This is a genomic window from Nonomuraea sp. NPDC001831 (assembly GCF_042892035.1).
Lineage (GTDB): Bacteria > Actinomycetota > Actinomycetes > Streptosporangiales > Streptosporangiaceae > Nonomuraea.
On the sequence record NZ_JBIATU010000003.1, the window covers coordinates 904,042 to 959,711 of the forward strand.

Annotated in this window: 55 protein-coding genes (2 of these 55 only partly in view); 32 read left to right on the forward strand and 23 right to left on the reverse strand. The window is 72.6% G+C overall.

Annotation, left to right across the window (positions count from 1 at the left end; all coding sequences use genetic code 11):
* Positions 1-76: the 5' end (the start) of a dimethylargininase gene (ddaH, locus tag ACFYYW_RS14900; RefSeq protein WP_352327989.1), read on the reverse strand. Its footprint begins 674 nt before the window's first position; the window shows 76 of its 750 coding nt (coding positions 1-76); it begins with the start codon at positions 74-76; the stop codon falls past the left edge of the window.
* 38 nt (positions 77-114) lie between these two features.
* Between ddaH and ACFYYW_RS14905 the strand changes: the two genes are divergently transcribed.
* The 6 genes from ACFYYW_RS14905 (at position 115) to ACFYYW_RS14930 (ending at position 6,921) form a co-directional block, all read left to right on the forward strand.
* Positions 115-360, forward strand: a complete 246-nt coding sequence (locus ACFYYW_RS14905; protein WP_352327988.1) for a DUF2630 family protein — start codon at positions 115-117, stop codon at positions 358-360.
* 58 nt (positions 361-418) lie between these two features.
* Positions 419-1,393, forward strand: a complete 975-nt coding sequence (locus ACFYYW_RS14910) for a GNAT family N-acetyltransferase (RefSeq protein ID WP_387648786.1) — start codon at positions 419-421, stop codon at positions 1,391-1,393.
* Between the two features lie 26 nt (positions 1,394-1,419).
* Entirely contained in the window at positions 1,420-3,483 is a 2,064-nt protein-coding gene (locus ACFYYW_RS14915) for a glycoside hydrolase family 6 protein (protein WP_387648789.1), read from the forward strand.
* A gap of 130 nt (positions 3,484-3,613) precedes the next feature.
* Positions 3,614-4,924, forward strand: coding sequence for an MFS transporter (locus ACFYYW_RS14920; protein ID WP_387648792.1), 1,311 nt, complete (start codon positions 3,614-3,616; stop codon positions 4,922-4,924).
* 9 nt (positions 4,925-4,933) lie between these two features.
* The gene (locus ACFYYW_RS14925; RefSeq protein WP_364391108.1) at positions 4,934-5,599 is read left to right on the forward strand and encodes a response regulator transcription factor; all 666 of its coding nucleotides are present in this window, start codon (positions 4,934-4,936) and stop codon (positions 5,597-5,599) included.
* Positions 5,596-6,921 (forward strand): HAMP domain-containing sensor histidine kinase, encoded by a 1,326-nt coding sequence (locus ACFYYW_RS14930; protein WP_352328743.1) that lies wholly within the window; start codon positions 5,596-5,598, stop codon positions 6,919-6,921. The genes ACFYYW_RS14925 and ACFYYW_RS14930 overlap by 4 nt, the downstream gene beginning before the upstream one ends.
* On the opposite strand, the gene ACFYYW_RS14935 is transcribed toward ACFYYW_RS14930, so the two are convergent.
* Positions 6,912-7,811, reverse strand: coding sequence for a TAXI family TRAP transporter solute-binding subunit (locus ACFYYW_RS14935; protein ID WP_387648796.1), 900 nt, complete (start codon positions 7,809-7,811; stop codon positions 6,912-6,914). The two genes, ACFYYW_RS14930 and ACFYYW_RS14935, sit on opposite strands and share 10 nt — an antisense overlap.
* A 26-nt stretch (positions 7,812-7,837) precedes the next feature.
* Here ACFYYW_RS14935 and ACFYYW_RS14940 point away from each other — a divergent pair, with 26 nt between their 5' ends.
* Both ACFYYW_RS14940 and ACFYYW_RS14945 read left to right on the forward strand, forming a co-directional pair.
* Positions 7,838-8,569, forward strand: a complete 732-nt coding sequence (locus tag ACFYYW_RS14940; protein WP_387648798.1) for a Mut7-C RNAse domain-containing protein — start codon at positions 7,838-7,840, stop codon at positions 8,567-8,569.
* A 325-nt stretch (positions 8,570-8,894) separates the two neighbouring features.
* A complete protein-coding gene (locus tag ACFYYW_RS14945) occupies positions 8,895-9,374 on the forward strand; it encodes a hypothetical protein (protein ID WP_352328739.1) in 480 nt (159 codons plus the stop codon).
* Between the two features lie 30 nt (positions 9,375-9,404).
* Here the strand turns inward: ACFYYW_RS14945 and ACFYYW_RS14950 are convergent, their stop codons facing one another.
* Positions 9,405-9,644, reverse strand: a complete 240-nt coding sequence (locus ACFYYW_RS14950) for a DUF397 domain-containing protein (protein WP_352328738.1) — start codon at positions 9,642-9,644, stop codon at positions 9,405-9,407.
* Positions 9,635-10,408: a helix-turn-helix transcriptional regulator gene (locus ACFYYW_RS14955; protein WP_364415656.1), complete on the reverse strand. Its 774-nt coding sequence runs from the start codon at positions 10,406-10,408 to the stop codon at positions 9,635-9,637. Before ACFYYW_RS14955 ends, ACFYYW_RS14950 begins: the two co-directional genes overlap by 10 nt.
* 107 nt (positions 10,409-10,515) lie before the next feature.
* On the opposite strand from ACFYYW_RS14955, the gene ACFYYW_RS14960 reads away from it, so the two are divergent.
* Positions 10,516-10,956 (forward strand): ATP-binding protein, encoded by a 441-nt coding sequence (locus tag ACFYYW_RS14960; RefSeq protein WP_387648802.1) that lies wholly within the window; start codon positions 10,516-10,518, stop codon positions 10,954-10,956.
* On the opposite strand, the gene ACFYYW_RS14965 is transcribed toward ACFYYW_RS14960, so the two are convergent.
* Positions 10,953-14,402 carry a WD40 repeat domain-containing serine/threonine protein kinase gene (locus ACFYYW_RS14965; protein WP_387648805.1) on the reverse strand — a complete coding sequence of 1,150 codons (3,450 nt, stop codon included), beginning with the start codon at positions 14,400-14,402 and terminating at the stop codon, positions 10,953-10,955. The genes ACFYYW_RS14960 and ACFYYW_RS14965 overlap by 4 nt on opposite strands.
* A gap of 46 nt (positions 14,403-14,448) precedes the next feature.
* On the opposite strand from ACFYYW_RS14965, the gene ACFYYW_RS14970 reads away from it, so the two are divergent.
* Positions 14,449-17,016, forward strand: coding sequence for a BTAD domain-containing putative transcriptional regulator (locus tag ACFYYW_RS14970; protein WP_387648808.1), 2,568 nt, complete (start codon positions 14,449-14,451; stop codon positions 17,014-17,016).
* 157 nt (positions 17,017-17,173) lie between these two features.
* Positions 17,174-17,647: a hypothetical protein gene (locus ACFYYW_RS14975; RefSeq protein WP_387648811.1), complete on the forward strand. Its 474-nt coding sequence runs from the start codon at positions 17,174-17,176 to the stop codon at positions 17,645-17,647.
* 54 nt (positions 17,648-17,701) lie between these two features.
* Here the strand turns inward: ACFYYW_RS14975 and era are convergent, their stop codons facing one another.
* The 8 genes from era to ACFYYW_RS15015 all read right to left on the reverse strand — a co-directional run bounded on the left by era (position 17,702) and on the right by ACFYYW_RS15015 (position 23,630).
* Positions 17,702-18,610: a GTPase Era gene (gene era, locus ACFYYW_RS14980; RefSeq protein WP_387648813.1), complete on the reverse strand. Its 909-nt coding sequence runs from the start codon at positions 18,608-18,610 to the stop codon at positions 17,702-17,704.
* 18 nt (positions 18,611-18,628) lie between these two features.
* Complete coding sequence (locus ACFYYW_RS14985; RefSeq protein ID WP_387648907.1) at positions 18,629-19,099, reverse strand: NUDIX domain-containing protein; 471 nt, start codon at positions 19,097-19,099, stop codon at positions 18,629-18,631.
* A gap of 7 nt (positions 19,100-19,106) precedes the next feature.
* Positions 19,107-19,424 carry a cytidine deaminase gene (locus ACFYYW_RS14990; protein WP_387648816.1) on the reverse strand — a complete coding sequence of 106 codons (318 nt, stop codon included), beginning with the start codon at positions 19,422-19,424 and terminating at the stop codon, positions 19,107-19,109.
* 10 nt (positions 19,425-19,434) lie between these two features.
* Positions 19,435-20,085, reverse strand: coding sequence for a hypothetical protein (locus ACFYYW_RS14995; RefSeq protein WP_387648819.1), 651 nt, complete (start codon positions 20,083-20,085; stop codon positions 19,435-19,437).
* Between the two features lie 307 nt (positions 20,086-20,392).
* Positions 20,393-21,688 carry a hemolysin family protein gene (locus tag ACFYYW_RS15000; protein ID WP_352329050.1) on the reverse strand — a complete coding sequence of 432 codons (1,296 nt, stop codon included), beginning with the start codon at positions 21,686-21,688 and terminating at the stop codon, positions 20,393-20,395.
* Positions 21,685-22,161: an rRNA maturation RNase YbeY gene (gene ybeY, locus ACFYYW_RS15005; RefSeq protein WP_352329052.1), complete on the reverse strand. Its 477-nt coding sequence runs from the start codon at positions 22,159-22,161 to the stop codon at positions 21,685-21,687. The genes ACFYYW_RS15000 and ybeY overlap by 4 nt, the downstream gene beginning before the upstream one ends.
* Positions 22,158-23,195, reverse strand: coding sequence for a PhoH family protein (locus tag ACFYYW_RS15010; RefSeq protein WP_352352470.1), 1,038 nt, complete (start codon positions 23,193-23,195; stop codon positions 22,158-22,160). The genes ybeY and ACFYYW_RS15010 overlap by 4 nt, the downstream gene beginning before the upstream one ends.
* Before the next feature lie 90 nt (positions 23,196-23,285).
* Positions 23,286-23,630 (reverse strand): histidine triad nucleotide-binding protein, encoded by a 345-nt coding sequence (locus ACFYYW_RS15015; protein WP_352324084.1) that lies wholly within the window; start codon positions 23,628-23,630, stop codon positions 23,286-23,288.
* Between the two features lie 279 nt (positions 23,631-23,909).
* On the opposite strand from ACFYYW_RS15015, the gene ACFYYW_RS15020 reads away from it, so the two are divergent.
* Both ACFYYW_RS15020 and ACFYYW_RS15025 read left to right on the forward strand, forming a co-directional pair.
* On the forward strand, positions 23,910-24,422 hold the full coding sequence (locus ACFYYW_RS15020; protein ID WP_049573205.1) for a SigE family RNA polymerase sigma factor: 513 nt from the start codon (positions 23,910-23,912) through the stop codon (positions 24,420-24,422).
* Entirely contained in the window at positions 24,419-25,045 is a 627-nt protein-coding gene (locus ACFYYW_RS15025; RefSeq protein ID WP_352324083.1) for a hypothetical protein, read from the forward strand. The genes ACFYYW_RS15020 and ACFYYW_RS15025 overlap by 4 nt, the downstream gene beginning before the upstream one ends.
* 7 nt (positions 25,046-25,052) lie before the next feature.
* On the opposite strand, the gene ACFYYW_RS15030 is transcribed toward ACFYYW_RS15025, so the two are convergent.
* From ACFYYW_RS15030 to hrcA, 3 genes are read right to left on the reverse strand one after another with little or no spacing between them, the layout of a single operon-like run.
* The gene (locus ACFYYW_RS15030; RefSeq protein ID WP_387648825.1) at positions 25,053-25,778 is read right to left on the reverse strand and encodes a 16S rRNA (uracil(1498)-N(3))-methyltransferase; all 726 of its coding nucleotides are present in this window, start codon (positions 25,776-25,778) and stop codon (positions 25,053-25,055) included.
* Between the two features lie 9 nt (positions 25,779-25,787).
* The gene (dnaJ, locus tag ACFYYW_RS15035) at positions 25,788-26,930 is read right to left on the reverse strand and encodes a molecular chaperone DnaJ (RefSeq protein ID WP_352324081.1); all 1,143 of its coding nucleotides are present in this window, start codon (positions 26,928-26,930) and stop codon (positions 25,788-25,790) included.
* A gap of 11 nt (positions 26,931-26,941) precedes the next feature.
* Positions 26,942-27,955, reverse strand: coding sequence for a heat-inducible transcriptional repressor HrcA (gene hrcA, locus ACFYYW_RS15040; protein ID WP_352324080.1), 1,014 nt, complete (start codon positions 27,953-27,955; stop codon positions 26,942-26,944).
* Positions 27,956-28,111: 156 nt separating this feature from the next.
* Between hrcA and ACFYYW_RS15045 the strand changes: the two genes are divergently transcribed.
* From ACFYYW_RS15045 to ACFYYW_RS15055, 3 genes are all read left to right on the forward strand, one after another.
* Positions 28,112-28,975, forward strand: a complete 864-nt coding sequence (locus ACFYYW_RS15045) for a DUF456 domain-containing protein (protein ID WP_387648828.1) — start codon at positions 28,112-28,114, stop codon at positions 28,973-28,975.
* Positions 28,976-28,992: 17 nt separating this feature from the next.
* Positions 28,993-29,817: a DUF3097 domain-containing protein gene (locus tag ACFYYW_RS15050; RefSeq protein WP_387648830.1), complete on the forward strand. Its 825-nt coding sequence runs from the start codon at positions 28,993-28,995 to the stop codon at positions 29,815-29,817.
* A gap of 113 nt (positions 29,818-29,930) precedes the next feature.
* Positions 29,931-30,515, forward strand: a complete 585-nt coding sequence (locus ACFYYW_RS15055; protein ID WP_387648833.1) for a DUF4870 domain-containing protein — start codon at positions 29,931-29,933, stop codon at positions 30,513-30,515.
* Here ACFYYW_RS15055 and hemW read toward each other — a convergent pair.
* On the reverse strand, positions 30,508-31,725 hold the full coding sequence (hemW, locus tag ACFYYW_RS15060) for a radical SAM family heme chaperone HemW (RefSeq protein WP_364419118.1): 1,218 nt from the start codon (positions 31,723-31,725) through the stop codon (positions 30,508-30,510). The genes ACFYYW_RS15055 and hemW overlap by 8 nt on opposite strands.
* Before the next feature lie 55 nt (positions 31,726-31,780).
* On the opposite strand from hemW, the gene ACFYYW_RS15065 reads away from it, so the two are divergent.
* The gene (locus ACFYYW_RS15065; protein ID WP_387648836.1) at positions 31,781-32,986 is read left to right on the forward strand and encodes a styrene monooxygenase/indole monooxygenase family protein; all 1,206 of its coding nucleotides are present in this window, start codon (positions 31,781-31,783) and stop codon (positions 32,984-32,986) included.
* A gap of 63 nt (positions 32,987-33,049) precedes the next feature.
* Entirely contained in the window at positions 33,050-34,294 is a 1,245-nt protein-coding gene (locus ACFYYW_RS15070; protein WP_387648839.1) for a glycoside hydrolase family 18 protein, read from the forward strand.
* Positions 34,295-34,409: 115 nt separating this feature from the next.
* On the opposite strand, the gene ACFYYW_RS15075 is transcribed toward ACFYYW_RS15070, so the two are convergent.
* Together ACFYYW_RS15075 and ACFYYW_RS15080 are read right to left on the reverse strand one after the other, a co-directional pair.
* Positions 34,410-35,042 (reverse strand): MOSC domain-containing protein, encoded by a 633-nt coding sequence (locus tag ACFYYW_RS15075; protein WP_387648842.1) that lies wholly within the window; start codon positions 35,040-35,042, stop codon positions 34,410-34,412.
* Positions 35,043-35,153: 111 nt separating this feature from the next.
* Positions 35,154-35,471, reverse strand: coding sequence for a hypothetical protein (locus ACFYYW_RS15080; RefSeq protein WP_387648844.1), 318 nt, complete (start codon positions 35,469-35,471; stop codon positions 35,154-35,156).
* A gap of 295 nt (positions 35,472-35,766) precedes the next feature.
* Between ACFYYW_RS15080 and ccmA the strand changes: the two genes are divergently transcribed.
* Together ccmA and ACFYYW_RS15090 are read left to right on the forward strand one after the other, a co-directional pair.
* Entirely contained in the window at positions 35,767-36,390 is a 624-nt protein-coding gene (ccmA, locus tag ACFYYW_RS15085) for a heme ABC exporter ATP-binding protein CcmA (protein WP_387648846.1), read from the forward strand.
* A 55-nt stretch (positions 36,391-36,445) separates the two neighbouring features.
* Positions 36,446-37,960, forward strand: coding sequence for a DUF6297 family protein (locus ACFYYW_RS15090; protein ID WP_387648849.1), 1,515 nt, complete (start codon positions 36,446-36,448; stop codon positions 37,958-37,960).
* 110 nt (positions 37,961-38,070) lie between these two features.
* Here the strand turns inward: ACFYYW_RS15090 and ACFYYW_RS15095 are convergent, their stop codons facing one another.
* Positions 38,071-38,553 (reverse strand): GNAT family N-acetyltransferase, encoded by a 483-nt coding sequence (locus tag ACFYYW_RS15095; protein ID WP_387648852.1) that lies wholly within the window; start codon positions 38,551-38,553, stop codon positions 38,071-38,073.
* 76 nt (positions 38,554-38,629) lie between these two features.
* Between ACFYYW_RS15095 and ACFYYW_RS15100 the strand changes: the two genes are divergently transcribed.
* A complete protein-coding gene (locus ACFYYW_RS15100; protein WP_387648855.1) occupies positions 38,630-38,923 on the forward strand; it encodes a hypothetical protein in 294 nt (97 codons plus the stop codon).
* Positions 38,920-39,336, forward strand: coding sequence for an acyl-CoA thioesterase (locus tag ACFYYW_RS15105; protein WP_364419105.1), 417 nt, complete (start codon positions 38,920-38,922; stop codon positions 39,334-39,336). The genes ACFYYW_RS15100 and ACFYYW_RS15105 overlap by 4 nt, the downstream gene beginning before the upstream one ends.
* Before the next feature lie 3 nt (positions 39,337-39,339).
* On the opposite strand, the gene lepA is transcribed toward ACFYYW_RS15105, so the two are convergent.
* Positions 39,340-41,175, reverse strand: a complete 1,836-nt coding sequence (lepA, locus tag ACFYYW_RS15110; protein ID WP_352324066.1) for a translation elongation factor 4 — start codon at positions 41,173-41,175, stop codon at positions 39,340-39,342.
* Between the two features lie 55 nt (positions 41,176-41,230).
* Between lepA and ACFYYW_RS15115 the strand changes: the two genes are divergently transcribed.
* The 6 genes from ACFYYW_RS15115 (at position 41,231) to ACFYYW_RS15140 (ending at position 50,082) form a co-directional block, all read left to right on the forward strand.
* Positions 41,231-42,220: a hypothetical protein gene (locus ACFYYW_RS15115; RefSeq protein ID WP_387648858.1), complete on the forward strand. Its 990-nt coding sequence runs from the start codon at positions 41,231-41,233 to the stop codon at positions 42,218-42,220.
* A 131-nt stretch (positions 42,221-42,351) separates the two neighbouring features.
* Complete coding sequence (rpsT, locus tag ACFYYW_RS15120) at positions 42,352-42,621, forward strand: 30S ribosomal protein S20 (protein ID WP_106235424.1); 270 nt, start codon at positions 42,352-42,354, stop codon at positions 42,619-42,621.
* 205 nt (positions 42,622-42,826) lie between these two features.
* Positions 42,827-45,886, forward strand: a complete 3,060-nt coding sequence (locus ACFYYW_RS15125) for an ABC transporter permease (protein WP_387648862.1) — start codon at positions 42,827-42,829, stop codon at positions 45,884-45,886.
* Positions 45,883-48,474 carry an FtsX-like permease family protein gene (locus tag ACFYYW_RS15130; RefSeq protein ID WP_387648865.1) on the forward strand — a complete coding sequence of 864 codons (2,592 nt, stop codon included), beginning with the start codon at positions 45,883-45,885 and terminating at the stop codon, positions 48,472-48,474. Before ACFYYW_RS15125 ends, ACFYYW_RS15130 begins: the two co-directional genes overlap by 4 nt.
* Complete coding sequence (locus tag ACFYYW_RS15135; protein ID WP_364391079.1) at positions 48,471-49,400, forward strand: ABC transporter ATP-binding protein; 930 nt, start codon at positions 48,471-48,473, stop codon at positions 49,398-49,400. The genes ACFYYW_RS15130 and ACFYYW_RS15135 overlap by 4 nt, the downstream gene beginning before the upstream one ends.
* Positions 49,390-50,082 (forward strand): ABC transporter ATP-binding protein, encoded by a 693-nt coding sequence (locus ACFYYW_RS15140; protein ID WP_352322788.1) that lies wholly within the window; start codon positions 49,390-49,392, stop codon positions 50,080-50,082. Before ACFYYW_RS15135 ends, ACFYYW_RS15140 begins: the two co-directional genes overlap by 11 nt.
* On the opposite strand, the gene ACFYYW_RS15145 is transcribed toward ACFYYW_RS15140, so the two are convergent.
* A complete protein-coding gene (locus tag ACFYYW_RS15145) occupies positions 50,075-51,379 on the reverse strand; it encodes an MFS transporter (RefSeq protein ID WP_387648869.1) in 1,305 nt (434 codons plus the stop codon). The two genes, ACFYYW_RS15140 and ACFYYW_RS15145, sit on opposite strands and share 8 nt — an antisense overlap.
* Positions 51,380-51,447: 68 nt before the next feature.
* On the opposite strand from ACFYYW_RS15145, the gene ACFYYW_RS15150 reads away from it, so the two are divergent.
* Positions 51,448-51,945 (forward strand): MarR family winged helix-turn-helix transcriptional regulator, encoded by a 498-nt coding sequence (locus ACFYYW_RS15150; protein WP_387648871.1) that lies wholly within the window; start codon positions 51,448-51,450, stop codon positions 51,943-51,945.
* 33 nt (positions 51,946-51,978) lie between these two features.
* Positions 51,979-53,145, forward strand: a complete 1,167-nt coding sequence (locus ACFYYW_RS15155; protein WP_387648874.1) for an epoxide hydrolase family protein — start codon at positions 51,979-51,981, stop codon at positions 53,143-53,145.
* A gap of 30 nt (positions 53,146-53,175) precedes the next feature.
* Here the strand turns inward: ACFYYW_RS15155 and holA are convergent, their stop codons facing one another.
* Positions 53,176-54,147 carry a DNA polymerase III subunit delta gene (gene holA, locus ACFYYW_RS15160; RefSeq protein ID WP_352322784.1) on the reverse strand — a complete coding sequence of 324 codons (972 nt, stop codon included), beginning with the start codon at positions 54,145-54,147 and terminating at the stop codon, positions 53,176-53,178.
* Positions 54,148-54,351: 204 nt separating this feature from the next.
* Between holA and ACFYYW_RS15165 the strand changes: the two genes are divergently transcribed.
* Both ACFYYW_RS15165 and ACFYYW_RS15170 read left to right on the forward strand, forming a co-directional pair.
* Positions 54,352-55,116, forward strand: coding sequence for an aldo/keto reductase (locus tag ACFYYW_RS15165; RefSeq protein WP_387648878.1), 765 nt, complete (start codon positions 54,352-54,354; stop codon positions 55,114-55,116).
* Between the two features lie 41 nt (positions 55,117-55,157).
* Positions 55,158-55,670 carry the 5' portion of an LLM class flavin-dependent oxidoreductase gene (locus ACFYYW_RS15170; protein ID WP_387648881.1) on the forward strand. Its footprint extends 393 nt past the window's final position, so 513 of the gene's 906 nt are visible here — the first part of the coding sequence; it begins with the start codon at positions 55,158-55,160; its stop codon lies beyond the right edge, outside the window.

Consider the following 55,670-nt stretch of genomic DNA (forward strand, 5'->3'; position numbering starts at 1 on the left):
GTTCGCGCTCGATGTGCGTGACGATGCCCTCGGCGATCCGGGGTCCGGGCTTCCTTACCAGCGCGATACCAGACATAGGGCGTGTTCTATCACGCAGTCGTTAGAGTCTTGGGCATGCGGGACGACGAGATTCTCACCAGGATCAGCGCTCTGGTCGCCGAGGAGCACGAGCTGCGCGGCAGGCTGTCGGCGGGCGAGGTCACCTCCGACGAGGAGCACGCGCGGGTCAAGCAACTGGAGGTGGCCCTCGACCAGTGCTGGGACCTGCTCCGGCAGCGCCGGGCCCGGCGCGGCGCGGGCGAGGACCCCGACGGCGCGGCCGTCCGCCCGGCCGGCGAGGTGGAGAACTACCGGCAGTAGCACCGGCCGGCGGTAAAACGGCTGGCAGGAGGCGGCGCCGATGCGATTGGCTGGAGGGATGCACATCCAGCCAATCGACCTCGACCGGCCGGGCGAGCTGATGACGGGCCTGCACGACGCCTACCTGGCCGCCCACGCGCACGAGCCCGGCCCCAAGTTGTCACTCGCCCGTCTGTCCGTCATCGCCCTCCTGGGCCCTCCCGGTGACCGGGTCGAGTCCTGGGTCCTGAGCGACGGCGGCAAGGTCGCCGGCGGCTACAGCCTGGCGCTGCCCCAGTCCGACAACCGGCACATGGGCTGGCTGTTCCCGCTCGTGGTCCGGCCCGAGCTGCGCGGCCGTGGCCTCGGCAGCGAGCTGTTCGAGCACGCCCTCGGCCGGATGCGCGCCCACGGCCGCACCCTGCTGCTCACCGAGACGCCCACCACCGGCGTCGGCGCCCGCTTCGCCCGCGCCCACGGGATGACAGTCGCGCTGCAGGAGGCCCGCCGCACGCTCGACCTGCGCACGGCCGACTGGTCCGCGCTGCGCGGCATGCTGCCCGAGGTGCCGGGCTACCGCGTCGAGCGGTTCGTCGGCCCGGCCGGTCCGGAGCTGCTGGCCGACCTGGCCACCCTCATGAGCGGCATGAACGACGCCCCGCGCGACGCCGACGTCGAGGACATGACCTTCGACCTCGACCGCCTGCGCCTGCGCGAGGAGCGCGTCACGCTCGGCGGCGAGACCTGTTACACGATGATCGCCAGGCGCGAGTCCGACGGCGCGCCCGCCGGCTACACCCGGATCTACCTCACGGCCGACCGCTCCGACGGCTGGGGCCACCAGGCCGACACCACCGTCCTGCGCGAGCACCGCGGCCATCGGCTGGGCCTGCTGCTCAAGCTGTCCAACCTGCTGTGGCTGCGCGAGCGCGAGCCCCACCTGGAGCGGATCATCACCTGGAACGCCACGTCCAACGCCCACATGCTGGCCATCAACGAGGCCATGGGGTTCGAGCTGCTCGACGAGTGGGACGAGTGGCGGCTGACGGTCTGACCTTTCCCCGGCTAACCTGACACGTCATGACGTTGGAGGCGTTGCGGGACGCGGATCCGCGGCAGGTGGGGCGCTACGCCCTCGTGGGCCGGCTGGGCGAGGGCGGCATGGGCGTCGTCTACCTGGGCGAGGACCCCGGCGGCGCCCGGGTGGCCGTCAAGCTCATCCACGCCAGGATGGACGCCGACCCCGACTTCCGGCGCAGGTTCGCCCGCGAGGTGGCCGCGGCCCGGCGGGTCGCCCGCTTCTGCACCGCCCCGGTGCTCGACGCCGACGTGCACGCGGACGTGGCGTACCTGGTCACCGAGTACGTCGAGGGGCCCAGCCTGGACGACGCGGTGCGCGACTCCGGGCCGCTCAAGGGCTCCGCGCTCGACGGGCTGGCCGCGGCCATGGCGATGGCGTTGCGGGCCATCCACGGGGCCGGGGTCGTGCACCGTGACCTCAAGCCGTCGAACGTGCTGCTGTCCCAGGTGGGGCCCAAGGTCATCGACTTCGGCATCGCGCGGCTGGCGGAGTCGGAGATGAGCAGCGCGATCGTGGGGACGCCGTCGTACATGTCGCCCGAGCAGGTGGCGGGGTCGCGGGTCGGGCCGGCCTCGGACATCTTCTCGTGGGGCTGCACGGTCGCCTTCGCCGCCGGGGGGCGGCCGCCGTTCGGGTCGGGTTCGGTGCCGACGGTCCTGTTACGCATCGTCAACGAGGCTCCCGAGCTACGCGGGTTGTCGGGGCCGCTGCTCGACCTGGTGACCGCGTCGCTGTCCAAGAACCCGGCCGCCCGTCCCACGGCCCAGGACCTGATGGACGCCCTCAGCACCGCCACCCCCTCAGCCGCCCTCCCCACCCCACCCCCCTCCCCCGCCGCCGGGACGCCCGCCACCCTCCCCCCTTCTCCCTCCGAAGGGACCGGTGCGACGACGGCGGGGAAGCGGCGCATGAAGCTGCTGGCCACGGGCGCGGCGGTCGTGGTGGCGGCCGCCGGCGTCACCACCACGGCCCTGCTGTGGCCCCACGGCGACACCCCCGCGAGCACCCACACGGCCACCGGCACAAAACCGGCCTCCACCGCGACCCCCCGCAACCCGCTGCGCGAGAACGGCGTCACCTTCTGGTCCGAGAAGGAGAAGGCCGCCGCCCGCCAGGCCGCCGTGTGGCGCAAGGACCGCCCGGCCGACGCCGCGCTCATGGACCGGCTGGCCGCCGTCCCTCATGCCATCCGCCTGAACCAGCCCGAGGTCAGGGCCACGGTCGAGACGGCCGTGGCCGCCGCGCAGGAGGCGGGCGGCGTGCCCGTCTTCCTGATCAACTACATGCCGGGCGGCGGCGACTGCGCCGCCGTCGGGGCGGGCGAGATGCCGGTCTACCAGCAGTGGGTCAAGGGCGTCGCCCGCCAGATCGGGGCCCGCAAGGCCGTGATCATCCTGGAGCCGTCCAGCCTGGTCAACCTCCCCGGCACCAAGGACTGCACGCTGGCCGGCACGGCCGAGCAGCGCTTCCGCGACCTGCGCGAGGCCGTGCACTCGCTCAAGACCGGGCACCCCGGCACGGCCGTCTACCTCGACGGCAGCCAGGACCTCTACCCCGGCACCGAGATCATGGCCCAGCGCCTGATCGGCGCGGGCATCGACCAGGCCGACGGGTTCTTCGTCAACACCGCCTCCTTCCAGCGCACCCCCAAGGCCGTCGAGTACGGCAAGTCGCTGTCGGCCTGCATCGCCGTCATGCGCAGGACGGGCGGCGCCACCTGCCCGAAGGACGCCGACCCCGGCGGCGACCTGCCGCACTTCGTGGTGGACACGGCCAGGAACGGCCAGGGCTCGTGGTCGCCGACGAGGAAGTACAAAGACCCGCAGACGTGGTGCAACCCGCCGGGCCGGGGCGTCGGCGAGCGGCCCACGACCGACACCGGCGAGGAGCTGGCGGACGCCTACCTGTGGATCACGCGGGCCGGCAGCTCCGGCGGACGGTGCCGGCGCGGCACGAACGGCGACAAGGACCCCGAACGCGGCGTGGTGGCGCCGGAGAGCGGCGAGTGGTGGGCGGAGCTGGCGCTCGAACGCGCGAAGAACGCCCGCCCCCCGTTGCGCTGACGCCCGGCCCCCGTTGCGCTGAGGAGAACCCGATGTTAAGCGCACGTTAGATCTGAGCCGCCGCACCTTGTCCGAACAACCTTCTGGGGAGAGGCTCTGGCCTGCATCCACTCCCCCCAGGAGGTCCCACATGAACAAAGCGCGCGTGCCGTGGAAGGCAGTGATCGGCGGCTCCGTCGGCAATCTGGTCGAGTGGTACGACTGGTTCGTCTACAGCAGCTTCGCCGTCTACTTCGCCGCTTCGTTCTTCCCTGACGGGGACGACACGGCCAAGCTGCTCAACACCGCGGCCATCTTCGCCGTCGGCTTCTTCATGCGCCCGCTCGGCGGCTGGCTGCTCGGCCGCTACGCCGACCGCCGGGGCCGCAAGGCGGCGCTCACGCTCACCGTCACGCTGATGTCGGCCAGCGCGCTGCTGATCGCCATCGCGCCGACGTACGAGTCGGTCGGCTACTTCGGCGCGCTGGTCCTGGTGGTCGCGCGGCTGCTCCAGGGCCTGTCCGTGGGCGGCGAGTACGCCGCCAGCGCCACGTACCTGACCGAGGCCACCCCGCGCGGCCGGCGCGGCTTCGCCTCCAGCTTCCAGTACGTCTCCATGACCGCCGGCCAGCTCGTCGGCCTCGGCCTGCAGATCATCCTGCAGAACACGATGTCGAAGGAGGCCCTGAACTCCTACGGGTGGCGCGTGCCGTTCGTGGTCGGGGCCGTGGCCGCCGCCGTCGTGTTCTACCTGCGCCGCAGCCTGCTGGAGACCGAGGCGTACGGCGAGGAGGAAGAGGAGCGCCGGGACAAGGGCACCATCAGGCAGCTCCTGGCGCACAGGAAGGAGGCGCTGCTGGTCATCGCCCTGACCATGGGCGGCACGGTCGCGTACTACACCTACACGACGTACCTCACCAAGTACCTGTCGAACACCGCGGGCCTGGCGAAGGAGACGGCCACGCTGGTCAGCTTCTGCGCGCTGTTCCTCTTCATGTGCCTGCAGCCGCTGGCCGGGGCGCTGTCGGACCGCATCGGGCGGCGGCCGTTGCTGATCACGTTCGGGATCGGGTCGATGCTGGGGACCGTGCCGCTGATGACCGCGCTGGGCGGGGCGAGCGGCTTCGGGGGCGCGCTCGTCCTGTCGCTCGTCGGCCTGGTGATCGTGACCGGTTACACCTCGATCAACGCCGTGGTGAAGGCCGAGCTGTTCCCGACGCACGTGCGCGCGCTGGGGGTGGCGCTGCCGTACGCGATCGCGAACGCCCTGTTCGGCGGCACCGCCGAGTACGTCGCCCTGTGGTTCAAGGACAAGGGCATCGAGTCCGGCTTCTTCTGGTACGTCTCCGCCTGCGCCGCCGTCTCCCTGGTCGTCTACCTGACCATGCGCGAGACCCGCGACGCGGCGCTGTCGCGCAGCGAGGGCGCCGAGCCGTCGGATCCGGTCACCGCCCGCGTCTAACCTGGCACCATGCGGGTTCTCCTGGTCGAGGACGACGATCGTCTCGCCTCCGCGCTCACCACGGCGCTGGCCCGGCACGGCCATTCGGTCACCCGCGCCGGCCTGGCCGTCGACGCCCTCCGCCTGGCGGGGGGCGTCGACTTCGTGCTGCTCGACCTGGGCCTGCCCGACATGGACGGGCTCGACGTGCTGCGCCGGCTGCGCCGCGTCTCGGCGGTGCCGCTCATCGTGGTCACCGCGCGCACGCAGGAGCGCGAGGTGCTGCGCGGCCTGCGCTCGGGGGCCGACGACTACCTGGTCAAGCCGTTCCGCACGGTCGAGCTGATGGCCCGCATGGAGGCGGTGCTGCGGCGCGGCACGCGTCCGATGCCGCCGCGCGACCACGTGGTGTGCGTCGGCGACGTGCGCATCGACCTGGAGTGCAGGCAGGTCACGGTGGCCGGGCAGCCGGTGGCGCTGACCAGGCGCGAGTTCGACGTGCTGGCGCTGCTGGCCCGCGAGCCGGGCGTGGTGCGCAGCCGGGAGGAGATCCTCGACGAGGTCTGGGGCGACCCGCTGCTGTCGGCGTCCCGGTCGCTCGACGTGCACGTGGCCGGGCTGCGGTCCAAGACCGGGCGTCCCGGGCTGGTGGAGACGTTGCGCGGCACCGGCTACCGGCTGGGCCCGGCGGGATGAACGCGCGGCTGGTGGTCACGTTCACCACGCTGATCGTCTTCCTGATCGCCGCGCTGGCCGTGCCGCTCGGCCTGGCCTACGCCTCCCACCGGACCAACCGCCTGCTGCTCGACCGGCGCGCCGACGCCACCCGCTTCGCCGAGCTGGCCGACGCCGCGGCCCGCGACGACGACCGTACGGGCCTGATCGCCGAGGTCTCCCGGTACGCCGACCTGTACGGCGCGGCCGTCCGGGTGCGCGACCGCGACGGCTCGATCCTGGTCTCGGCCGGCCGGTTCGAGGCCGACGACCGGGAGGCCACCCGGCTCGCGCTGTCCGGCCGCACGACCGAGGACCTGCCCACGGTCAGCCCGTTCGGCCCGGCCACGGTGCTGCTGGCCGAGCCCGCCGGGCGGGACGCCCAGCTGTCCGGCGTGGTGCTGCTGGAGGCCCCGACCGGGCAGGCCCGGCTGGACGTGTCACTGGTCTGGGGCGCGCTGGCGGCGGGGGCGCTGGTCGCGCTGGCCTGGTCGGCGCTGGCGGCCCGGCGGCTGGCCCGCTGGATCCTGCGGCCGGTGACCGAGCTCGACCGCACCACGCGGGCCATCGCGCAGGGCCGGCTCGACGCGCGGGCGCATCCCGGGGCGGGCCCGTCGGAGCTGCGCCGGCTGGAGGAGCGTTTCAACGCGATGGCCGACGCGGTCTCGGCGGCGATGGAACGGCAGCGCGCGTTCGTGGCCGACGCCTCGCACGAGCTGCGCACCCCGCTCACCGTGCTCGGGCTGCGGCTGGAGAACCTGGAGCCGCACCTGCGCGAGGAGGGCACGGCCGAGTACGCCGAGGCGATGTCCGAGCTCGACCGGCTGGCCTTGCTGGTGGAGGACCTGCTGGCGCTGGCCAGGGTCGAGGCGGGCGCGGGCCTGGCGGGCAAGCAGGCCGCGCTCGGCGAGCGGCTGGCGGTGTGGCGCGAGGTCTACGCGGCCAAGGGCGTGTGCCTGGTGGCCGACGTCCCCGCGGGCGCGGTGGTGCCGGAGGCCGCGGCCAGGATCGCCGACATCGCCCTCGACAACGCCCAGAAGTTCGTCCCCGCGGGCGGCACGGTGACGGTCACGCTCGACGGCGAGGTGCTGCGCGTCGCCGACGACGGGCCGGGGCTGGACGCGGCGGAGCGGGCCGAGGCGCTGGGGCGGTTCTGGCGGTCGGGGGCGCACGCGAACGTCCCGGGCAGCGGGCTCGGCCTGGCCATCGCGGCCGAGCTGGCCAAGGCGTGCGGGGCCACCCTGCGGCTGCTGCCCGCCGTGCCGCACGGGCTGGTGGTCGAGCTGGCCCTGGCTCAGCCGTAGACCGAGCGGTAGTAGCGGGCCGCGCCCGGGTGCAGGGGCACGACGCCGGTGCCGATGGCGTAACGCCTGTCGAGGCGGCCGCCGGGGGCCGAGGGGGCCTGGAGGCGGTCGCGGGCGCGGAAGAGCGTCTCTGTGACGGTGAAGGCCAGGTCGTCGGGGAGCGTCGTACGGCACATCAGGTAGCTCGGCGTGCCCACGGTCGGCACCTGCCTGGCCGGCCCGTACGCGCCGGCCGGCACGGCGGCGTGCTCGTAGACCGGCCCGTAGCGGCGGCGCAGCACCGGCACCAGCGACTCCAGCGGCACCAGCGCGATGTCGTCGAGCGCGGCGAGCGCGGGCGTCGGCACGCCGCCGGACCAGAAGAACGCCTCGATCCGGCCGTCGCGCAGCTCGGTGACGGAGGCGTCTAGGCCGAGCCTGGTGATCTGCGGCGGCGTGCGCAGCCCGGCGGCCGACAACACGCGCGTCGCGGTCACCGCCGTGCCCGACCCTTCGGCCCCGATCGACACCGGACGCCCGGCCAGGTCGCCGACGCCGGTGATGCGCGCGCCCTCGCGCACGACCAGATGCACGTAGTTCATGTACATCCGGGCCAGCGCGGAGACCGGCTGGTGGCGCACCCTGACCGCGTCGTCGGCGCTGTCGGCCAGCGCGAACCCGACGTCGGCCCGGCCGCCGGCCATCATGGTGAGGTTCTGGACGCTGGCCGCGGTCTCCACCACCCGCACGGTCAGCCCGTCGTGCCGCAGCTCGCCCGCCAGCCGCTGCCCGAGCGCGCCGTACGGGCCGCCCGCCAGCCCGGTGACCAGCCGCAGCTCGGCGGGCCCGGCCGTGGAGCAGCCGGCCGCGAGCGCGGCGAGCCCGAGGAAGGCTCGGCGGGATATGGGCATGATTTCACGGTATCCGGTCCCGCAGAATGGACAGTGTGACCGAACGGGACGCACGCCTGCGCATCGCCGCCGAGCTGAGGATGTTCCTGCCCGTGAGCCGCCGGCGGGAGTGGCAGCGGGTGACCACCGACGGCACCTCGACGCTCGGCCATCACGTGGAGTCGCTGGGCATCCCGCTGACCGAGGCGGGGCCGATGCTGTCGGACGGGCGTGGCGTGGCCCCGTCCCACCTGCTCGCGCCGGGCGAGACGGTCGAGGTGCACCCGATGCCCCGGCCGCAGCCGCTGCCCGCCGAGCCGCGGTTCCTGCTCGACGTGCACCTCGGCACGCTGGCCCGGCGGTTGCGCCTGCTCGGCGTGGACACCGCGTACCACAACGACATGGACGACCCGGCGCTGGTGGTCCAGGCCAACGAGGAGCGGCGGGTGCTGCTCACCCAGGACCGCGGCCTGCTGCGCCGCCGCGCGCTGTGGCTGGGCGCCTACGTCCACGGCTCGCGCCCCGCCGACCAGCTCCGCGACGTGCTCGAACGCTTCGAGCCGCCGCTGGCTCCCTGGACGCGCTGCACGGCCTGCAACGGCGTGCTGGTGCCGGCGACGAAGGAGGAGGTCGGGCCGCTGCTGGCGGCCGGCACCCGGCGCAGCTACGACGCCTACGCCCGGTGCGGCGACTGCGGCCAGGTCTACTGGCAGGGCGCGCACAGCGACACCCTTGAGGAGATCGTGCAATCAGCACGCATTTGGGCCAATAGCCGCTGATTCCCACTTTGAGAACGACCGTCAAGTCGATCTCAAAAACACCCTCGGCCAGGGGTTACGCGGACGATCAAGGGTATGAGCAGGGGAAACGGCATCACCCGAAATCGGGTGCATGCTGACACCCTTCCACCCCGTTGAGCAAAAGACTCCAATTCGACGTTTATCCGGAAAAATTCGGATTCGTCGCGTTTCCGCGTATCCATCTCGCGGCGCACGATCGGGGGAAATACCGCAAATGGCCAAGAATCGAAAGCTCGGCCGCGGCGCCGGGCCCGCTCCACGCGTATGGAGCGTCAGAAGGAAGTGGGCCACCGCCATTGTCGGCATGGCCACGACGCTGGTGGGCCTGCCCGGCGTCGTGGTGAAGTACAGCCAGGCGCAGAGCGAGCGGGAGACGCCCCGGCTCGTCATCACCGCGCCCGTCACCGGCCCCGGGGCCACCGCCTCGCCCTGCCCGCTGGTGAGAGGCACCGCCACGCTGCCCGAGGGCACGACCCTGCTGATCGGCGTACGCCGGACGACCGGCACGCCGCGCACCAGACACACCCGCTTCTACCGCGTCGACACCCTGCGGGCCGCCGGCCAGTGGGACGTGCCCGTCTCGCTCGAAGGCGACGACCCCGCGATGGCCGGGGAGTGGTATTCGATCACCGCGCTCACCGTGCCGACCGAGTGGGCCGACTTCCTGGAGAAGGTCGGCGGCACCCCGGGCGATCCGCTGATGTCCGCGTCCGCGATGCCGCCGCACGTGGGCGAGACGCCCTCCATAGAGGTCCAGCGGGACGCCGGCCCCGCCACCTGCTGAACCCTGCCGTGACCGCGCCGCCAGGCGCCGTCAGGCGCGGTCGAACTCGCTCGCCTTCACGCCCGCCACGAACGCGTCCCACTCGGCGGGCGTGAAGAACAGCTTGGGCCCGTCGGGGTCCTTGGAGTCACGCACGACGACCAGCTCGGCCTGCCCGCCCTTGTGCTCAGGGCCGCCAGGAACGTTCTTGAGCTCGGCGATCTCGACGCAGTTGCCGCCGTTGTCGCCGGAAAAGCTGGACTTCTGCCACTGGACACAGCTCAGGTCCATCGTTCCACCATGGCTTTCTTTATCGTTTCAAGGGACATGCTCAAGGGCAACGCCTCGGTACGGATGGCCTCGAACCGCTCCACGGCCGCCGAGACGTCCTCATGATCGCTCGTGGTGATACCGCGTACCGCGGTTTCCGCGTACAACACCTCGGAGCCTCCGTCCAGGGTCGCGATCACGAAGCCGCCCGTCAAGCCGGAGTGCAGCCCGTGCGGGAGGACCTGGATGCTGAGCCGCGGGGTGACCGCGTCGAGCAACCGCCGGAGTTGACCCTTCATCAGCTCCGGCCCGCCGATGGGCCGGAACAGCACCGCCTCGTCGATGACGCAGCGCAGCGACGGAGGGTCGTCGCGGGCAAGGATCGCCTGCCTCTCCATGCGCGCGGCCACCGCGGCCTCGTTGCCGCGCAGCAGGGCGCGGGCGTACTGCTCGGTCTGCAGGAGGCCGGGCACCAGGAGCGGTTCGTAGGTGCGCAGGGTGAGCGCCGCCTGCTCCTTCTCGTGCCACTTGCCGAACCAGGAGGGGAAGATCTGACCCTTGCGCCAGTCGAGCAGGCGGCACAGGGCGCCGCCGGTGCCGAGGGCTTTGTCGCAGGCCTCGGCGAACTCGGGGCTGGCCGGGAGCTGACCGGTCTCGACACCGCTGATCAGGCCCTCGCTGAAATGGATGCGCTCGGCGAGCTGCCCCTGTGTCAGGCCCGCCGACTTCCGGTAGTGCCGCAACTCTCTGCCCCATATCGCCTGAGGCGCGTAGAAGTCGGCCACCCTGTCCTCCCCTCGCCCGGGTTCAACGCCAACGGCACGGACTTCAAAGTCCACTCCTTGCAATCAGATCACTACCGACCGTAGTCATATGGCGTCACGCTGGCCACATGAAATCCGAAAGTCCCGCCGTGACGCTCGCCGACCGGCGGCCCCTGCCGGACACGGTCCTCGGCGAACGGCGGATGCCCCGGCACCCCGGCTGCGTCTCCTCCGTGCGGCGGTTCGTCCGCGACGTCGCCAAGGATCACGAAGCGGCGGAGGCCGCCGTCGAGATCGCGCAACTGCTCGTCTCGGAGCTGGCCACCAACGCGCTCACCCACGCCCACTCGGCGGAACCCGTCCGGGTCGTGGTGGTCAGGGAGGGGCGGCTGCTGACCGTGGAGGTCCGCGACTCGTGCGCCACCCTTCCCCGGATGGGCCAGTCCGATCCGCTGGCCTGCCGGGGGCGGGGGCTGGCCATCGTCCACAGCCTGTCCCACGACTGGGGCTGGAACCCCGTGCCGCCCGGCAAGGCGGTCTGGTTCCAGGTCGTCGCCTGGGGGTCCTAGCGGCACACGTCGAACGGCTCGACCCCCGGCAGGTACGTCCGCCATTCCGCCGCCGTGAGCACGCGGCCGGCGCGGGCGCACACCGTCGCGGCCACATGCCGCCGGTCGAGGTCGTGCGTACGGAAGGCGCCGTCGTCGTCCAGGGTGTGCAGCTTGGTCCCGTCGGCCGAGAAGCCGAGCCAGACGTTGTCGCCCGTCGACTCGGCCATGGCGTCGAACACGACCCCGACGTACCGCCGCGAGGCCACGTCCCACAGACGGATCCGCGGGCCCTTCTCGTACGTCGCGATCAGCCGCCCGTCCGGCGACCAGACCGGCAGCTCGAGCTGCTCCGCGCCCGGCACGCTGGGGAAGGCGCCCAGCATGGTCCGCAGGTCCCGGTCCCACAACGTGATCCGGTCAGGATGCGAGAAGGCCACCTGGCGGCCGTCCGGGCTGTAGGCGAAGGCGCCGGCGACCCGCCGGGCCTCGGCGCCCACCGGCACCACGGTCCCGCCCACCGGATCGTAGAGCCGCAGATCAGGGCCTCCCATGAGCAGCCGCGAACCGTCCGGCGCGAAGCTCATGGGCCCGGCGCCCGTCACCTTCGTGGTCCGCGCCCGCGAGCTCGTGAGGTCGTGCAGCTCCAGCGGCAGCTGCCCCTCGAACCTGGACGGCAGCACGGCCACGGTACGGCCGCCGGGGTCGAAGGCGAGCGCGTCGGCCTTCTCCGCCCCCTTCCCGGCCAGCTCGAACGCCTGCGTCTCCCGCCCGCTCGCGACGTCGAGCACGCGGACGCGGGCGCCGTCGCCGTAGGCCAGGCGCGTGCCGTCCGCGCTGAAGGCCATCGCCGAGCCGTCGCCCTTCCAGGCGATCGGGCCGGCCAGGCGGCGGCGGGTCGCCGGGTCGAGCAGGTCGAGCCGGTCGTCCCGCTTGGCGGCCAGGACCCGGCCGTCCGGGCTCATCCGCAGGTCGGGCAGGTCGTCGCCGAGCCGCGGATCGAACAGCGTGGAGACGTCGACGGTGGAGACGCCGCCCGCCGCGTTCAGCAGGCGTACGGCCTTGCCCGCCAGGTCGAAGCGGACCTGCGTGACGCCGTCCGGCACCGGGAGCAGCAGAGCGGTCACCAGGCTGTCGCGCGGCCGCAGGACGAGCAGGTCCGCCGGACGCCACGTGGCCATGTACCGGCCGTCGAAGACCAGGTCCGCGGCCTGGCCGTTCGCGCCTTCGAACTCGTAGTCGGCGGTGCCGGAGGGCAGCTCGTACAGGTGGCCCCTGGGTTTGTCGTGGCGGGCCACGTCCTCGACGACCACGAGGGCCTGGCCGTCGTCGCTGAACCTGGCCTCGACGGAGGTGCCGGTGCCGGGCAGCGCCGGCAGGTCCAGTCGCCGGCGGCGGCCCAGGTCCCACACCTGCGACCGGTCCTCGCCGTCGGCGACGAAGCCGTAGCGGCCGTCGGGGCTGACGCCGTTGAGTATCGCGCCGCCGGGGGCGGTCAGGGGCCTGCGGGTCGCGACGTCCCACCACTGCTCGCCGTCGGAGCCGTACGGCACCGCGAGCCGGCGGCCGGTGCGGTCGAACTCCAGCGCCCCGAACCCGCTCGCCCTGCTCGCGAACCGGCCGCCGAGGCGGCCGCCGGTGACGGTGTCCCACAGCCGCACGCCCTTGTCGTCCTGGACGGCCAGCAGGCGGCCGTCGAGGCTCACGGCGACGCTCCGCACGCCCGCGCCGAGGCCGGTCAGCTCGTGCAGCTTCCGGCCGGTCGGGACGTCCCAGAGGCGGGCGGTGCCGTCCGTCACGGAGGCCAGGACGTGGCCGTCCGTGCTGAGTGCCTGCACGCTGCCCGTTTCCACGTACGGCGCCACGAACATGCCGGTGACGTGCTGGGAGCCTGCGTCGTACAGCGCGCCCGCCGTCTCGACCAGCGCCGGGGCCAGCCGCCAGGCCGCCACGGAGAGCAGGCCGGCCAGCGCGGGCTCCAGCTCGCGCAGCCCGGCGGCGCGCAGCGCCAGTTCCCTGGCCAGCGCCTCGTCCCGTTGCCGGGCCGACTCCCTGCGCAGATACTCCGCCGCGCCGAGCCCGCCCAGCGCCGCCACCAGCAGCACCGCCAGCACGGCGGCGAGCAGGCCGCGCCGCCGGGTGCGCCTGCGGGCCTGCCCGGCGGCGGCGTCCAGGAAGTCGCGCTCGCGTGCGGCCAGGGTGAGGTCCTTGCGTTCGGTGGCGGCCCACTGCAGCGTGCGGTCCAGGTGGGTGCCCTGGAGCAGGTCGGCGGGCTTGCGGCCGTGGCCGTCCCATTCAGCGGCGGCCTCGGCCAGGCGGCGGTGCACGGGCAGCCCCTCGCGGTTGCCCGCCAGCCAGTCGCGCAGCCGGGGCCACGCCTGCACCAGGCCGGGGGCGACCAGCTCGTACGCGCCACCGCTCGATGCCAGGACGCCCGCCGAGACGAACACGGCGAGCATCGAGTCGACCGCCTCGGCCTCGGGCAGCTCCTCGCGCTCCACGGGACGCAGGCCGTCGCCGTCGAGCAGCCGCAGGAAGACCTCGGGCACGGCCGTCCGCTCGTCCTCGCTCAGCTCGCCGTAGAGCTCTTCGGCGATCGCCCCCAGATCGGGCCCGGCCTGCCCCCTCAGCTCCCCCGCCACCATCCCGCCACGGGCCAGGGGGTCGCCGGCGTCCCGGCGGGCGTCCTCGCCCAGCAGGCGGAGCAGCAGGTCCCCGGCGGCCGGACGGGCGGCGGGATCGCGGGCGGTGGCGGCCGACACCAGCGGGGCCAGCTCCGCCGGCAGCCCGGTGACGTCCGCCTCGAACTCCAGCACCCGGCCCACGACCGCCATCGGCTCGCCGGCCTCGACCGCGTCCCGTCCCCGCGCCGCGAACAGCACCACCATCCCCCACGCCCACACGTCGGCCGCCTCGGTGGCGGCGCGCCCGGCGAGCACCTCGGGCGCCATGTAGCCCGGCGTGCCCATGATCGGCCCGGTCGTGGTCGGCCCGACCTCCCTGGCCACGCCGAAGTCGATCACGCGGGGGCCGTCCGGGCCCAGGATGATGTTGTCCGGCTTGAGGTCGCGGTGGACGATCCCGGCCCGGTGGATGGCCGTCAGCGCGGTGGCGACGCCGATCGCCAGGCGGCGCAGCGCGTCCCCCTCGTACGCCCCTGCCCCCGCGACCACCTCCCGCAGGCTCGGGCCGGGGACGTACTCGCTGACGATGTACCGCGGCGCGGCGTCCACCTGCGCCTCGATCACCCTGGCCGTGCAGAACGAGGCCACCCGCTGGGCCGCCGCCGCCTCCTTGGCCAGCCTGGACCGCGACTCCGCGCTGTCGGACCTCGGCACCTTGACCGCGACGCGCTCCCCGGCCTCGCCGTACGCCTCGTAGACCACGCCCTGGCCACCGGCGCCCAGCCGTGCGGCCAGCCAGTAACGGCCCAGGCGGTGCGGGTCGGACGAAATCAGGGGAGCCATCAGATGTGCCATTCTGATCGACATCTCCTCGGAAAAGGAAGGTCGCGTGGAATTCCGCATCATGGGGCCGCTCGACGTCCGCGACGGCGGCCGGGATCGCACCCCCACGACCCCGAAGCACCGGGACCTGCTGGCGATGTTCCTGCTGAACGCGGGCCGCCCGCTGACCGTGGAGCGGCTGCGCCGGCTGCTGTGGCCACGCGAGGGCGGCGACCGCTCCGACTCCCTCGTCCGCGGGTACGTGGGCCAGCTCCGCCAGCTCCTGGGCAAGGACGTGATCACGACCGTGTCCGGCTCGTACGTGCTGGCGCTCGGCGCGCACCAGCTCGACGTCGACCGGTTCCGGCTGCTGATCGAGCGCGGCTCGTACGAGGAGGCGCTGTCGCTGTGGCGCGGCCCCGCCCTGGAGGACCTCGACCCCGACGGCGAGCGGTGGGAGGAGACCCGGCGCCTGCGCGAGGAGCTGGAGGAGCTGCGCCTGCTCGCCCTGGAACGCCGCGTCCAGGCCGACCTCGACGCCGGCCGCCACCGCGAGCTGCTGGCCGAGCTGAAGCGGCTGACCCAGCAGCACCCGTTGTGGCAGCGCTTCCGCGGCCAGTACATGCTGGCCCTCTACCGCAGCGGCCGCCGGGTCGACGCGCTGGCCGCGTACGCGGTGCTGCGCGACCAGCTCGACGGCGGCCACGCGATCGAGCCCGACCCCGAGCTGCAACTGCTCTACCACCGCATGCTCCACGACGACGTGTCGCTGCACGTCTCGGCGGGCCCCCCGGTGCTGCTGCCGCCGGACATCGCGAACTTCACCGGCCGCGCCGACCTGCTCGACCAGGTGGTCGGGGGCCACGTCGTCGTGCACGGCCAGGCCGGCGCGGGCAAGTCGGCCCTGGCCGTGCACGCCGCCTGGCGGGCCCGCGAGTCCTTCCCCGACGGCATCCTGTACGCCGACCTGCGCGAGACCACGGCCCCCTCGGCCGTCCTGGAGGACTTCCTGCGCTGGCTCGGCTGCCCGGCCCAGGCCATCCCGGCCGGGCTGGAGCAGCGTGAACGCCTGTTCCGCACCTACACGGCCAACCGCCGCCTGCTGGTCCTGCTGGACAACGCCGCCGGCGAGGCCCAGGTGCGCCCGCTGCTGACGTCCTGCCCGACGGTCGTGACCAGCCGCTCGTCGCTGGGCGGCCTGACCGGCGCCACCCGGCTGTCGGTCGGCGTGCTCGACCAGCAGGACGCCCTGGCCCTGCTCGTGGCCGGCTCCGGACGGCCCGCGGACGAGGCGCTGCACCGGCTGGCCCGCTTCTGCGGCGGCCTGCCGATCGCGCTGCGCATCGCCGCGTCCAGGCTGGCGGCCCGCCCGAACTGGACGGTGGACTACCTGGTGGGCCTCCTCGAGGACGAGCACAAGCGGCTCGACCGGCTGCACGCGGGCGACCAGACGGTCCGCAGCGTGTTCGCCATCGGCTATGAGGGGCTGCCCGAGCCGGCCAGGCGGACGTTACGCGGCCTCGGCGCCCTGTCGGCCCCCGACTTCGCCGACTGGCTCACCGACCGGCTCGGCGGCGGCGCCGAGGCCCTGGTGGACGCCGGTCTGCTGGAGACGCACGGCGTGGACGCGGCCGGCCAGATCCGCTACCGCATGCACGACCTGACCCGGCTGTTCGCGCGCGAACAGCCGCTGCCGGGCGTGCTGGCCGAGGTGTCGGAGCTCGTTCTGGCCCGGGTGCGGGCCTCGCGCTTCTCGCTGGTGTCGGGCGACCCCGGCACGGCCGTGGCGACCAGGGACATCAGGGAGTCGGTCGAGTGGCTGGACGCCGAGCGTCCGTTCCTGGTGAGCCTGGTGGCCGACCTGCACGCCGCCGGGCTCGACGAGCCGTGCTGGCGGCTGGCGCACCTGCTGGGGCCGTACCTGGAGCGGCACCGGTTCCTCGACGACTGGCGGGCGGTCTCGCAGCGGGCCCTGGAGTCCGCGCGGCGGGCCGGCGACGACCGGGGTGAGGCGCTCGTCCTGCTCGGCCAGGGCGACCTGCACCTGGCCGAGCGCGAGTGGGACCTGGCCCACGAGAAGCTGCGGCTGGCGCTCGGCATGTTCCTGCGGCAGGGCCGCACCCGCGACGTCAACCACGCCCGGCGCCGCCTGGGCCGGGTGCACCTGGAGCGGGACCGGCTGGAGGAGGCCGAGCGGGCGCTGCTGGCCTGCCTGGAGGCGGCCGACCACCAGCGGGACGCCGCCGACGCCGAGCGCGTGCTCGGCGCGGTGCTGCGCCGCGCGGGCCGGCTGGAGGAGGCCGCCGTCCACCTCCTGGCGGCCGTCGATCACCTGACGGAGCTGGGCGACCGCCACCGGCAGGCCGACGCCCTGCTCGACCTGTCGGCCGTACGGCTGGCGCAGGGCGCCAAACCCGACGCGAGGGCGGCCGCCGAACGCGCCAGGGGCATCGCCGTACGGCTGGGCGACCGCCTGCTGGACGCGTACGCGCTGCTGGCCCTGGCCGGGGTCAACCGGGCCGAGGGGGCCGCCGGACGCGCCAGGGAGCTGGCCACGGCCGCCCTGGAGGTCTTCGACGAGACCGGCGACCGCCGGGCCGCCGCCAACGCCCGCGCCTTCCTCTCCACCCCCTGACCCGCCCGCCACCCGCCGCCCGTACCCTGCCGGCCATCACGCGGGCCCCGGCGCCCCTTCTCCCTCAACCCCCCGCCCGTCGCGGCGGGTGGCCGGCTTGGTGACGAGTCCGTCGCGTCGGGTGGTGGGCGCCGGGGGCCCGGCCTACAGTGATCGTGTGGCCGATGACCTCAAGCCCGCCCGGACGACGTCCGCCCGCCGCGGCGCCGCGCTGGCCGTCGCCGTCGCGGCCGCCCTCCTGGTGCTCACCGCGATCATGCCCTGGGCCGGCATCGAGGCCCGCAGCGACCTGATCGGCGCCGGCGTCTCCGACGACGTGCGCGGCGTCGACGTCAGCACGGGCCTCTACACGCTGCTCGCCGGGCTGGCCGCGCTGGCGCTCGGCGTCACGGGCCTGCTGGGCGCCCGGCCGCGCGTGGCGGCGCTGGCGGTGCTGCCGGGCGCGGCGGCCACGCTGCTGCTGGTGATGTTCGTCGCCGACCCGCAGCGCATCGGCGACCGGCTCTCCATCGACCTGGGCGGGCTGCTGTCGGTCGAGCCGGTCATCAGGTACGGCTGGTTCGCCGCGCTGGCCTGCTCGGTCGCGATCGTCGTGCTGTCCGTGCTGGCCCTGGTGCGCCGCGCGCGCTGACCGCCCGGACCTGCTGGATCACCGGCGGGGCGAGCGGCGGGGTGATCGGCGGGGTTAGTCGAAGAAGCCGAGGCGGCGCAGCTGCTTGGGGTCGCGCTGCCAGTCCTTGGCCACGCTGATCCGCAGGTCGAGGTAGACCCGCGTGCCGAGCAGCGCCTCGATCTGCTTGCGGGCCTTGGTGCCCACGTCGCGCAGCCGCTCGCCCTTGTGCCCGATGACGATGGCCTTCTGGGAGGGCCGCTCGACGAACATGTGGGCGTAGATGTCGAGCAGGTCGTCGCGCCCCTCGCGGGGCAGCATCTCGTCGACGACCACGGCGATCGAGTGCGGCAGCTCGTCGCGCACGCCCTCCAGGGCCGCCTCCCTGATCAGCTCGCCCACCATCACCTGCTCGGGCTCGTCGGTGAGCTGGCCGCCCTCGTACAGCGGCGGCGACTCGGGCAGGTGCTCGATCAGCACGTCGCCCAGCACGTCGAGCTGCTCGCCCGACTGCGCCGACACCGGCACGACCGCCGCGAACTCGGCCACCTGCGACACCGCGAGCAGCTGCTGGGCGACCTGCTCGCGGCTGGCCAGGTCGCACTTGGTCACCACGGCGACCACGGGCGTCTTCTTCACCGCCGCGAGCTTGTCGGCGATGAAGCGGTCGCCCTTGCCGATCGGCTCGTTGGCCGGCACGCAGAAGCCGATCACGTCGACCTCGGTGAGCGTGGACAGCACCAGGCTGTCCAGCCGCTCGCCGAGGAGGGTGCGCGGCCGGTGCAGGCCCGGCGTGTCCACGATGACGATCTGGGCGTCGGGGCGGTGCACGATGCCCCTGATGACCCGCCTGGTCGTCTGCGGCTTGGACGAGGTGATCGCCACCTTGGCGCCGACCAGGGCGTTCATCAATGTGGACTTGCCGACGTTCGGCCTTCCCACGAAGCAGGCGAATCCGGCGCGATGATTGTCTGGCGAAGTCACATTGTGCATTGTCGCTTATCAGCCGCCGTGTTCACGCCACCAGGCGAACGCGTCGGGCAGCGCCAGGGGTGTCCAGGCCGGCGTCGTCAGGCCGCCGGCCTCGTGCTCGGTCACCCACCGGTAGTCGTTGATCTCCTCGCCGTCGGGGGTCGGCGTGCCGGAGGCGAGGGTGCAGGCGTACATGGCGATGACGTACGCCACCTCGTGGCCGTTGGGGTAGACCGTGCGGTACTCGGGGCCGCCGTAGACGCCGACCAGCCCGCGCACCTCGACCTCGATGGCCAGCTCTTCGCGCAGCTCCCTGACCACCGCGTCCTGCGGCCGCTCGCCGGGGTCGACGCCGCCGCCGGGCGTGGCCCACAGGCCGTCGTCGCCGTGCCGGGCCATCAGCACCCGCCCGGCCCGGTCGAAGACGCACCCGTTGACCGACGGCAGCATGAGCAGGTCATTGCCGATCTTGGCGCGCAACCGGGCCAGGAACGGCGACATGGCCACGTCAGGACCTCAGCGTGCCGTCGGGACCGGCCACGAGCAGGGATTTGACGCCCAGCTCGGCCGCGACCGCCTCGTCGGCGGGGGCCGGCTCGCCCGCCGTCACCAGCGCGACCGCCTCCAGCGAACGCGCGCCGCCGGAGACCGCCATGGCCACCGCGACCTGCACGGCCGACAGCGTCAGCGACGACAACGCGACGCCGGTCGCCGAGTACGTGCGGCCGGTCTCGTCGCGCACGGCGGCGCCCTCGGCGGCCTCGTTGCGTGCCCTGACCGCCCGCGCCAGGGTGATGAGCTTGCTGTCTTCAGGATCGAGAGTCACGGGAACCAGGTTAGGCCGTGGACATCGTCAGCAGAGCGGCGACCAGCTTCCTCGTCCGGTCCCGGTCGACGTCGCTCATGCCCGCGTGCACGACCGACACCAGCGTGTCACCGTCCCGCGACAGCACGACGTCGAGGGCGTACGGGTAGCCGTTCAGCCGTCCGCGCAACCGCGCCGCGGCGGCCTCGTCCCCGGAGCGGGCGGCGTCGCCGACGTCGAGCCTGCGGGCCCGCAGGGCGGTGCCGTTCGCCGTCCGGATCTCCCGGCACGACTCCAGGGCCTCGCTCAGGTCGTCGAAACGCGCCTCGGCCTCCTCGCCGGCGTACCGGGCCAGGCCGACGGCCGCCCGCTCCCCCAGGCCGTCCCCCTGGTAGCTGACCGCCGCCTGGCCGGTGAGCCCCTCCGGGGGCGCGTGCCCGGCCGCCACGTCGAGCGCGGCCCGGCACGCCTGGTCCACCCGGCCGAACGGCACCCGCCAGGCCTGCTCAGGCCGTTGCGCGAAGCCGTCCGGCAGGCTCGGCCGCCTGTTGAGCACCTCACGGAGCTGGGCCATGGCCTGGGCGTCGACGACGGCCGCCATCTTCCCGTCCGCCCCGCCGCCGCCCGCGCAGCCCGCCAGGGTCGCGGCCAGCAGCCCGTACACGATGATCCGCGCTTTCATGATTCCCCCTGGACCGCAGCCTCCCCCGGCGACGAATGCGGCAATCTCCGCAGAGTTTCCACCAAACGCAAAAAGGGTGCCCTCGCCTGGTTTCCAGACGAGAACACCCTTTACGCCGATCGACGTCCTGGCCGGCTAGCTGGCCGGAACGCCATCGTCCCCCCAGGAGCGCCCTCCGGCCGCGAACCCCACCCGGCGTTCGGACGCTTCCTCGTGACACCCACCGCACCGGGTGTCAGGGATGAGACTGCCGGAGCCCGCTTGCAGACGACTTGTAGAACGCTTGCGACATCTCCCCGCAAAGTGGTCAGTCACGTTCGGCGGCGGCCTGGACGTCGTCCTCCTCCGACGGCGCGACCCGGCGGACGACGACCGTGCTGATGCGGTTGCGCCGCCCCGCCAGGCTCTCGGCCGTCAGCTCCAGCCCCGCCACCTCCGCCTGCGACCCGGCGATCGGCACCCGGCCGAGCGCGTGGGCCAGCAGGCCGCCGACGGTCTCGACGTCGTCGACCTCGATCTCGGTGTCGAACAGCTCGCCCAGCTCGTCGACGGGCATGCGGGCGGTCACCCGCAGCGCGCCCTCGGACATGGTCTCCACCCGCGGGGCCTCCTGGTCGTACTCGTCGGTGATCTCGCCGACGATCTCCTCCAGGACGTCTTCGATGGTGACCAGGCCGGCGGTGCCGCCGTACTCGTCGATGACGATCGCGATGTGGATCTGCCGGGCCTGCATCTCGCGCATGAGCTGGTCGATGGGCTTGCTCTCGGGCACGTACGCGGCCCGCCGCATGATCGACTCGACCGTCTCCTTGCCGCCGCCCTCGCCCGACTCGTGGATCTTGCGGGCGATGTCCTTGAGGTAGGCGATGCCGATGACGTCGTCCTCGTTCTCGCCCACGACCGGGATGCGGGAGAAGCCGCTGCGCAGCGCGAGCGACAGCGCCTGGCTGATCGTCTTGCCGCGCTCGATGTAGACCATGTCGGTGCGGGGCACCATGACCTCGCGGACCAGCGTGTCGCCCAGCTCGAAGACCGAGTGGATCATCTCGCGCTCGTCCGGCTCGATCACCCGGCGCTCCTCGGCCAGGTCGACCAGGTCGCGCAGCTCGGCCTCGGAGGTGAACGGGCCGTCGCGGAAGCCCTTGCCGGGGGTCAGGGCGTTGCCGAGCAGGATGAGCAGCTTGGGCAGCGGGCCGAAGATGCGGGTCAGGCCGTAGACGATCGGCGCCCCGGCCAGCGCGACCGGCTCGGCGTGCTGGCGCCCCAGCGTCCGCGGCATGACCCCGACGACGACGTAGCTGACCACGATCATGACGGCCGCGGCGGCCACGTAGGCCCAGCCCTGGTCGTGCATGAGGTCGATGAACAGCAGCGTGGCGATGACCGTCGCCACCAGCTCGCAGCTCAGGCGCAGCAGCAGGAGCAGGTTGAGGTAGCGGGGCGGGTCGGTGACGATGGCCTGGAGCCGATCGGCCCCGCGCCGGCCCTCGCGCGCGAACTCCTCCGCGCGCACCCTGGAGATGCGCGTCAGTGCCGTTTCCGCACTGGCGATCAGGCCACCGATGATCACAAGGGCGATGGCCCACAGCAACCAGGCGTTCACCGCGAGTCGCGCACCTCCTGCCAGGACTCGAGCATCTGGGCCTGCAGCCCGAACATCTCCTTGTGCTCCTCGGGCTCGGCGTGGTCGTAGCCGAGCAGGTGCAGGATGCCGTGGGTGCACAGCAGCTCCAGCTCGGCCTGGGCGCTGTGCCCGGCCTCCTTGGCCTGCCTGGCCGCGACCTGCGGGCAGAGCACCACGTCGCCGAGCAGCGCCGGGTCGGCCGGGCTCTCGCCGTCGCCGCGCGCGCCGCCGCCGGGACGCAGCTCGTCCATCGGGAAGGCCAGCACGTCGGTCGGGCCGGGCTCGCCCATCCACTTCTCGTGCAGCTCGGACATGGCGTCTTCGTCGACCACCACGATGGACAGCTCGGCGAGCGGGTTGATGCCCATCTCGCCGAGCACGTGGGTGGCCAGCGCGACGAGGTTCTCCTCGTCGACGCCGACGCCGGACTCGTTGTTGATCTCGATGCTCACGGGCGTCGTTTCCCCCGGTGGATGGCCTTCGGTTCCTGGGCGGCCTGGGTGGCGTCGTAGCGCCCGTAGGCGTCGACGATGTCGCTCACCAGCTTGTGGCGCACCACGTCGGCGCTGGACAGGCGGGCGAAGTGGATGTCGGGGATGCCCTCCAGGATGTCCTGGACGACCCGCAGCCCGCTCACCGTGCCCGAGGGCAGGTCGACCTGGGTCACGTCGCCGGTCACCACGATCTTGGAGTTGAACCCCAGCCGGGTCAGGAACATCTTCATCTGCTCGGCCGAGGAGTTCTGGGCCTCGTCGAGGATGATGAAGGCGTCGTTGAGGGTACGGCCGCGCATGTACGCCAGCGGCGCGACCTCGATCGTGCCCGCGGCCATCAGCTTCGGGATCGAGTCGGGGTCGACCATGTCGTGCAGCGCGTCGTAGAGCGGCCGCAGGTAGGGGTCGATCTTCTCGTAGAGGGTGCCGGGCAGGAAGCCGAGCCGCTCGCCCGCCTCGACCGCCGGCCTGGTCAGGATGATGCGGTTGACCCGCTTCTCCTGCAGCGCGCGCACGGCCTTGGCCATCGCCAGGTACGTCTTGCCGGTGCCCGCGGGCCCGATGCCGAACACGATCGTGTGCTGGTCGATCGCGTCGACGTACCGCTTCTGGTTGACGGTCTTCGGCCTGATCGTGCGGCCGCGGGAGGACAGGATGTCGAGCGAGAGCACCTCGGCCGGACGGTCGGAGGTCATGCGCAGCATGGCGATGCTCCGCTCGACCGCGTCGGGCGTGAGCTCGCCCCCGCTGCGCAGCACCTCGACCAGCTCCTCGAACAGGCGCACGACCGCGCCGCTCTCGTCGGGGCTGCCGGTGACGGTGATCTCGTTGCCCCGCACGTGGATGTCGGCCCTGAAGGCGCCCTCGATGACGCGAAGCAGCTCGTCACGGGAACCGAGGAGGCTGACCATCGGGTATTCGTCCGGAATCAGCACCTTGGCTTGAGTGCGCGAGGGAGGTGCCGTGCGTCGGGATTCATGTAGTTCGGACATGGGCAGGCCAGCGGCCTGATGCCTCCCGGTCTGTTCGGTGTTCTTCTCCGCCCATCGTATCCGGCACCAGGCTGGTTGCTCGCGTCAATATCAGCCGGGCGGCCACGTGAGGTCACGCCCTCCGAGAACATGGGCGTGCACGTGGAAGACGGTCTGGCCGGCGCCGGGGCCGGTGTTGAAGACGACCCGGTAGCCCCCCTCGGCCACGCCGTCCTGGACGGCCACGGCGTGCGCGGCCTTGAGCACGTCGTCGGCGAGCCCGTCGTCGGCGGCGGCCATGGACGCCGCGTCGGGGTGGTGCGCGCGCGGGATGACCAGCACGTGCGTCGGGGCCTGCGGATTGATGTCGCGGAACGCCAGCGCCCTGGCGTTCTCGTAGACGACGTCGGCCGGAATTTCCTTGGCCACGATTTTGCAGAAGAGGCAGTCGCTCACGGCAGTACCCTATCGAGAGCGACCGTTCGGCAGTCCGTTGCGAATCGGTAATCCGTGGTGTCGTGCGCCCGAAGATCCGCGCGGTTAGGGTGAGTATGCGACACTTCAGAGCAAAAAAGATGATTCAGGGTCGGGCGAGCGCCACCTGGCGAGGAACACGACTGGGTAATGCACCCTAAGGAACCGGGGAAACCTTCAGAACCGGAAGAGAGTAAACCCTCTGGGAAGGCCGCGCGTCCCACTGATGTGACCACCGAAACCCTGCTGGCCGACAGGTCGATGGGGGCGGTGCCGGTCGGGTGGGATGCCGACATGGCCGTGACCGCGCTCTACAGCGCGCACTTCCGGTCATTGGTGCGTCTCGCGGTGTTGCTGGTGCGTGACATGGCAACCGCCGAGGAAGTCGTGCAGGACGCGTTCGTCGCCATTCACGGCGCCTGGCGCAGACTGCGCGATCCCGACAAGGCACTCGCTTACCTGCGTCAGTCTGTCGTCAACCGGTCCCGTTCCGTGCTGCGTCACCGCGCGGTCGTCGAGAAATACGCCCCCAAGGGCCTGCCGGACGCCCCGAGCGCCGAGAACGGCGCGATCGGCGAGCTGGAACGCTCCGCCGTCATTGAGGCGTTACGCGCCCTGCCGACCCGACAGAGAGAAGCACTGGTTCTGCGTTATTACGGAGATCTGTCCGAAGCTGAGATCGCCCACGCCATGGGCATCAGCAAGGGCGCGGTCAAGAGCCACACCGCCCGTGGAATGGCCGCGTTGCGGTCCGTCCTGGAGAAGATGTCATGACCCAGCCCCCCGACGAGTACGGCGACGTCCTGCGCCGTGCGCTCCGCGCGGAGGCGGACGCGGTCGTGCCCTCGCCGGAAGGACTGCAGATCATCCGCGCCCGCATCGAGCGGCGCGGCGTCCGTAACCTGTTCTGGTGGCGTGCGGGCGCGGCGGCGGTCAGCGCCGTGCTGGTGGCGGGGACGATCGTGATGGTCGTTCCCGGGCTGCGCTCCCAGATCTTCGAGACGCCCGTCAAGGTGGTGGACAACTCGACCACCACCCCCGGCAACTCCTCGACCAGGCTGTCCACGCCGCCCAGGCCCGGCAGTCACAGCGCCGAGCCGCCGCCCGCGGTGGTCGTGCCGCCGAGCCACAGCGAGACCCATCGGCCCTCGGAGACGGCCAGGTCGACCAGGCAGCCCACGCCGTCGCCGACGCCGTCCTCGACGCCCTGCCCGAGCGGCGAGCCCGCCGTCGGCCAGGAGTGCCCCGAGATCACGCCGACCCCCACGCCGACCCCGCCGGAGACGACCGACACGCCGACGTCGTGCCCCTCCGACGAGTGCCCGCCGGACGACCCGCCCACCGGCCCGAGCGACCTGAGCAGCCCGCTGGTGGACGTGCCGCACACCACACCCTGAGCCTGGATCACCAGCGCCCGGTGCGCGCGAGCAGCACGGCCGCCGCCGCCACCCCCGCCGTGGAGGTGCGCAGCACGGTGGGCCCGAGCAGCACGGGCACCGCCTTGGCCGGGGCGAACCTGCGCAGCTCCTCCTCCGAGACCCCGCCCTCGGGCCCCACGACGACGACGATGTCGCCGCCGGGCGGCAGCGCCACCTTCGACAGCGGCTCGGCGGCCTCCTCGTGCAGCACGAGCCCCAGCGCCGCGTCGGCCAGCAGCCCCTCGACCTGGGCGGTGGAGGCGAGATCGGCCACCTGCGGCAGGTGGAACCGGCGCGCCTGCTTGCCGGCCTCGCGGGCCGTCGAGCGCCACCGGCCCAGCGCCTTGGCGATCTTGTCGCCCTTCCACTGCGTGATGCTACGCGAGGCGGCCCAGGGCACGATCACGTCGACCCCCACCTCGGTCATCATCTCGACGGCCAGCTCGCCCCTGTCGCCCTTGGGCAGCCCCTGGACGACCACGAGCCGCCGCGCGGGCGGCTCGACGGTGTAGCGGGCGAGCACGTCGAGCGCGAGCGCGTCCTTGAACACCTCGCGCACCACGCACTCGGCGACGTCGCCGGCGCCGTTGGTCAGGTCGACCCGCTCGCCGGCGCGCAGGCGCCGCACGGAGGCCGCGTGCCGCCCCTCAGGGCCGTCGAGCGTGAGCTCGGCGCCGTCGAGGTCCTCGGCGAGGAACACGGGGACGGTCACGGGTGATCGTCACCTGCCGTTGAAGGCGTCACGCAGGCGGGAGAAGAAACCCTGCTGGCCGGGGGCGAACTTGCCCGGCGGCCGCTCCTCGCCGCGCAGCCTGGACAGCTCGCGCAGCAGGTCCTCCTGCGTCTGGTCGAGCCGCATCGGGGTCTCGACGTTGACGTGGATGAGCAGGTCGCCCCTGCCGGACTCGTTGAGCCGCTGCACGCCGCGCCCGTACATGGTGATGACCTGGCCGGACTGGGTGCCGGGGCGCACGTCGATCTCCTCGGAGCCGTCGAGCGTCTCGACGGCGAGGATCGTGCCGAGCGCGGCGGCCGTCATCGGGATCTGGACCGTGCAGTGGAGGTCGTCGCCGCGCCGCTCGAAGATCTCGTGCGCGCGCTCGACGATCTCCAGGAAGAGGTCTCCGGGCGGGCCGCCGCCGGGGCCGACCTCGCCCTCGCCGGCGAGCTGGATGTGGGTGCCGTCCTCGACGCCCGCGGGGATGCGGACCTTGATCGTACGGCGGGTGCGCACCCGGCCGTCGCCCGAGCACTCCTGGCAGGGGTGGCGGATGATGCTGCCGAAGCCGCCGCACTGGGGGCACGGCCGCGAGGTCATGACCTGGCCCAGGAACGAGCGGGTGACCTGGGAGATCTCGCCGCGCCCGTTGCACATGTCGCAGGTGTCGGGGTGGGTGCCGGGGGCCGCGCCGGCGCCGTGGCACACCTCGCACAGCACGGCGGTGTCCACGACCAGCTCGCGGGTGGTGCCGAACGCCGTCTCGCGCAGGTCGAGCTCGACCCGGATGGTGGCGTTGCGGCCCCTCCTGGCGCGCGAGCGCGGACCGCGGGTGCCGCCCGCGGTGCCGAAGAAGGCGTCCATGATGTCGCTGAAGGGGAAACCCGCGCCGAAGCCGCCGGCGCCCGCTCCCGCACCCGCGCCGCCGCCGAAGGGATCGCCGCCCAGGTCGTACATCTGGCGCTTGTTCGGGTCGGACAGCACCTCGTAGGCCTGCGTGATCTCCTTGAACCGCTCCTGGGTCTCAGGATCGGGGTTCACGTCGGGGTGCAGCTCGCGGGCGAGGCGGCGGTAGGCCTTCTTGATCTCGTCCTGACTGGCGTCACGGCGCACCCCGAGGGTGGCGTAGTAGTCGCTGTTTGCCACTTATCGACCTCTTAAGATGCAGCCAGGATCTGGCTGACGTAGCGTGCCACCGCGCGTACGGCGCCCATCGTCACGGGGTAGTCCATCCTCGTGGGACCCAGCACGCCGAGCCGGGCCAGTTGGTTGTCGCCAGAACCGTATCCGGTTGCGACGATGGACGTGCCGCGAAGGTAGGGGTTTTCCGAGCCGATGCGCACGGTGAGCGCGGACGGGGTGTCTGTGGATGTCTCGCCGAGCAACCGCATGAGCACGACCTGCTCCTCCAGCGCCTCCAGCACGTCGCGCAGGCCGGTGGCGAAGTCGGCGCCCGCGAGATTGGCCGCGCCGGCGAACACGATCTTCTCGTCATGGCGTTCGACGAGGGTTTCGAGCAGCACCGACAGGATCGTGGCCACGGCGGGCCGGTCCTCGGCGGGCAGCCGCTCGGGCAGGTCGGCGACCAGTTCGGGGACGTTGCTCAGCCCGCAGCCGTCGAGGCAGGAGTTGAGCACCGCGCGCAGATGGGCGATGCGGTCGTCCTCCACCACCTCGGGCAGCTCGATCACGCGCTGCTCGACGCGCCCGGTGTTGGTGATCAGCACGAGCATGACCCGCCGGTCGTTGAGCGGGACCAGCTCGACGTGCCTGACCGTGGAACGGGTCAGCGTCGGGTACTGCACGACCGCGACTTGCCGGGTGAGCTGCGCGAGCAGCCGCACGGTGCGGAAGACCACGTCGTCGAGGTCGACCGCGCCGGCGAGGAAGGTCTCGATCGCCCGCCGCTCGGCCCCCGACAGGGGCTTGACCTGCGAGAGCCGGTCGACGAACAGGCGGTAGCCCTTGTCCGTCGGCACGCGGCCCGCACTGGTGTGCGGCTGGGTGATGTAGCCCTCCTCCTCCAGAGCGGCCATGTCGTTCCTGACCGTTGCCGGGGAGACCTTGAGGTTGTGGCGCTCTGCCAGCGCCTTGGAGCCCACCGGTTCGTTGGTGGACACGTAGTCTTCGACAATGGCGCGGAGCACCGCAAGCTTCCGTTCGTCGAGCACGTGCTCACCTCCTGCCTCTGCCTAACAGGGAAACGACAGGTCTAGCACTCCGTGTTCCCGAGTGCCAAGTGTACGGCTCTCGCCCACAAGGTGCGATAACACCAGGTCCCATCCTGTTGCTAGCGGCTTACAAGCGACAGGCCTCACACTTGCCGCATGACCGACAATTCCCAGCCCCCGCAGTACGGACCGCCCCAGGGGCAGGGTCCCTACTACGGTCAGCAGAACCAGCACGCCCAGCCGCCGTACCAGCCGCAGCAGCCCGGCCAGCCGCCCTACCAGCAGCAACAGCCGTCCGCCCCGTACGGCCCCCCGCCCCAGTACGGCCAGCAGAACCAGTACGGCCAGCAGAACCAGTACGGCCAGCAGAACCAGTACGCCCAGCCCGACCAGTACGCCCAGCCGAACCAGTACGGCCCCCACAACCAGTACGGCCAGCAGCCGCAGTTCCCGGCCAGGATCGACGGCAAGGCGATCAGGCCGCGCCTGTGGTGGATCGCCGTCGTGTGGGCGGTCGCCGTGGTGCTGGGCGTCGTGGGCGTGGTCGTGTTCGCCGGCGGCGTGCTGAGCAGCGTCACGGACATGGCCCCGACGACCACGTTCGCGTCGGGCGAAAGCGTGAAGGTCGCGATCGACCCCGCCAAGCGCCCGGCCGTCTACATCGCCACCGACACGCGGGTCAACTACCAGTGCGAGATCTCCGGCGGCCCGGCCCAGGCCAGGCTGGTCAAGGTCTCCGGCACCCAGACGCTCAGCGCCGGCGGCACCACCTGGCAGGAGATCCTCGCCGTCAACGCCCCCGCCAAGGGCGACTACCAGCTGACCTGCGCCACGCAGGAGGAGTCGTCGGCCCGCTTCGGCGTGGGCCGGGACGTGCTCTCCGCGGCGGGCGGCCTGTTCGGCGGGGTGGCGGCGCTGTTCCTGTTCCCCGGCGCCGGCCTGCTCATCGGCATCGTCGGCACGGTCGTCGTGCTCGTCCGGCGCAGCGGCGCGCGTAAGCGCCTTGCGGTCAGCGGGTGATTTGCTACGGTCCCCGTGTGTACGAGGGTGATGTGCTGGCGGGTAATTGGCGGCGGCCGGGCAAGGGCAAGATCCCGAAGGTGCCCGCCGAACTCGACCTGGTCGTGGAGGACGCCGACAGCGGCTTCTGCGGCGCCGTGGTGGCCTGCGACAAGGAGGCCGTCACCCTGGAGGACCGGTTCGGCAAACGCCGCCTGTTCCCGCTCGCGCCGGCCGCGTTCCTGCTGGAGGGCAGGCCAGTGACGCTGGTGCGCCCGGCGGCCGCGGCTGCGGCTGCGTCTGCGGCTGCGGGGCCCAGGCGCAGCGCGTCCGGGTCCATCGCCGTGGAGGGGCTGCGGGCGCGGGTCGCCAAGGAGAGCCGGATCTACGTCGAGGGCGTGCACGACGCCGCGCTCGTGGAGAAGATCTGGGGCCACGACCTGCGGGTCGAGGGGGTCGTCGTCGAGTACCTGGAGGGCGTCGACGACCTGCCCGCCATCGTGGCCGAGTTCGCCCCCGAGCCGGGCCGCAGGCTCGGCGTGCTGGTCGACCATCTGGTGCCGGGGTCGAAGGAGAGCCGGATCGCGGCCCGGATCACCTCGCCGCACGTGCTCGTCGTGGGTCACCCATACATCGACATCTGGCAGGCGGTCAAACCGTCCGTGCTGCGCATCCCGGGCTGGCCCGACGTGCCGCGCGGGGTGCCGTGGAAGGAGGGCGTGCTCGCCGCACTGGGCTGGCGCATGGAGCCCGCGGACGCCTGGCGGCGCATTCTGGGCGCCGTCTCGTCCTACACCGACCTGGAGCCGGAGCTGCTCGGCCGGGTCGAGGAACTGATCGACTTCGTTACGGAGGCATCATGAGCCAGGACCCGCCGCCCGCCGACGACCCAACCCCCGACGTCCCGCGTTCTGACGTGCCGCCTTCTGACATGCCGCGTTCTGACGTCCCGCGTTCTGACGTCCCGCGTTCTGACGTGCCGCCTTACGACGCGCCCCGCGACCAGGGCTCCGGCCCCCAGCTCGGCTACGGGCAGCAGCCGGGTTCCCAGCCGGACTACGGGCGGCAGCCGCCGAGCGGACCCGGCCCGCAATCCGGCCCCATGCCTCCGCCGCCCCGCTACGTGCCCCCGCCGCCCGGCTACGGCCGGCCCCCCGGTTACGGACAAGCTCCGGGCCACGGGCAGCAGGGCTACGGCCACCCCGCCGGGCCGTACGTGCCCGGCCGGTTCGGCCCGCGCCGCGGCAGCGACGACACCACGATGGCCATGCTCGCCCACCTGCTGGGCCTGCTCGTCTCGTGGATCGGCCCGCTGGTCATCTACCTGATGAAGAAGGACGAGTCCCCCTATGTCAGGGACCAGGCAGCCGAGGCGCTGAACTTCCAGATCACGATGTTCATCGGCTACGCGGTGGCGATGGTGCTGTCGATCGTGCTGGTCGGCCTGCTGCTGTTCCCGATCATCTGGATCGTGTCGCTGATCTTCCACGTCCAGGCGGCCATCGCCACCAACCGGGGCGAGAACTACCGCTACCCGTTCGCCATCCGCCTGGTCACATGAGCTCGGTGATCAGGGCGTCGGCCAGCAGCCGCCCCTTGAGGGTGAGCACCATCCGGCCCGCCCTGAACGGCTCCGGCTCCAGCAGCCCACGGGCCAGCGCGCTCGCCACGGACGTGCGCGCGCCGGGCGCGACCTCGGCGAGCGGGTAGCCGGAGACCAGCCGCAGCTCCAGCATCAGCCGCTCGGCGGCCCGGTCGTCGCCGGTGAGCACCTCGCGCGCGTGCGCGGGCGAGGCGCCCGCCGCCAGGCGCTGGGCGTAGGCGGCCGGGTGCTTGACGTTCCACCAGCGGGTGCCGCCGACGTGGCTGTGGGCGCCGGGGCCGGCGGCCCACCAGTCGCCGCCGGTCCAGTAGAGCAGGTTGTGCCGGCAGCGGGCCTGCTCGGAGGTGGCCCAGTTGGACACCTCGTACCAGGAGAAACCGGCCTCGGCCAGCATCTCCTCGGCGATCAGGTAGCGGTCGGCGGCGACGTCGTCGTCGGGCATCGGCAGCTCGCCGCGCCGGATGCGGGCCGCGAGCCTGGTGCCCTCCTCCACGATCAGCGAGTACGCCGACACGTGGTCGGGCCCGGCCTCGATCGCGGCGGCCAGCGAGGCTCGCCAGTCGTCGTCGGACTCCCCCGGCGTGCTGTAGATCAGGTCGAGGTTGACGTGCTCGAACCCGGCCGCCCGCGCCTCCTTGACGGCCCGCGCCGGACGCCCCGGCGTGTGCCTGCGGTCGAGCACCTGGAGCACGTGCTCACGCGCGCTCTGCATGCCGAAGCTGACCCGGTTGAAGCCACCCTGACGGAGTTTGTCGAGGTAGGCGGGGTCGACGGACTCGGGGTTGGCCTCGGTGGTGACCTCCGCCCCCGGCCGCAGCCCGAACTCGGCGTCGATCGCGGCCAGGACGCGCGCCAGGTCCTCGGGAGGCAGCAGCGTGGGCGTGCCGCCGCCGAAGAACACCGTCTCCACGGGCAGGTCGGCGTCGCCGAGCACGCGCCGGGCCAGGCGCACCTCCGCCACGACCGTGTCGGCGTAGTCGCGGTGGGAGGCGCCGGGCCCTAGCTCGGCGGCCGTGTAGGTGTTGAAATCGCAGTAGCCGCAGCGGGTGACGCAGAACGGCACGTGCACGTAGAAGCCGAACGGGCGCTCGCCGAGCCCGCGCAGCGCGCTGTCGGGCAGCTCGCCGGAGGCGGGCGCCGGATCGCCGTCGGGCAGGGTGGATGGCACGTCATCCAGTGTGCCTGCTCACGGATGTGCTCAGAGCCATCGAAGGAGGCGGCACATGACGGGCGTCGGAATCGTGGGCGCGGGGATCTCCGGGCTGACGCTGGCCCTGCGGCTGCAGCAGCTCGGCGTCGCGACCACGCTCTACAGCGAGGGCGACGCGGCCGACCTGGGCCGCGGGCGGCTGCCGAACACGGTCGGCAGGATGGGCCGCGCGCAGGACCGCGAGCGGGAGCTGGGCAGCCTGCACTTCCTCGACCCGGGCTGCCTGCTGGTCAGCGGCCGCCTGTCGATCAAGGGAGATCCGCCGCTGGAGTTCACCGGCCGCGTGAGCGAGCCGTTCCACGGGGTCGACTTCCGGGTGCTGCTGCCGGCGCTCATGGACGACTACACCGGCAGGGGCGGCCGGCTGGTCGTCGATCCCCTCCCGCCGGACGCGGGCCAGGTCGCCCGCTGGTCGCGCGACCACGAGCTGATGGTGGTCGCCACCGGGCGGCGCTCGGTGCGCGAGCTGTTCCCGCGCGTTCCGGCGTGGTCGCCGTACGAGGCGCCGCAGCGGATCCTGGCCGCCGGCCTGTTCCACGGGTTCGACCCGGGGCCGGCCTTCGGCTTCAACATCTCGCCCGGCTGCGGCGAGATCCTGTCCATGGCGATGATGACCCGGTCGGGCGTGCATGGCGGCGTCCTGGTCGAGGCGATCCCCGGCGGGCCGCTCGACGTGCTGGCCCGGGTGCCGGCCGACGAGTTCTGCAAGACGCTGCTCGCTCTGCTGCCCGAGCACGCGCCGCGCCTGGCCGAGCAGCTCGATCCGGCCGCGTTCGAGCTGCTCGGGCCGGAGGACCTGCTGCAGGGCGCGATCACGCCGGTCGTGCGCGAGGCGGTGGCCGAGTTGCCCGGCGGCGGCGTGGCGCTGGCGATCGGCGACGCCTGGGTCACCAACGACCCGATCACGGGGCAGGGGGCGAACCTGGGCTCGGCCTGCGCCTGGATCGCGGCCGAGGCCATCGCGGCGGGCGGGCCGTACGACGCGGCGTTCGCGCGGGAGACGGCCCGGCGCATGTGGGTGGCGGCCGAGCCGGTCGTCGCGTGGACGAACGCCTTCCTGCGGCCGCCGGCGGAGCACGTCCTCAGCCTGCTCGCGGCGGCCGCGACCAGGCAGGAGCTGGCCGATCTGGTGCTGTCGCTGTTCGGCGACCCGGCGCGCGCGTGGCGGCTGTTCTCCAGCGCCGAGGAGGTGGCGCGCGTCGTTGACGGCACGGGGTGACGGTTCTACGATCGCGTCAACTTATAGGAAAGTTTCTTATAAGTTCACCCCCCAGGAGCGCCCGTGAAGAAGATCGTCCTCGCACTCTCGCTCTTACTCGGGCTGACGGCGGTGTCCGTGCCCGCCGAGGCCCATCCCGGATTCAAGCGGGTCGCCTACTTCATCCAGTGGGGCGTGTACGGGCGCAACTACCACGTCAAGGACGTGGACACCAGCGGCGCCGCCGCCAAGCTCACCCACCTCAACTACGCCTTCGGCTTCGTCAACGCCGAGGGCTCCTGCTACTCGGCCGACCCCTGGGCCGACTGGCAGCGCCCGGTGCCGGCCGAGCAGAGCGTGGACGGCGTCGCCGACCAGCCGGGCCAGGCGCTCAACGGCAACCTCAACCAGCTACGCAAGCTCAAGGCCAAGCACCCCGGCCTCAAGGTGCTGATCTCGCTCGGCGGCTGGACCGGGTCCAAGTACTTCTCCGACGCCGTGCTCACCGCCGAGTCGCGGTCCGCGCTGGCCCGGTCGTGCGTCGACCTGTGGCTGCGCGGCAACCTGCCGGGCCTGGAGCCGGGCGCGGGCGCCGGCGTGTTCGACGGCGTCGACCTGGACTGGGAGTGGCCGGGCTCGGCGGGCAACGACGGGAACGTGATCAGGCCCGAGGACCGGCGCAACTTCACCCTCTTCGTCGAGGAACTGCGCGCCCAGCTCCGGGCCTTCTCGGCGAGCTCGCAGCTCACCGCCTTCCTCCCGGCCGCCGCCGCGAAGATCGACGCCGGGTTCGAGGTGCGCCGGGTGTTCCGGTCGCTCGACTTCGCCACCGTCCAGGGGTATGACCTGCACGGCACCTGGGAATCGCGGACCGGGCACAACGGGAACCTGTTCAACGACCGGCGCGACCCCAACCCTGTCAAGTACAGCGTGGACCAGACCGTCCGCGACTACCTGTCGCGCGGCGCGCCCGGCCGCAAGATCGTCGTGGGCGTGCCCGCGTACGGACAGGGCTGGACCGGCGTGACCGGCGGCGGCGACGGCCTCTGGCAGCCCGCGACCGGACCGGCCGCCGGCAAGTGGGGGCCGGGCAGCGAGGACTACAAGGACCTGGCGACCAAGCCCGGCAAGCGCTACCGGGACGTGCGCACCGGCGCGATGTGGCTGTACGACGGCAACGAGTTCTGGTCCTACGACGACCCGGCGTCGCTGCTGGAGAAGGCGGCCTACATCCGGCTCAAGGGCCTGGGCGGCTCGATGATGTGGTCGATCGACCAGGACGACGCCCGCGCCTCCCTCACCTCGGCCCTGTACACCGTCCTGCGCTAGACGGACGCCCGGCCGGGCGCGCGGTCTCCGCCCGTCTGGAGAGCCGCCCATCCGTGCCGGGCGCGCGGTCCCTGCCCGTCTGGAGAGCCGCCCATCCGTGCCGGGCGCGCGGTCCCTAGCCGTCCGCCCGGCCCGCCCGTGCGGCCAGCTCGTCCCATTCCGGGGCGTGGCCGGGGACCGCGAGCACCCGGGCCAGCGCGTCGGCGTCGCCGTGGCGGGCGCGGAAGGCGTCCGCCACCGTCATCCCGGTCTCCGGACGCGAGACGATCTCCACCTCGTCGCCCGCGCCCAGCTCGCCCGGCTCGACCACGGCCAGGTAGGCCCCTGGCCGCGCGGCCCGCGTGAAGCGCTTGAGCCAGCCCGGCTCGTCCATCCAGTTGCGGAACACCACGCAGGGGATGCGCGGGCCGGTGACCTCCAGCAGGGCGCTGCCGACGCGCCACCGCTCGCCCACGAGGGCGCCGTTGACGTCGAGACCGGCGGTGGTCAGGTTCTCCCCGAACCGGCCGTCGCGCAGGTCGCGGCCGAGCTCGCCCTGCCACCAGTCGTAGTCCTCGCGGGCGTAGGCGTAGACGGCATGGGAGGGGGCGCCGTGGTTGGGCGTGTCGGCCCGCTCGTCGCCGGCCAGGCCGTTGCGCAGCACCGCCACCCGGTGGGGCACGGCCCGCTTGTCGATCGCCGTACGGCCGAGCTTGCCGGCCCATTCCGCGTCGAACGACCGCCCGACGTTGACGGAGAGGATGCGCATGCCGCGACGGTAGCGGACGGACGGACACAGAGCGCACCGATTTTTCCGGCTTTCTCGGCCTATCGACGGAGAACAACGGACATGTGCCCATTCGGCCTGTTCGCCGAGCCGTCACCCGCGCCTGTCGCCGGGCTCCGGCGGCACCCGGGCGAGCTGGGAGTCGGCGTCGAACTCGGCCAGTTGTAACAGGGTCTCCAGGGCCGCCTGCCTGGTCTCCTCGACCGAGCCGCCGCGTTCGCCGAAACACTCGGCCGCGACGTCGAGCAGCGCCGCCACCACCGCCGCGTCGGGATAGGGCACGTCGACCACCACCCTGCCGTCGCCGCCCACCTCGGCGGGTCTCAGGTGAAGCCGCAGCAGCCGCCGGGTCTCCTCCGCCACGGCCACCCCCAGCACAGCGGCACGCTCGAATCGCTCAGAAGCAATCACGTCACCCTCCAGTAGCACTGGTGTTCGGGAACAGCAAAGGTAGCGACCGGCACCGACAGAATCGGCTCTCACGCCCAAGGGAAGGTGGGGCAAGCCCGCAGGAAGCCGTGGGAGACCCGTGGGAAGGCCGCGGGAAGCCGTGGGAGACCCGCGGGAAGGCCGCGGGGAGTCGTGGGGAAGGCCGCGGGAAGCCGTGGGAAGGCGCGGGAAGGCCGCGGGAAGGCCGCGGGAAGGCCGTGGGAAGCCCCCGGAGACCGGTCGCGCGGGCGGCCGGCGGGGTGGCTACGCTCGAACGGTGAGCGGTTTGATCATCGAAGTCGCGGACCTGTCCGTCGAGCTCGGGGGCAATCCGGCGCTCCGGGGCCTCGACCTGGCCGTCGAGCCGGGTGAGGTCGTGGCGGTCGTCGGGCCCAACGGTTCGGGCAAGTCCACGTTGCTGCGCTGCCTGGCCGGCCTCCAGCCCGCCACCTCCGGCGAGGTCCGCGTGTTCGGCGCCGAGCCCGCCGACGACGCGCCCTTCTGGCGCCGGGTGGCACTGCTCGGCGACGAGCCCGCCTGGTACCCGGGGCTGACGGCGCGCGAGCACCTGGAGCTCATGGGCGCCGTCTACGCCGAGGCGCGCATGACGGTGGACTCGGCGCTGGAGGAGTTCGCGCTGACCGAACGGGCCGACGCGCCGCCGCTCAACCTGTCCACCGGCCAGCGCCAGCGCCTCTGCCTGGCCGCCACGCTGCTCAGGCCGAGCACGCTGCTGCTGCTCGACGAGCCGGAACGCGGCCTCGACGCGGCCTTCCGCGTCCGGCTCGGAGAACTCCTGGAGGAGTACGCCGACGAGGGCGGCACCGTGGTGATGGCCACCCACGACCAGGCCCTGGCCGACGCCGCCCGCCGGGTCTCCCCCGCCGGGGTGCCCGCATGAGCGGCCACGACGCCGTCGTCCGCGAGAGCGGCCCGACGGGGAAGGCGGCGGGACGGTGAGCGCGGGCGAGGTGAGCGCGGGCGAGGTGAGCGTGCGGTCGGTGCGGGCGTTCGTCCGGGCGCGCGGGCGGGCGCCGGCCGGGCTGGTCGATCGGTACGTCAGCCTGTTCGGGCTGTGCATGCTGCTCGCCGTGGTCGGGCAGCCGCTGTCCTCGGTGGTCTCCGGCCTGGGCGGGACGGTCGAGCCGGGGCGGACGGGCGCGGGGGTCGCGCTGGTGCTGCTGGGGTTCGCGGGCTGCCTGGCGCTGGCGCGGGCGGCCGGGCCGGTGATGGTGCCCGCCGCGGAGGCGTCCTGGTTGCTGACCTCGCCGCTGGACCGGCGGCGGCTGCTCGGGCGTTCCGGGCGGGTGCTCATGGTCGTCGCGCTGGTGGCGGGGCTGCTGCTCGGGCTCGGGCTGCTGGCGGCGCTCGGCGCGCCCGGCGCGCTGGTGTGGCGGCTGCTGGCCGCGCTGGCGGTGGCGACGGCGGCGAGCGTGGCGGGCATGGCGCTGGCGATGCTCGCCCAGTCCTCCCCGACCTGGAACCTGTGGCTGACCGGCGTGCTGGTCGCGCTCCTGGTGCTGGCCGTGGTCGCCGTCAGCGGCCAGGCCCGGACGGCGCTCGCGGCCGCCGCGAACGCGCCCCTGCCCGCGCTGGCCGCCACGGCGTCGGCCATGGCGGCGCTGGCCGCCGTGCTGGCCCGCCGGGCGTGGGGGTCGCTGGCCGCCATCCCCACCCGGCTGCTGCTGACCGCCTCCACCCGGGCCGGGCACGTCACCGACGCCGCCGTCACCCTCGATCCCGGCGCGCTGACCTGGATCGCCGAGGACAACCACTGGCGGGCCAGGAAGCTCGTCTCACGGCCGTGGCCGGGGCTGCCCGCGCCGCTCGCGCTGGCCTGGCAGGACTGGGTGCGGCTCGGCCGCCGTCCCTGGCGGCTGGCGGCCACGGCGGCGAGCGCGGCGTTGCCCGCCGTGTTCGCCCAGGCGGGCGCCGCTCCGGCGGCTCTCGGGCTGGTCGTGCTCGGCGGCGCGCTGGCGGTGGCGGCGTCCGGCACGTCCGGCGCGCGCCGGGACGCCGACAACCCCGCCCTGGCCAGGCTGACCGGCGTGGGCGCGCGTCCGGCGCTGGCGGCTCGGGCGCTGCTGCCCGGCCTGCTGGGCGGCGCCTGGGCGGCCCTGGCCCTGGCGGGCGTCGCGGCGGTGGGCGGCCTTCCGTCCGGCACGTGGATGTTCGGGCTGCTCACCGCGCCCGCGCTGGCGGCCGGGGCGTTGCGGATGGCCAGGAGGGGGCCGGTCGACCATTCGATGCCGGTCATCGACACCCCCGGCGGCGCGGTCCCGACCGGTCCGCTGTTGTGGGCGGCCACGGGCGCCGACCTGGCGCTGCTCGGCTGCCTGCCCGCGGTGGTCGCGCTGGCCGGCGGGCCGGCCGCGACGGGCGGGTTCCTGGCGGCCCAGGCGGTGGCCGGCCTGGTGGCGCTGGCGGGCGTCCTGATGCGGCCCCGTCCGGGCCGGCGTCCCCGCCCCTGAGCGGCCGGCCGACGACTCAGGCGACGACTAAGCCGACACACAGCTCAGCCGACGACTCAGGCGACGGCTCAGGCGACGGCTCAGAGCGGTCAGGGCACGGCTCTGGGCGGTCAGGCGACGTAGAGGTCGCTGGGCACGCCGCCGTACGGGATCGTGCGCTCCCTGTGCAGGCCCGCCTTCTCCGCCACCCGGCGGGACGGCTCGTTGCCGTCCCCGATCAGGGCCACCACGGGGCCCAGGTCGCGCCCGACGCGCAGGGCCGCCCTGGCGAGCTCGACCGCGTACCCGTGGCCCCAGGCGGTGGGGCGGAATCGGTAGTACAGGTGGAGCACGTCCTCGCCGTCCAGGGCCGCGTGCCGCAGGCCGCCGACGCCCAGCACCTGCGAGGCGTCCGTCAGCCGGGCGGCCCAGTAGCCGATCCCCCGTTCCTCCCAGTCGGCCAGCCACAGGTCGAGCATGACCCGGCTGGCCTCCAGGTCGACGGTGGGCCCGGCGGAGCTGTAGACGTTCGTCCGCGGGTCGGAGTGGATCTCGTGCACGGCTTCGAGGTCCTCCGGGCGGATCCGGGACAGGACCATTCGTTCCGTACGCACCACTTCCACCCTTTCAGGGTATCCGCTGCCATCGCTAAGCTATCGGTAGCAATCGAACAGCGATGGGGGAACGCCGATGGACATCGCCCGCGTGCAGGCCTCGCTGCGTCTGATGGCGCGCGGCCTGGAGGAGCTGGCCGCCGCGCTCGGCGACGAGGAACTGAGCGAGGCCGAGCGCACGGCCCACGTCATCGCGGAGTGGGGCCGCCGCGGTCTCACCCAGAAGGAGGCGTCGGCGCTGTTCCAGCGGCACGGCTTCGCCCCCCAGACCACGGGCGGCTGGGCCCGCGGCGACTGGGTGGAGCTCGGCGACGACGGCCTGCGCTACCTCACCGCCAAATCGCACGCCTGGCTGGAGGAACGATCATGACCTTCTCGGTCCGCATCGCCGTACGCGGCTACGAGCTCGACACCCAGGGCCACCTCAACAACGTGGTCTACCACCAGTACGGCGACCACGCCCGCTGGGAGTGCCTGCGCGCGGCCGGCATCTCGATCGACGACCTGCGGGAGGCCGGCGTCGGCCCGGTGACGCTGGAGAGCACCATCCGCTTCCACCGCGAGCTGCGCGCCGGCGACGAGGTGGAGGTGAGCTGCGCGTTCGAGTGGGGCGCGGGGAAGACGTTCCGGATCAGGCAGGAGTTCAGGGGCGCGGACGGCGACCTGGCCGCCGAGCTGACCGGCGTCGGCGGGCTGATGGACCTGCGGGCCCGCCGCCTGCTCCCCGACCCGGGCCGGCACTGGCGGGCGCTCGCGCGAACGCCCGCCGTGCTGGGCCTGTAGCGGCTACTTCTTGCTCTTGTCGGCGGCGGCGGCGGAGTCGGTGGACAGCGCGGCGACGAAGGCCTCCTGGGGCACCTCGACGCGGCCGACCATCTTCATCCGCTTCTTGCCTTCCTTCTGCTTCTCCAGCAGCTTGCGCTTACGGGAGATGTCACCGCCGTAGCACTTGGCCAGGACGTCCTTGCGGATGGCCCGGATGTTCTCGCGGGCGATGACCCGGGCGCCGATGGCGGCCTGGATCGGCACCTCGAACTGCTGCCGCGGGATCAGCTCGCGCAGCTTCTTGGCCATGTCGACGCCGTAGGAGTAGGCCTTGTCCTTGTGGACGATCGCGCTGAAGGCGTCGACGGCCTCGCCCTGCAGCAGGATGTCGACCTTGACCAGCTCGGCCTCCTGCTCGCCGGCCGGCTCGTAGTCGAGCGAGGCGTAGCCGCGAGTGCGCGACTTGAGCTGGTCGAAGAAGTCGAAGATGATCTCGCCGAGCGGCAGCGTGTAGCGGATCTCGACGCGGTCCTCCGACAGGTAGTCCATGCCGAGGAGCTGGCCGCGCCGCCCCTGGCAGATCTCCATGATCGCGCCGATGAACTCGGCCGGCGCCAGGATCGTGGACTTGGTGACCGGCTCGAAGACCTGCGCGATCTTGCCGCCCGTCGGGAACTCGGACGGGTTGGTGACCGTGAGCTCCTTGCCGTCCTCCATGACCACGCGGTAGACCACGTTGGGCGCGGTGGAGATCAGCGACAGGCCGAACTCGCGCTCCAGGCGCTCGCGCACGATCTCCATGTGCAGCAGGCCGAGGAAGCCGACGCGGAAGCCGAAGCCGAGCGCCGCCGAGGTCTCCGGCTCGTAGATCAGCGCGGCGTCGTTGAGCTGGAGCTTGTCGAGCGCCTCGCGCAGCTCGGGGTACTCGTCGCCGTCGATCGGGTAGAGCCCGGAGAACACCATCGGCTTGGGGTGCTCGTAGCCGGCCAGCATCTCCTTGGCGGGCTTGGCCGAGGAGGTGACGGTGTCACCCACGCGCGACTGGCGCACGTCCTTCACGCCGGTGATCAGGTAGCCCACCTCGCCGACGCCGAGGCCGCGCTCGGCGGGCTTGGGCTCGGGCGAGATGACGCCGATCTCCAGCGTCTCGTGGGTGGCGTTGGTGGACATCATGAGGATGCGCTCGCGCTTGCTCAGATGGCCGTCGATGACCCTGACGTACGTCACGACGCCGCGGTAGGTGTCGTAGACGGAGTCGAAGATCAGCGCCCGTGCGGCGGCGTCGGCCTGGCCCACGGGCGCCGGGACGGTCGCCACCACGTGGTCGAGCAGCTCGCGCACGCCCACGCCGGTCTTGCCCGACACCTTGAGCACGTCGGAGGGGTCGCAGCCGATCAGGCCGGCCAGCTCCTCGGCGAACTTCTCCGGCTGGGCCGCGGGCAGGTCGATCTTGTTGAGCACCGGGATGATGTGCAGGTCGGCGTTCATGGCCAGGTAGAGGTTGGCCAGGGTCTGCGCCTCGATGCCCTGCGCGGCGTCGACCAGCAGGATCGCGCCCTCGCACGCCTGCAGCGACCGGGACACCTCGTAGGTGAAGTCGACGTGCCCGGGGGTGTCGATCATGTTGAGGACGTGGCCGTCCCAGGGCAGCCGCACGGCCTGCGACTTGATCGTGATGCCGCGTTCGCGCTCGATGTCCATCCGGTCGAGGTACTGGGCGCGCATGGAGCGGTCGTCGACCACGCCGGTGATCTGCAGCATCCGGTCGGCAAGGGTCGATTTGCCATGGTCGATGTGCGCGATGATGCAGAAGTTGCGGATCAACGCGGGGTCGGTCTGGCCAGGCTGAGTGCGCACCGAAGTCCGTTTCGACAGGGTTGAGGTCAAGCGTCTTTCATGGTGACATGCCCAGATGATGATCCGGACCGTCGTCCGCCGCGGCCTGCGCCTGATCGCGCTGGCCTTGGCCGTCGTGGTGGCGCTGGCCGGCCTGCTCGCCGTCGCGCTCCGCCTCCAGTTTACCGGTGCCCCGGCGGCCTGGGCGAAGAGCACCGGCAACGACGCCCTCTGGCTCGGCCACGCCTGGGTCGACGGCCGCCGTACGGAGCGGGACGTGGAGCGGCTCGCCGTCCGCCTGCGCGCCACCGGCATCAAGGACGTGTACGTCCATTCCGGCCCGTTCGAGTGGGACGGCCGCCTCGACCCCGCCAAGCATCCCAAGGCCGCAGATCTCGTGACCTGGATGCATCGGCACCTGCCCGGCGTCCGCGTCTCCGCCTGGCTGGGCCAGTCCGTCAAGAACGGCCTCGACCTCGACGACGCCCGCTCCCGCGCGAACGTCCTGGCCGGCGTGGCCGCCGTCATGAAGGCGGGCTACGACGGCGTCCACTACAACTTCGAGCCGATCGGCGACGGCGACACGGAGTTCCTCGACCTGCTGGAGCGGACGAGGACGTACACGAAGCTGCTGTCCACCTCGACCCCGCAGATCGAGCCCTATCCCCTCATGCGCCCGGTGGGCAGGCTCGTGCTCGGCCACGACAAATACTGGTCGCAGGGCTACTTCCGGGAGGTCGTGAACCGGGTGGACCAGGTCGCGATCATGACGTACGACTCGGGCGCGCCCGCCCAGTCCCTCTACGGCGGGTACGTGGCCAGGCAGGCCGCGCTCGCCCTCGACCTGGTCCCGGACGGCAAGTCCCTGTTCGTCGGCGCCCCCGCCTACCACGACCACGGCCTGCCCTGGCTGGACGCCGCCGAGAGCGTGGCGATGGCCGCCGAGGGCGCCCGGCTGGCCCTGTCCGAGCACGGCCGCCGCGAACGCTTCGGCCTGGCCCTGTACGTCGACTTCGCCGCCACCGAAGAGGACTGGAAGGAGTACATGACCCGCTGGCTGGCCTAAACTGAGAACACCCGGGGCGTTGATTTGAGCAGCCACCTGGGTTATTGGTACCCTGTTCACTTGCGTGTGGCGCGCCCTCTCATCGAGCCCGCGCGCCCCATCCATCCTTAGACTTTCACCGAGGCTTCTTCGTGGCGAACATCAAGTCCCAGATCAAGCGCAACAAGCAGAACGAGAAGGCGCGTCTGCGCAACAAGGCGGTCAAGTCCTCTCTGAAGACGGCCGTCCGCAAGTTCCGCGAGGCCGCCGAGCAGGGCGACGTCGAGCAGGCCGCGGCGCTGCAGCGCGTCGCCGCCCGCCAGCTCGACAAGGCCGTCAGCAAGGGCGTCATCCACAAGAACCAGGCCGCCAACCGCAAGTCGGCGATCGCCAAGCAGGCTGCCGCGCTGGCCGCCAAGTAAGCTCCTGCCGCCCGGCGACCCGGGCGAGCGCTGACGCCGCACTCCTTCATGGGGTGCGGCGTTCTTGGTTTTGTGCGCTTTTTGTCACAGTTTCGATATCACATCGGCATCGCCGCCGCGTATCGGCTGCGCATCCCTTGACAAGATCACTTGCCTCTCGTCCGCCCTCTCCATGAGGGTTCACTAAACGGACGAAGGGGGACACATGCGGGGGCCGTTGGTCGTCAAACGGGCGTTCAGCGAGCCGTTGCTCCTCCTGGCCGCGTTCGGCTCGATCCTGCTGGCCACCACCACGCTGGTGGCGCTCACCATGTACGCCTCCTCCATCGCCGACGCCGGCGTGCGCAGGACGATGGAGACCGCCTCCCTGCGCCAGACGTCCGCGACGATCAGCGCGCCGGTCACCGGCAAGACGTTCCCCGTCTACGACCGGGCGGTCCGCGCCGAGCTGGCCAAGGCCTACACCAAGGCGCCGGCGCTCACCACGAGCTTCCGCTCCGACTCCTACGCCATGCCCGGCCAGGAGAAGCAGGAGCAGCCCGAACTGCTCAGGTTCGGCAGCTACGACGGCCTCGACCAGCACGCCAAGCTCGTCTCCGGCGCCTGGCCCAAGGCCGCCGACGGCCGCGTGGAGGCGGCGGTCTCGCTCTCGGCGGCCTCGGCGGCCGGGTTCAAGGTCGGCCAGGAGCTGACCACCGTGGGGCGGCTGTCGCCGGAGCCCGTCCAGGTGCGCATCACCGGCGTGTTCCAGCTCGACGACCCCTTCGGCGAGCGCTGGACCGGGGAGACACTGCTCAGCAGAGGCGTCGAACGCGGCGACTTCACCACGTACGGGCCGCTGATGGTCTCCCGTGAGACGTTCATCGGCCGTTTCGCCACCAACGTGAACGCCACCTGGACCGCCGAGCCCGACCTGCGCTCGCTGACGCCGGCCCAGCTGCGCCCGCTGGCCGCGGCGGTCGGCGAGGTGGGCGCGCACCTGAAGGCCGGCGACTGCCCGAGCTGCGTGACCACCAGCCGCCTTCCCGAGATGCTCACCCAGCTCGACACCGCCTCGCTGGTGGCCCGCTCGACCATGCTGATCCCGGTGTTGCAGCTGCTGCTGCTGGCGGCGTACGCGCTGATGCTCACCGCGCGGCTGCTGGCCGACCACCGGCGCATGGAGGTGGCGCTGCTGCGCTCGCGCGGCGCGGGCACGATGCGGCTGACCGCGCTGGCCGGGGGCGAGGCGATGCTGGTCGCGCTCCCGTGCGCGATCGTCGCGCCGCTGCTCGGGCCGCCGCTGCTCGGGCTGGTGAGCCGGCTGCCCTGGATCAGGGCGTCGGGCGTGCGGCTCGACCCGTCGGTCGGCCTGGGCACGTTCCTGGTGTCGGTGGCCGTGGCGCTGGCCTCGGCGGTGCTGCTGGTGCTGCCCGCGCTGGCGGGCGCGCGGCGCACGTACGTGGAGGAGCAGTCGGCGCGCGGGCGCGGCGGCGGGCGCGGGCTGATCCAGCGCGCGGGCGCCGACGTCGCGCTGCTGGTCGTGGCCGGCCTCGCGATCTGGCAGCTCCAGCACTACGGCGCGCCGGTCACCACGACCGCGGGCGGCGGGCTCGGCATCGACCCGCTGATCATCTCCGGTCCCGCGCTGGCCCTGCTCACCGGCGGCATGCTCGGCCTGCGGCTGGTCCCGCGCATCTCGGCGGTGGCCGAGCGCATCACCTCCAGGCGCCCGTCCCTCGCCCCGGCGCTCGGCGCGTGGCAGGTCAGCAGGCGCCCGCTCAAGTACGCCGGCCCCGCGCTGCTGCTCACCATGGCCATCGCCATCGGCATCGTGTCCATGGCCACCGCCGCCACCTGGCGTGGTTCCCAGCTCGACCAGGCCCGCCACCAGGCCGGGGCCGACCTGCGCCTGTCCGGCCCGCCGGACGCCCCGGAGCTGGGCCCGCTGGGCCGCGGCACGGCGTTCACCGCCCTGCCCGGCGTGACCGCCGCCTCGCCGGTCTTCCGCGGCCAGACCGAGGTCAGCAGCGAGAACGCCATCCTCATCGGGATCGACGCGGCCAAGCTCGGCACGCTGTTCCAGCTCCGCCCCGACCTGGCCGACCGGCCCGTCGCGGAGATCTCCCGGGCGCTGACCGGGCCGCAGGCGGGCAAACTGGACCTGCCGGGACAGCCGGCCGCGCTCACCCTGCGCGCCACGACGGACGACGACCTGCCGGTGCGGCTGGTCCTGTCCGACGCGCTCGGGGTGTGGCGCGACGTGTCACTGGGCGTGCTGAAGAAGGGCGAGAACAGCATCGACGTGGACCTCGCGGCGCTGGCGGGGCGGAGCGGGAAGATCACGTACCCGCTGTCGTTGCGCGGGCTGGTCGTGAGCGCGCCGGCCTCCGGCAGCGGGAGTCTGACGGTGACCGGGATCAGCGCCGACGGGCGGCCGGTGACCGCGCCCGCCGTGTCGGTGAAGGCGGCCGGGCGGCAGCCCGCGACGGCCGTCTTCGGGTCGCCGCCCGTCCAGGGGCCGCTGCCCGTGGTGCTCACCGCCGGCCTGGCGGAGTCGCTCAAGCTGGGCGTCGGCCAGGTGGGACGGGCCAGCATCGACCGCAGGGTGATGGACGTCAAGGTCGTGGCCGTCGTGGAGACGATGCCGACGACGACCGCCGGGCAACACGCCGTACTGGCCGACTGGGGGACGATGCAGGCGCAGGATCTGGCGGCGGCACAACTGCCCAGGCCCGCCACCGAGTGGTGGCTCGCCACCCCGGACGGCCGGGCGGCGGCGGCGCTCAGCAGCCGTCCCGCCTGGGACGTCACCGCGATCGACCAGCGTGCCCTGGCCGCCAAGATGCAGGACGACCCGCTGGCCAGCGGCCTGCAGGGCGCGCTGATGCTGGGCTTCATCGCGGCGCTGGTGTTCGCGGCGCTCGGCTTCCTGGTCAACGCGGCGGTCGCGGCCCGCGAGCGGATGAACGAGTTCGCGATCCTGCGGGCGCTCGGCGTGAGCTCCCGGCAGGTGTTCGGGATGCTGGCGATCGAGCAGACGTTCGTGATCGCGCTGTCACTGGCGGCCGGGACCGGGCTGGCCGTGGTCGTGGGCATGCTCGTGGTGCCGCACATCGTGCTGACCGGGCAGGCGTCGGCGGTCACCCCCGGCGTGGTGCTCGACATCCCGTGGGGCGCCACGGGCGCCATGCTCGCCGGGGTGGCCGCCGTGCTGCTCGCCATCGTCGCCGGACTGGCGCGCAACCTGCGCAGGCAGGGTCTCGGCATTCGGGAGGAACAGTGAGGATCCCGCTGCTGGCCCGTACGCACCTGGGCGCGGTGGCCGTGCTCTTCGTGCTGACGCTGAGCGCCTGCCTGCTCGTCGCGGGGCTGCCCAGGGCGATGCAGGCATCGTTCGACCAGGCGCTGCGCCAGGCGCTCAGGTCCGCGTCCGCCGAGCAGGCCGACCTGACCGTGACCGTCGGGTCGATGTCGAAGGAAGAGGACCTGCACGAGCGCGACCAGTTCGAGTCCAGGGACCGGCGCTGGCGCCAGCTCCTGCCCCCGGAACTGCGGTCGCTGGTGGTGCCCGCCGGCAGGGGCGACAGCCACATGAGCGCCAAGACCGAGGTCACCCCGATCCACGGCTCGGGCGGCACCATGTTCATGAACCTCGGCTGGCTGTCCGACGCCGACCGGCGGGTGGACTGGGTCCAGGGGCAGGCCCCGGGCAAGCCCTCGACCATGCGCTTCGAGGGCGAGACGATCCCGCTGATCGAGGTGGGCCTGACCGAGTCCGCGCTGCCCGCGATGGACCTGAAGATCGGCCAGGTCAAGGTGCTCGGCGAGAGCCACTACGTGGCGGTGAAGCTGGTCGGCGCGTTCAGGGCCAAGAAGGCCGACGACCGCTACTGGAGCCACAACAGCGACATCCTGACCGTCACCAGGATGTTGCCGCCGGGCAAGCTCGAGTTCGAGAAGCACATCACGACGATCATGTCCGACGACGGGCTCACCGCGCTCAGCGGCGACGGGCGCAACCTGTCCTACTACTGGGTGCTGCCCATCGCCCCGGACAAGGCCGACGCGCTGGCCGCGACCGACCTCCAGGCGGCCCTCAGCGACTTCGAGCGGGTCATCGGGTTGCAGGCGTCGGGCTCGTACAGCCCGTACCGGGTGCTGACCGCGCTGTCCAAGCTGCTGACGGACTTCCTGGCCGGCCAGGCCACCGCGCAGACCGTGATGTACCTGATGCTCGGCGGGCTGCTGCTGGTCGCCGTCGGAGTGATCGTGCTGGCGGTGCAGCTGCTCTCCGGCCGGCTGGACCACACGCTGGCGCTGACGCGGGCGCGCGGCGGGTCGCTGGCGCAGGTGGCGGGCACCGGCGCGGCGCTGACCGCGCTCGCCGTCGTGCCCGCCGGGCTCGCCGGGTACGGGCTGTCCTGGTTCGTCCCCGGGCCCGTGCTGCCGATCGTGCACGTCGGGCCGCTGCTGGTGATGCTGGCCGCCGTCGGGTACACCGCCGCCGGGCTGGCGGTCACCCACCGGGTGCCGCTGCACGAGCAGCGTGCGGACGTCAGCACCGCCCGCCCGTCCGCCCGCCGGCTCACGCTGGAGGTGCTGGTGGTGGTGCTCGCGCTGGTCGGGGCGTACCTGCTGCGCACCCGCGGGCTGACGGCCTCGGCCGGGTTCGACCCGTTCCTGCTGGTGGTGCCGATCGCGCTGACGCTCGCCGCGGCGGTGATCATCCTGCGCTGCTACCCGTACCCGCTGCGGCTGCTCGTCCGGCTGACCGCGCGGCGGCCCGGGGCCGTGCCGTTCCTGGGGCTGACCAGGGCGGCCAGGGCGCGCTCCGCGTCGGTGCTGCCGGTGCTGATCCTGCTGCCCGCGCTCGGCGTGTCGGTGTTCGCCGCGGTGATCTCCGACGGGCTGGTGAGCACGCAGCGGCTGGCGTCCTGGCAGCAGGTCGGCGCGCCGGTCAAGATCACGTCCCGGGTCGAGATCCCGGCCGACGCGATCGAGCGGGTGCGCAAGGTCGCCGGCGTCGAGCAGGTCGTGCTCGCGCAGACCGGCCGGGTCCAGGTCGGGTACGGCGCCGAGCGCGCCGAGGCCATCGCCGTGAGCCTGCCCGAGTGGCGGCGGCTGCTGGCGGGGGCGCCGATCGGCGTGCCCACCGGGAGCGGCGCCTTCGTCTCGCCCGACCTCAAGGGGCGGGGCACCTACGAGATCGGCTGGCAGTCGCGGCTCAAGGTCCCCGAAGGCGGTCTGATCACCTCCGTGCCCGGCTTCTACAGCCAGGGCAAGTTCATGATCCTGCCGATGGACTCGCTCGTGCGGCCCGCCGTGAACACCCTGCTCATCCGCGGCAACCCCGCGCTCGACGAGCTGCGCCGGCTGGTCCCGCTCAGCACCGTGGAGTCCCAGGCGCTGGCGCTGGCCGCCATCCAGGACGACCCGCTGACCAGCACCGTGCGCACCACGCTGGTCGTGGTCACGGTGGCGCTGGCCGCCTACGCGCTGGTCGCCGTCATCCTCTCGCTGGTGATCGGCGCGGCCGACCGGGCCAGGGCGCTGTCGTTCCTGCGCACGCTGGGGCTGTCGGACCGGCAGGCGCAGCGGCTCACCGTCCTGGAGATCATGCCGATGATCCTGCTGACCGCCCTGGCCGGCCTGCTGCTCGGCCTCGGGCTGCCCGCGGCGCTCGGGCCGGGCGTCGACCTGTCCTCCTACGCCGGCGACCTGCCCGTCGGCGACTACTCCCTAGACCTGATCACGCCGACCGCGCTGGCGGCCGGGCTGGCCGTGGTGGCCGTGCTCGGCGCGTACACGCACACCGCCATCAGCCGCCGTCGCAGCATCGGCGCCGTCCTTCGAGTGGGGGACCTCACATGAACCCGACCCTGTCAGAGCTGGAAGCCAAGGCCACGCGGGAGAAGACCGCGTTCGGCGCCGACGCGCACATCGTCTGCGACAACCTCGTGCGCATCTACAAGACCGAGGGCGTCGAGGTCGTCGCCCTGCAGGGCCTCGACCTGGTGATCGACAAGGGCGAGCTGGTGGCCATCGTCGGCGCGTCCGGGTCGGGCAAGTCCACGCTGCTCAACGTGCTGTCGGGGCTCGACGTGCCGACCGCCGGGGTGGCCAGGGTCGCGGGCACCGACCTGCTGGCGATGACCGCCAAGGACCGGCTGCGCTACCGGCGGTCCGTGGTGGGCTTCATCTGGCAGCAGACCGCGCGCAACCTGCTGCCGTACCTGACCGCCAGGGAGAACGTCGAGCTGCCCATGAAGCTGGCCGGCGGCGGCCGGGCGCGCCGCGCCCGCGCCGGCGAGCTGCTGGAGCTCCTCGGCGTCGGCTACTGCGCCGACCGCCGCACGCCCGAGATGTCGGGCGGCGAGCAGCAGCGGGTCGCCATCGCCGTCGCCCTGGCCAACGAGCCGCAGCTCATCCTGGCCGACGAGCCCACCGGCGAGCTGGACAGCGAGACGTCCGAGCAGGTCTTCGACTCCCTGCGCAAGGCGAACCGGGAGCTCGGCGTGACCGTGGTCATCGTGACCCACGACCCGCTGGTGTCGGAGCAGGTGGACCGCACCGTGGGCATCCGCGACGGACGTACCAGCAGCGAGACGCTGCGGCGCGAGGGCGCCGAGGGGCAGATCGTCGCCGAGGAGTACGCCGTGCTGGACCGGGTGGGCCGCCTGCAGCTCCCCCGCGACTTCATGAACGCCCTGCACATGGAACGCCGGGTGCGCCTGGAACTCGAATCCGACCACATCGGCGTCTGGCCCGCCCGAGAGGAGCCCTCCCATGAGCAATGAGCCCTTGGTCGTGGTGGAGGGGGTCCGCAAGGTCTACCGGAGCGGGCCCAAGGAGGTCGTCGCGCTGCGCGAGGTCTCCTTCGAGGTGTTCCCCGGCGAGCTGGTGGCGGTCCGCGGACGTTCGGGGTCGGGCAAGACCACGCTGCTCAACCAGATCGGCGGCCTGGACCGGCCGGACGCCGGACGGGTCGTCGTGGCCGGGCACGAGGTCACGTCCATGTCCGAGGACGCCCTGCTGGCGCTGCGCCGGGACGTGGTGGGCTTCGTGTTCCAGTCGTTCGGGCTGATCCCCGTGCTGTCGGCGGCCGAGAACGTGGGGGTGCCGATGCGGCTGGCCCGCGTGCCGTCCGCCGAGCGGGAGGAGCGGGTGCGGCTGCTGCTGGCGCTGGTGGGGCTGGACAAGCACATGAACCAGCGGCCGTACGAGCTGTCGGGCGGGCAGCGGCAGCGGGTGGCGATCGCCCGCTCGCTGGGCAACCGGCCCAGGCTGCTGGTGGCCGACGAGCCGACGGGACAGCTCGACTCGCAGACCGGACGGCAGATCATGGAGCTGCTGCGCGCGCTGGTGCGCAGCGAGGGGGTGACGGCGCTGGTCGCCACGCACGACCCCAGCCTGATCACGCTGGCGGACCGGGTGCTGGAGATCAGCGACGGCGTCGTCCGCGAACCGTCCCTCACCTGACCCGCCCCTCCTCCGCCCTCTCCGCCCGCTCACCGGCGGGCGGAGGGGTCGCGGGCCTGGGCGAGCGCGCCACGGCGGCGAGGTTGGCGACGGCGACCACCACCCCACCGGTGACCATCAGCACCCCCATCCCGGTCACGCCCGCCAGCGGCGCCGCGACGGCCAGCCCCACCGGCCGGGCCGCGAACGAGATGAGCTGGTCGAACGAACGCACCCGCCCCAACGCCCCCTCCGGGATCTCCTCGGCCACCACCGTCTCCCACAACGGGCTGAGCACCCCGAGCCCCACCATGGCCACGAAGTACGCCACTGCGACCACCACTGCCGACAGCCCGAACCCCACCGCCACCGGCAACGCCACCATCGGCAGCAGATAGAGCGCGGCCCCCGCCTGAACGGCGACCAGCGGCCTGCGCACCGGCAACCGCGGCGCGACCAGCACCCCCGCCAGCAGCCCGACCGTGCCGCTCTGCACGATGATCATCCAGCCGGTCTCGCCGCCCAGCCGCTGCACGGCCGCCACCGGCCCCAGGGTGAGGAACAACCCGGCCATGAAGTGCCACACGCCGTGCGACAGCACACAGGCCAGGAACCACGGCCGCCTCCTGACCTCCCCGAACCCCTCGACCAGTTCCCGCCCGAACCCGGCCCCCCACCGCCGACCGGCCGCCCCGCCGGAGAGCGCCTTCGGCTCCCCCGCGACCTGCTCGCGCCCCGCATCCCCGGCAGCCGTGCGGACCCCGCCGAGAGTCAGCGCCGAGCAGGCGAACAACGTCGCCGTGACCCCCGCGGCCCACCCGGGCCCGGCGGCCAGCGTGAGCGTCCCCGCGAGCGCCGGCCCCAGGACCGCCGACAGGCTGGTCACCACCCCGATCCGGGCGTTCACCCGCAACCGCTCCGGCCCCGGCACCACCGCCACCACCAGCCGCGGCACGGCAGGGCTGCCGAACGCGATCGCCGCCCCCGAGACCGCCGACAACACGGCGAGGTCGGGAACCCGGTCCACCCCGGCCAGCAGCTCGACCGCCATGAGCCCCTGCGCCAGGCATCGCGTGAGATCGGCGAGCAGCACGACCCGTCCGGGCCTGACGCGGTCGGCCAGCACGCCGCCGACCGGCAGCAACAACAACAACGGCACCATCTCGCAGGCCAGCACCAGCCCCAGCGCCTCCCCCGACCCCGTGGCGCGCAGCACGGCCAGGGTCAGCGTGGTCGGGATCATGGCCGTGGCCAGCGCGGACATGCAGCGTCCGGCCAGCAGCCGGTTCCTGGGCGTGGCGATCGATGAGAACGACATGACGCAGAAGGTATTTCGTCAGCGAATGTTTCGTCAACAAATTACTTGGTGGCGTATGATCCCGTCCTGTGGAGGACTCCGTCGATCGTCATCTGGCCCGCTGGCGCGGCAAGGCGCCCTTCGACGAGCGGACGGAGGGCATCGTCACCCGCATGCAGGCGCTGGTGAAACACCTCGGCCACGCCAAGGCGGCTGCGCTGGCCCAGACCGGCGTCCAGGACTTCGAGTTCCAGACGCTCCACAGGCTCGCCGCCCACAACGGCACCGCCACCCCGACCGAGCTGGCCGCCGAGCTGCTGCTCTCCCCCGCCGGCATGACCGGCCGCCTCGACACGCTGGAGAAGGCCGGTCTGGTACGCCGCGTGCGCAGCGTCGAAGACCGCCGCCGGGTGGACGTCGAGCTCACCCCCAAGGGTCACGACCGCTGGATGGACGCCATGGCCGTCCTGGCCGTGCTGGAGACGGCCATGGTGAACGCCCTCTCCCCCGCCGACCAGAACACCCTGGACAACCTGCTCAAACAGCTCCTGCTCTACGTGGAGACGAACTCCGATCAATTGCATTGAGACCGGCAGGCGTCCGGTGATACCCATGCTGGGATGGACACTTCCGACATCGGAGACCACATGGCCGTGACGCCGTTCCGCATCGACGTTCCCGACGACGTACTCGACGACCTGCGCTCCCGTCTCCGCAACACCAGATTCACCCGCTCGCTGGACCCCCGTCCCTGGGAGGGCGGAACCGACCCGGCGTACCTGCGGGAACTGGTGGCGTACTGGGCCGACGGGTTCGACTTCCGCGCCCAGGAAGCCCGCCTCAACGAGCTGGACCACTGCACGGCCCCCGTCCAGGGACGAGACCTCCACTTCGTCCGGATCCCCGGCACCGGCCGCGCGCCGCTGCCCGTGCTGCTCTGCCACGGCTGGCCGAGCAGCTTCCTGGAGATGCTGCCCCTGGCAGCACGCCTGGCCGACCCCGTCCGGTACGGCGGCGACCCCGGCGACTCCTTCGACGTCGTGATCCCGTCGATGCCCGGCTTCCTCTACTCCGACCTGCCGGACGAGCCCCTCACCCGGGCCGCGATGGCCCGCACGCTGCACCTGCTCATGACCGAGGTCCTCGGCCACGAACGTTACGGGGCCTTCGGCGGCGACATCGGCGGCGCGGCCGTCGGCTGGCTCGGCGCCCTCTATCCGGACCAGGTGACCGGAATCCACCTCATCCACCCGCCCGCCCCCGCGTCCCTGGACGTCCCGCCCCTGACCCCCGACGAACAGGCCTTCCTGGACGCCGAGGCGGCCTACGACGAGCGCGACGGCGGCTACAGCGAGATCATGCTCACCCGGCCGGACACGATCGCCGCCGCCCTGCTCGACTCACCGGCGGGCCTGGCCGCATGGATCGTGGACAAGCTGCGCGCCTGGAGCGACTGCCACGGCGACCTGGAGTCCCGGTTCGACCGCGACACCCTGCTCACCATGCTGACCCTCTACTGGACCACCGGCTCGATCGGCACCTCGTTCAAGTCGTACTACGACTGGCCGAGCAACCCGCCCCGGCCGCCCATCACCGTGCCGTCCGCCGTGACCCTCAGCCACGAGCCCTCCATGGCCGGCTTCCCCCGCAGCCTCGCCGAACGCGCCCTGACCGACCTGCGCCACTGGAACACCCCGGCCCGAGGCGGCCACTTCATGGCCCTGGAAGAACCAGCCCTGCTGGCGACCGACATCACCGCGTTCTTCCGCCCCCTGCGCCTCCCCTGAGAAGCGCGACCGCCGCTGCGCGGGTGTGCGCTACCGGCCCGTACGGCTGGCGACGATCACCTGCACGGCATGCTCCAGGGCGTACGCGGCGTCCGCCCCGCCACCCTTGACCTGCTCGTCGGCAGTGGCCACCGCCTGGATCGCCCGGGACAACCCCTCCGGCCCCCAGCCGTTCAGCTGGCGCTTGACCCGGTCGACCTTCCAGGGCGGCATGCCCACATGAGCGGCGAGCTGCCCCCCGCGCAGGTTGCGCGGGGCGCTCCCGACCTTGGCCAGCGACCTCAGCCCACCGGCCAGCGCACTCACCAGCAGCACCGGCGCGACACCGGTGCCCAGAGCCCAGCGCAACTGCTCCAGGGCCTCGGCCAGGCGCCCCTCGATCGCCGAGTCGGCCACGTTGAAGCCGGTGACCTCGGCCCGCCCCTTGTGGTAGCGCGCCACGGCCGCCGCGCTGATCGTCTTGTCCTCGGTGTCGAACGCGAGCTGGCTGCACGCCGCCGCCAGCTCCCGCAGGTCGTTGCCCACCGCGTCGAGCAGCGCCTGGGCCGCGTCGCCCGCGATGTTCCGCCCGGCGCGCTTGACCTCGCCCTTGATGAACTCCAGCCGCTCGCCGGCCTTGGTGACCTTGTTGATCGTCACCACCTTGGCCCCGGCCTTCTTCACCCCGTCGACCAGCGCCTTCCCCTTCACCCCACCCGGGTGCGCCAGCACGAGAACCGTGTCGTCGGACGGCTGCTTCGTGTAGGACACCACCTCGGTGATGACGTCCTTCGGCAGGTCCTGCGCCGAGCGGATGACGACCACCGAACGGTCGCCGAAGAGCGAGGGCGAGGTCAGGTGGGTCAGCTCGCCGGTGGCGACCTTTCCGCCGACGAGGTCATGCACCTCGGCCCCCGGATCGCCGGCCCGCGCCGCCGCGACGACAGCACCCACCGCCCGCTCGGCAAGCAGCTCCTCGTCGCCGAGGACCAGGGTGACCAGTGCTGGATCGGTTCCCGCCATGTCAGGCAGCATGCCATGCGGCACCGACAACCTGGTACTCGGCCATTGCAGTTCGTGATACGAACGACTATAGTTCGGGGCACGAACTGGTTTTGGTGGGAGTCACGATGGTGTTGATCATTGGGGGTCGCGGCCACCCCGCGGCGTCGGCCGCCGAGGGCCTGGTCGGCAACCGCTTCGCCGAGCAGCCGCCGGTGGTCTGAGATGGAACACGTCCAGCTCGGCCGCAGCGGCCTGTCGGTGTCCCGGCTGGCCCTGGGCACGATGAACTTCGGGACGGAGACGTCCGAACCAGACAGCCACGCGATCATGGATCGCGCCCACGAGCACGGCATCACCTTCTTCGACACCGCCGACGTCTACGCCGACGGCCGCACCGAGCAGATCATCGGCCGCTGGTTCGCCCAAGGGGACGGCCGGCGCGACAGGACCATCCTGGCCACCAAGCTCTACCTCCCGACCGGGCGGTGGCCCAACGAGAGCCGCCTGTCCGCGCTGCACATCAGACGCGCGTGCGACGCCTCGCTCAGGCGGCTGGGCACCGACCACATCGACCTGTACCAGATGCACCACATCGACAGGAACACGCCGTGGGAGGAGATCTGGGAGGCGTTCGGCGTCCTGCGGCAACAGGGCAAGGTGCTCTACTTCGGCTCGTCCAACTTCGCCGGCTGGCACCTGGCGCAGGCCCAGGAGGCGGCACGGGCGCGACACGCGCTCGGGCTGGTCGCCGAGCAGTCGATCTACAACCTGATGAACCGCTGGGCGGAGCTGGAGGTGCTGCCCGCGGCGCGGCCCTACGGGGTGACCGCGCCGATCGTCGGGCCCCGTACGGCCGGGCAACTCGACGGCTCGCTTCGCGCCGCGGCGATCACCCTCGACGCAGGGACCCTGGCCAGGCTGGAGGAGTTGTTCCCGCCGCCCGGCCCCAATGGCCCCGAACCCGCACCAGAGGCGTACGCCTGGTGACCTCTCCTTCTTTCTCCGTCTGAAGCATGAAAGGCAATACTGTGTCTGCATCTGATGTGGTGTTCGGTTTCGGCGCGCATTCCGGGTTCGAGGACCTTCCCGAGCTGTTGCGCATGGTTCAGCAGGCCGACCGGGACGGGCTCGATCTCTTCTCGCTGTCCGACCATCCCTATCTCGGCGAACGCCTGGACGCCTACGCCACGATCGGCTTCCTGCTGGGCGGCACGCGGCACATCGCCGGTCTCGCCAACGTCACCAACCTGCCGACCAGGCCCGCCCCCATGCTGGCCAGGACGGTGACGTCGTTGTCGGCGCTGTCGAACGGCCGCGTCGTGCTCGGCATGGGCGCGGGCGGCCTGTGGGACCGCATCACCGACATGGGCGTGCCCCGGCAGACCCCCGGCGACGCCGTGAACGCCTTCGAGGAGGCGATCGTCCTGATCCGGAAGCTGTCGGGCGGCGGCGCGCCGGTCACCCACGAGGGACGCCACTACCGGGTGCGCGCAATCGAGCCCGCCCCCGTGGCAGCGCCCCCGGTGTGGACCGGGTCGAAC

Coding starts and splice junctions, on each gene's coding strand:
- ACFYYW_RS15145 (WP_387648869.1), bottom strand. CDS start 51,379: ATGTCGTTCTCATCGATCGCCACGCCCAGGAACCGGCTGCTGGCCGGA.
- ACFYYW_RS15135 (WP_364391079.1), top strand. CDS start 48,471: ATGAACCCGACCCTGTCAGAGCTGGAAGCCAAGGCCACGCGGGAGAAG.
- ACFYYW_RS15025 (WP_352324083.1), top strand. CDS start 24,419: ATGACCCAGCCCCCCGACGAGTACGGCGACGTCCTGCGCCGTGCGCTC.
- ACFYYW_RS14965 (WP_387648805.1), bottom strand. CDS start 14,402: ATGGCTCCCCTGATTTCGTCCGACCCGCACCGCCTGGGCCGTTACTGG.
- ACFYYW_RS14930 (WP_352328743.1), top strand. CDS start 5,596: ATGAACGCGCGGCTGGTGGTCACGTTCACCACGCTGATCGTCTTCCTG.
- ACFYYW_RS15125 (WP_387648862.1), top strand. CDS start 42,827: ATGCGGGGGCCGTTGGTCGTCAAACGGGCGTTCAGCGAGCCGTTGCTC.
- ACFYYW_RS14915 (WP_387648789.1), top strand. CDS start 1,420: ATGACGTTGGAGGCGTTGCGGGACGCGGATCCGCGGCAGGTGGGGCGC.
- ACFYYW_RS15020 (WP_049573205.1), top strand. CDS start 23,910: ATGGGGGCGGTGCCGGTCGGGTGGGATGCCGACATGGCCGTGACCGCG.
- ACFYYW_RS14940 (WP_387648798.1), top strand. CDS start 7,838: ATGGACAGTGTGACCGAACGGGACGCACGCCTGCGCATCGCCGCCGAG.
- ACFYYW_RS15155 (WP_387648874.1), top strand. CDS start 51,979: ATGGACACTTCCGACATCGGAGACCACATGGCCGTGACGCCGTTCCGC.
- ACFYYW_RS14960 (WP_387648802.1), top strand. CDS start 10,516: ATGAAATCCGAAAGTCCCGCCGTGACGCTCGCCGACCGGCGGCCCCTG.
- ACFYYW_RS15045 (WP_387648828.1), top strand. CDS start 28,112: ATGACCGACAATTCCCAGCCCCCGCAGTACGGACCGCCCCAGGGGCAG.
- ACFYYW_RS15165 (WP_387648878.1), top strand. CDS start 54,352: ATGGAACACGTCCAGCTCGGCCGCAGCGGCCTGTCGGTGTCCCGGCTG.
- ACFYYW_RS15140 (WP_352322788.1), top strand. CDS start 49,390: ATGAGCAATGAGCCCTTGGTCGTGGTGGAGGGGGTCCGCAAGGTCTAC.
- ACFYYW_RS14925 (WP_364391108.1), top strand. CDS start 4,934: ATGCGGGTTCTCCTGGTCGAGGACGACGATCGTCTCGCCTCCGCGCTC.
- ACFYYW_RS14945 (WP_352328739.1), top strand. CDS start 8,895: ATGGCCACGACGCTGGTGGGCCTGCCCGGCGTCGTGGTGAAGTACAGC.
- ACFYYW_RS14920 (WP_387648792.1), top strand. CDS start 3,614: ATGAACAAAGCGCGCGTGCCGTGGAAGGCAGTGATCGGCGGCTCCGTC.
- ACFYYW_RS15105 (WP_364419105.1), top strand. CDS start 38,920: ATGACCTTCTCGGTCCGCATCGCCGTACGCGGCTACGAGCTCGACACC.
- ACFYYW_RS14935 (WP_387648796.1), bottom strand. CDS start 7,811: ATGCCCATATCCCGCCGAGCCTTCCTCGGGCTCGCCGCGCTCGCGGCC.
- ACFYYW_RS15100 (WP_387648855.1), top strand. CDS start 38,630: ATGGACATCGCCCGCGTGCAGGCCTCGCTGCGTCTGATGGCGCGCGGC.
- ACFYYW_RS14950 (WP_352328738.1), bottom strand. CDS start 9,644: ATGGACCTGAGCTGTGTCCAGTGGCAGAAGTCCAGCTTTTCCGGCGAC.
- ACFYYW_RS14995 (WP_387648819.1), bottom strand. CDS start 20,085: ATGAAAGCGCGGATCATCGTGTACGGGCTGCTGGCCGCGACCCTGGCG.
- ACFYYW_RS14910 (WP_387648786.1), top strand. CDS start 419: ATGCACATCCAGCCAATCGACCTCGACCGGCCGGGCGAGCTGATGACG.
- ACFYYW_RS15065 (WP_387648836.1), top strand. CDS start 31,781: ATGACGGGCGTCGGAATCGTGGGCGCGGGGATCTCCGGGCTGACGCTG.
- ACFYYW_RS14905 (WP_352327988.1), top strand. CDS start 115: ATGCGGGACGACGAGATTCTCACCAGGATCAGCGCTCTGGTCGCCGAG.
- ACFYYW_RS15075 (WP_387648842.1), bottom strand. CDS start 35,042: ATGCGCATCCTCTCCGTCAACGTCGGGCGGTCGTTCGACGCGGAATGG.
- ACFYYW_RS14985 (WP_387648907.1), bottom strand. CDS start 19,099: ATGTCGCCGTTCCTGGCCCGGTTGCGCGCCAAGATCGGCAATGACCTG.
- ACFYYW_RS15010 (WP_352352470.1), bottom strand. CDS start 23,195: ATGTCCGAACTACATGAATCCCGACGCACGGCACCTCCCTCGCGCACT.
- ACFYYW_RS15115 (WP_387648858.1), top strand. CDS start 41,231: ATGATGATCCGGACCGTCGTCCGCCGCGGCCTGCGCCTGATCGCGCTG.
- holA (WP_352322784.1), bottom strand. CDS start 54,147: ATGGCGGGAACCGATCCAGCACTGGTCACCCTGGTCCTCGGCGACGAG.